Source organism: Streptomyces sp. 3330, assembly GCF_031456635.1.
Classification (GTDB): domain Bacteria; phylum Actinomycetota; class Actinomycetes; order Streptomycetales; family Streptomycetaceae; genus Streptomyces.
This window is the reverse complement of sequence record NZ_JAVDVA010000003.1, coordinates 338,675-396,345: the sequence shown is the minus strand read 5'-3', so window position 1 is coordinate 396,345 and position 57,671 is coordinate 338,675. Positions and strand designations below refer to the sequence as shown.

Genomic DNA, 57,671 nt, shown 5'->3' with positions numbered 1-57,671 from the left:
CGGGGCCGACGGGTCGGGGGGCGGTGAGCCGGCGGTCGTGAAGAGCGGGCCGCCCAGCGGGTCCGAGGTGAAGGAGACGAGCACCAGGTTCTTCGCGGCGTGGGAGAAGGGGCAGGCCGTGGTGGCCGCGGGTCTCACCAACAACGCGGCCAAGGCCGAGCCCCTGCTGACCTCGTACGCCGGGTCGGCGCACATCACCGGCGTGAAGATCACCCCGGGCGCCGCGGCGGGCGACAGCGTGCCCTTCACGGTCAGCGCGACGGTGTCCTACGAGGGGAAGTCCAAGCCGCTCGCCTACCAGAGCGAGCTGACGGTCGTACGGGGCGTCACCACCGGCAAGGCGCTGGTCGACTGGCAGCCGTCGGTCGTCCACCCCGGGCTGAAGTCCATGGACGACACCCTGGTCACCGGCGCGTCGGCGGCGCCGTCGATCGAGGCCGTGGACCGGGACGGCAAGGTGCTCACGAAGGAGAAGTACCCCTCCCTGGGGCCGATCCTGGACCAGCTGCGCGCCAAGTACGGGGACAAGGCGGGCGGGACGGCCGGCGTCGAGCTGGCGATCAGACACGCCACCCCGGACACCGCCGACACCCCGCTGCTGACCCTCGCCGAGGGCAAGGCGGGCAAGGTGCCCACCACCCTCAGCGCCGGCGTGCAGGCGGCCGCGGAGCGGGCGGTGCAGAAGTACAACCAGTCGTCCGTGGTGGCCGTCAAGCCGAGCACCGGCGAGGTCCTGGCGGTCGCCAACAACCGGACGGACGGCTGGAACGCCGCGTTCCTGGGTGAGGTCGCGCCCGGCTCCACCATGAAGATCGTCAGCGCGGCCACCCTCATCGACAACGGCCTGACCACCGCGAACGGCCCCGCGCCCTGTCCGGACTCGGCCGTCTCCGAGAGCCAGACCTTCCACAACATCACCGACATGAAGCCGAACGAGGACGCGACCCTCGCCGAGAGCTTCGCCCGCTCCTGCAACACGGCGTTCGTGAAGTTCGCGGACGAGGTGAAGGTCGACTCGCTGACGAACGAGGCCCGGGACCGCTTCGGGATCGGCCTCGACTGGCAGACCGGCATCCCGTCCTTCGACGGCTCAGTCCCGGCCGCGGGCGGCCCGGACACGGCGGCCGCCCTCATCGGCCAGGGGCAGGTCCAGATGAACCCGCTGAACATGGCCTCGGTCACGGCGACCGCGATGACGGGCGCCTTCCGGCAGCCGGTGATCGTGCCGCTCGGCCTCGACGGCCGGGAACCCGCACGCGCGCGTGGACTGTCGTCGGGCACCGTGCAGCAACTGCGCTCCATGATGAACCGCACCGCGACCAGCGGCACCGCGGCCGAGGTGATGGCCGGGCTGAGCGGCCGGATCGGCGCGAAGACCGGTTCCGCCGAGGTCGACGGGCAGAACAGGTCCGACAGCTGGTTCACGGGGTACCGCAACGATGTCGCGGCCGCCGCGATGACCCAGGACGGCGGTCACGGCGTCGACGCGTCCGGCCCGATCGTCGCGGACGTGCTGCGGGCCGGCTGAACCGGCGCCACGGTGGTGGCTGACGTCACACGTGACGTCACCTCACAGGACGGGACTCTAGGGTAGGAGCCGTCGTTGGGGTCAGTGAGGGCAACGAGGGCAGCGGGGCTGGGGGGAAGCCCCTGGGGATCCGGAGGATCTGGCAGTGGGCAAGAGAAGGCGCGTAGAAGAGCGGCACAAGAAGCGGGGCCCCGCCGTCGCCGGCGGCATGATCGCCGTCGTGGCCTGCGGGGCGGGCATCGGCGTGTACGCGCTGTACGGGGGCGGCGCGGCGGCGGACGAGGGCTCGGCCGCGGCGGCCAACGGCAACCAGGTGCCGCGGGTCAGGGCCGACGCGCCGTCGGCGACCGAGGCGAAGTCCACGGCCGCCCGGTTCCTGAAGGCCTGGCAGCAGGGCAAGGTGTCCGGGGCGGCCGCCGCCACGGACGACTCCGCCGCCGCCACCGCCCTCCTGACCGGCTACACCAAGGACGCCCACATCACGGACGTCACCCTCACCGCGGGCAAGGCCGACGGCTCCAAGGTGCCGTTCTCCGTGAAGGGCACCGTGAAGTACAAGGGCGTCAGCAAGCCGCTCACGTACGCCAGCGCCCTCACCGTCGTGCGCAACCCCCGCAACGGCAAGGCGCAGGTCGACTGGCACGCGTCCGTCGTCCACCCGGACCTGCAGGACGGCGACACGCTCGTCACCGGCGAGTCCGGCACCCCGCCGGTCAAGGCCGTCGACAGCGAGGGCGGTGAGCTCACCGTCGCCGCGTACCCCTCCCTGGAGCCGGTCCTGGACGGGCTGCGGGAGAAGTACGGCAAGAAGGCGGGCGGCAAGGCGGGCGTGGAGCTCCAGGTCGTCCGCGGCAAGGCGTCGAAGGCGAAGAATGCCTCCGACAAGACACTGCTGGAGCTCAGCAAGGGCACTCCGGGCACCGTGAGGACCACGCTGAGCCCGACCCTGCAGGCGGCCGCCGAGCAGCAGGTGGCGAAGACCGCGCGCTCGTCGGTCGTCGTGATGCGCCCCTCCACGGGCGAGATCCTCGCGGTGGCGAACGCCGGTCACAGCTTCAACACCGCCTTCAACGGCTCGCTCGCGCCCGGCTCCACCATGAAGGTCATCACCTCGTCGCTCCTCATCGAGAAGGACCTGGCGTCGGCGGACAAGGTGCACCCCTGCCCGAAGACGTTCACCTACGGCGGCTGGAAGTTCCACAACGACGACGACTTCCAGATCACCGGCGGCACCTTCAAGGCGAGCTTCGCGCGCTCCTGCAACACCGCCTTCATCAGCCAGGCGCCCGAGCTGGACGACGACAGCCTGACCAAGCAGGCGCAGCAGGTCTTCGGCCTGTCGATGAACAACTGGGCGATCGGCGTGCCGTCCTTCGACGGCTCGGTGCCGGTGCAGTCGGCGGCCCAGATGGCGGCGTCGCTGATCGGTCAGGGCGGGGTGCGGATGAACCCGCTGAACATGGCCTCGGTCGCCTCGACCGTCAAGGCGGGCACCTTCCACCAGCCGTACCTGGTCGCCCCGTCCGTGGACGACCGCACGCTGGCGAAGGCCTCGCGCACCATGTCGGCGGCCACGCTGTCGCAGCTGCGGGAGCTGATGAACTACACGGCGGCGGCCGGCACCGCCGCCGAGGCGATGTCCGGCCTGGGCCCCGACTACGGCGCCAAGACGGGTTCGGCCGAGGTCGACAACCAGAAGAAGCCCAACGGCTGGTTCACCGCCTACCGCGGCGACCTGGCGGCCGCGGGCGTCGTCCAGGCGGGCGGCCACGGCGGCGACACCGCCGGACCGATCGTGGCGTCGCTGCTGCGGCTGGGCGACTGAGCCGGCGGCCGCGGCGGCTAGTGCGTGACGGGCTGCTGCGCCGTCGCCATGTAGGTGCGGCGCAGGAACCGCAGCAGCGTCTTGGACTCGAACTGGACGACCGAGACGCCGTGCGGGGAGTGGAACTCGACGACGGCCTGGACGCGTCCGCAGGGCCACACCCGTACCTCGCCGGTGCCGGTCGGGGCCCGCAGTCCTTGTTCGAGGAGGCTGCGGGAGAACGTCCACTCGCGCCGGTCGGGCATCGCGACGCGGACCGACCGGGGATCCTCGGGGTCGTAGCGCAGGACGACGGGTACGCCCCGCCGTTCGTCCTCGATGGAGTCGGCGTCGGTGACGATGTGGGCTCGCGCGTACTGTTCGACTACAGACATCGGCCGACCCTCTCACGCAGCGTGACCTGTGCGGAAGCTGTGCGTCCGCTCCCCTTCCAATGTCGCATATTTTGCGGATTGCGCTCCTCCGCGCAGGCGTATCTCACCTGTGCGATACACGGGTCCGGCGGCGATCCCGGGACGACGCTGCCACGTCACCGGAGAGACAAGTTGCTCGCTCTTGCGAACCGTTCGCATTAAGCCACTATCATCGTCGGGTGCACGTACCCGACGGATTCATCAACGCCCCGACCTCCGCCGTGACCGGAGTCGTCGCCGCCGGCGCCATCGCCGTGAGCCTGCGCGGCGCCCGCCGCGAGCTCGACGACCGGACCGCGCCGCTGGCCGGTCTGGTGGCGGCGTTCATCTTCGCCGTGCAGATGCTGAACTTCCCCGTCGCGGCGGGGACCAGCGGCCACCTGCTCGGCGGCGCGCTCGCCGCGATACTCGTGGGCCCCTACACCGGGGTCCTGTGCGTGTCCGTGGTCCTGCTGATGCAGGGCATCCTCTTCGCGGACGGCGGCCTGACCGCGCTCGGCGTGAACATCACCGACATGGCGATCGTGACGACCGTCGTGTCGTACGCCGTCTTCCGCGGGCTGGTGAAGGTGCTGCCCCGCGGCCGCCGGTCCGTCACGGTCGCTTCCTTCGTCGCCGCCGTGCTGTCGGTGCCCGCCGCCGCCGTCGCCTTCACGCTCGTCTACTGGATCGGCGGCACCACCGACGTGTCGATCGGCAAGGTGGCGACCGCGATGATCGGCGTGCATGTGCTGATCGGCATCGGCGAGGCCGTGATCACCGCGCTGACCGTGGGCGCCGTCGTCGCCGTACGGCCGGATCTCGTCCACGGCGCGCGCGACCTGCGGCAGAAGCTCCGGCTGCGCGTGCACGGCGAGCTCGTCGACGTCCCCGCGGCCGAGGAGGCCGCGCCCGTGGCGGCGCGCGCCTCGCGGCGCACGCTGTGGGTGACGGGCCTGGTCACCTCCCTCGTCCTGGCCGGCTTCGTCAGCTTCTACGCCTCCGCGAACCCCGACGGCCTGGAGAAGGTCGCCGCCGACAAGGGCATCGACAAGAAGGCCGAGGAGCACGCGTCCGCCGACTCCCCGCTCGCCGACTACGGCGTCAAGGACGTCTCGAACGCCCGTCTGTCCGGCGGCCTCGCGGGCGTCATCGGCGTCGGCGCGACCGTCGTGGCGGGCAGCGCGGTCTTCTGGGCGGTGCGCAGGCGCCGCACGGGCGCCGACGTGTCGCCGACGGCCGTAGAGAACGTCTGACGTCATGGGCGCGGGACACACGCACCGGCTCTACCGGCACGGACACTCGCCCGTGCACGGCCTGCCGCCGCACACCAAGCTCGCCGCCGTCTTCGCCTTCGTGGTGGTCGTGGTGTCGACGCCCCGGGAGGCGATGTGGGCGTTCGGCCTGTACGCGGTCCTGCTGGCCGTCGTCGCGCGCCACGCGCGCGTGCCCGCCGGTTTCCTGCTCAAACGGCTGCTGATCGAGGTGCCGTTCGTCGCGTTCGCGGTGCTGATGCCGTTCGTCGCGGAGGGCGAGCGGGTGGACGTCCTCGGCCTGTCGCTCAGCGTCAACGGCCTGTGGGGCGCCTGGAACGTCCTCGCGAAGGGCACCCTGGGCGTGGCCGCCTCCGTGCTGCTGGCGTCCACCACCGAGCTGCGTGAACTGCTCCTCGGCCTCCAGCGGCTGCGGCTGCCCCCGCTGCTCGTGCAGATCGCCTCCTTCATGATCCGCTACGGCGACGTCATCACGGACGAGATGCGGCGCATGCGGATCGCCCGGGAGTCGCGCGGGTTCGAGGCGCGGGGCGTGCGGCACTGGGGCGTGCTCGCGAAGTCGGCGGGCGCGCTGTTCATCCGCTCCTACGAGCGCGGCGAACGCGTGCATCTGGCCATGATCAGCCGGGGGTACGCCGGTGCGATGCCGGTGATCGACGAGGTGACCGCGTCCCGGGCGCAGTGGTCGTACGCGCTGGCCCTCCCGTTCGCCGCCCTCTTCGTCTGCGTGTTGGGATGGTCCCTGTGACTGACGCTGTGACGCCTTCCGTGACGCCCCCGCCCTCCCTGGAGGTGGCCGGTCTGGCCTTCGCCTACCCCGACGGCCACCAGGCCCTGTTCGGCGTGGACTTCTCCGTCGCGCGCGGCGAGCGGGTCGCGCTGCTCGGCCCCAACGGCGCAGGCAAGACGACCCTCGTGCTGCACCTCAACGGCATCCTGACCGGCGGCGCGGGCACCGTGACGGTGGCCGGACTGCCCGTCGGCAAGCAGCACATGGCCGAGATCCGCCGCAAGGTCGGCATCGTCTTCCAGGACCCCGACGACCAGTTGTTCATGCCGACGGTCCGGGAGGACGTGGCGTTCGGACCGGCGGCGGCCGGGCTGAAGGGGGCCGCCCTGGAGGCGCGGGTCGACCGCGCCCTCGAACAGGTCGGCATGGCGGAGTTCAAGAACCGCCCCCCGCACCACCTGTCCTTCGGCCAGCGGCGCCGGGTGGCCGTCGCGACGGTGCTCGCGATGGAGCCGGAGATCCTCGTCCTGGACGAGCCGTCCTCCAACCTCGACCCGGCCTCGCGGCGCGAACTGGCCGACATCCTCCGGTCGTTGGACGTCACCGCGCTCATGGTCACGCACGACCTGCCGTACGCCCTGGAGCTGTGCCCGCGGGCCCTGATCCTGAGCGAGGGCGTGATCGCCGCGGACGGCCGGACCGGCGATCTGCTCGCCGACGACACCCTCATGCGCGCCCATCGCCTGGAGTTGCCCTTCGGGTTCGACCCGCGCTCCGCCACAATGGGCGCGTGACGAACGAGGCACCCCCCGCCGACGGCACGCTGCTCCTCGACGAGCAGCTGTGCTTCGCGCTGTACGCGGCCCAGCGGGCGGTGACGGCCGCGTACCGGCCGCTCCTGGACGAACTGGGGCTCACGTATCCCCAGTACCTCGTGCTGCTGGTCCTGTGGGAGCGCGGTGAGACGACCGTCAAGGAACTGGCGTCGGCCCTGCGCCTCGACTACGGCACGATGTCGCCGCTGCTGAAACGGCTGGAGGCGGCGGGGCTGGTGCGACGGGAGCGCTCGGCGCGGGACGAGCGCTCGGTGCTCGTCGCGTGCACCGGGCGCGGCGAGGAGCTGAAGGGGCGCGCGGAGCGGGTGCCCGCCACCCTGCTCGCGACGACGGGACTGGAAACGGCGCAGGTCACGCGGTTGCGCGAGGAGCTGTGGGAGCTCGCGGAACGGGCCCGGGGCGCGGCGGACCGCAGCCGCTGAAGCGCGCCCCCGCCGGCCCCCTCGCACGTTACCCACGGTTACCACCCCCTGGTGGGCGATCCCCTCCGTACCGGCCGGTACCTTGTGCGCAATGTAATTGGGCAAGCTCCGGGGGAGGTCCCGCCGTGACCGAAGGCAGCGCCGTCGACACCGTCGCCACCGTCGACACCCGTCCGACGAAGATCACATACGTCGCCGAGGCGACCGCGCACGGCGGCCGCGACGGGTACGTGACCAGCCAGGACGGCCAGATCCAGCTGAAGGTGGCGATGCCGCCCGAGCTGGGCGGCGACGGCAACGGCACCAACCCCGAGCAGCTCTTCGCGGCTGGCTACAGCTCCTGCTTCCACAACGCGCTGATCCTCGTCGGCAACCGCGCGGGCTTCGACCTCACCGGCTCCACGGTGGCGGCGAAGGTCGGGATCGGACCGAACCGGACCAAGGGCTACGGGCTCGCCGTCGCGCTGAGCGTCTCGCTCCCCGTCCTCGACCCGGAAGTCGCCGGACAGCTGGTGGACGCCGCGCACCAGGTGTGCCCGTACTCGAACGCCACCCGCGGCAACATCGATGTAACGATCCTTCTCGGCTAGCGGAACGAAGGAATCCCAGGCTCGACCGGGGCGTTCCCCCGGGAGTCGAAGGTGATCTCCGAGAGGGCGTGCGGGCGTGGACGTGAACGGTGCGGTGGCCGAGGGCTTCGAGCCGGTCCGGGAGGCGTTCGCACGGAACTTCGAGGTGCTCGGGGAGCGGGGCGCGGCCGTGGCCGTCTACCGGGACGGGCGCAAGATCGTCGACCTCTGGGGCGGCACACGGGACGTGGACGGCGGGGACGGCGCAGCCCCCTGGGAGCAGGGCACCGCGCAGATCGTGCGCTCGGCGACCAAGGGCGTCGCGGCCACCGCGCTCCTGCTGCTGCACCAGCGCGGGGAGCTGGACCTGGACGCGCCCGTGGGGACCTACTGGCCGCAGTACAAGGCGGCGGGCAAGGAGCGCACGCTCGTGCGGCACCTGCTCGCGCACCGGGCGGGCGTGCCCGTGCTGGACCGGCCGCTGACGCCCGCCGAGGCCGCCGACCCCGACCTCGGCGCCGCGGCCGTGGCGGCCCAGGCGCCGGCCTGGGAACCCGGGACGGACCACGGCTACCACGCGCAGACGTACAGCTGGCTGACCGGCGAGCTGGTGCGGCGGATCACCGGCCGGACCATCGGCGCGTGGATCGCCGACGAGATCGCCGGCCCGGTGGGGGCCGACCTGTGGCTCGGGCTGCCGGAGGCGCAGCGCGCGCGAGTGGGGCGCGTGGGGCAGGTGGACGCGCCCGCGCCGAGCGGAGCGCTGAAGACCCGGCCCAAGCCGGCCGTCAGCGCCGCCTACGCCGATCCCGCCTCCCTCACCCGCCGCGCCTTCGCCGCGATCACCCCGCTGCCCGACGAGAACGACCCCGCCTACCGGGCCGCGGCGCTCCCCGCCTCCAACGGCATCGCCACCGCCGACGGCCTGGCCCGCTTCTACGCGTCGCTGATCGGTGAGGTGACGGGCGGGGTGCGGCTGCTGCGCCCCGAGACGGTGGAACGGGCGCGCGGCGAGCAGTCGTCGGGCCCCGACCGGGTGCTCGTCGTGCACACCCGGTTCGGCCTCGGCCCCATGCTGCACGGTGCCGCGTCGCCGCTGCTGTCCCCCACCGCCTTCGGCCACCCGGGCCGCGGCGGCGCGCTCGGCCTCGCCGACCCCGAGTCCGGGATCGCCTTCGGCTACGTCACCAACGGTTTCCGGACGAGCGTGACGGCGGACCCGCGCGCGCAGGCGCTGCTGCGGGCGCTGCGGACGGCCCTGGCGGGCGGGGTCTGACGCTCACACGTTGATCGAGTGCGACCTGTGTCCCGAGTCCTCGTCGATCTCCACATGGGCCTTGGTCAGCAGCTTCATGGCGATCTCGTTGAGGGCGCGGGCGCCGGCGATCTCCTCGCCGACCCGCGGCTGGTCGACGTCCACGTTGTGCCGGGTGGCGTGTCCGTGCGCCTTGATCTCGGTCCCGTCGGGCAGGCGGACCAGCCCGACCGCGCGCGTGTGCCGGCCGTCCTCCTCGAACTCCAGCTCCACGTGCCATCCGACAGCGGTGTGCGTAGTGGTCATGAGGTCACCTCCGGAAGTCCTTCTTCCAGGGTGCTCCCGAGAGCGGACGCACGCACCCAGTCGGCTCGGGGCGGCAGCGGTGGTGCGTCCGCACGGAGCTGCCGGACTCCTCCTCGAGGACGAGGCGCACCTCCCTCGCGTCCGTGGGTTCGCGCCGCTCGGCGGTGCCGCCCGGGTGGGTCTCGGTGCGCGGCGGGCCGTCGAGAGGAGGAGGTCCACCCCGGTCGGCCGGGCACCGCCGCGCGGGGCAGCGGGATCAGCCGGTGTGCAGCATCAGGCCGATCCCGACGACGAGGAGCCCGGCGGCGACGAGCCGGGGCGCGCCGAACCGCTCCTTGAAGAAGAGCGCGCCGATGGCCGCTCCGACGATGATCGACGATTCCCGCAGCGCGGCGATCGGCGCCAGTTCGGCGCGGGTCTGCGCCCACAGGACGAGGGCGTAGGCGACGACGGACAGCGCGGAGCCGAGGAGGCCCAGGGCGGCGTAGGGGCGGAGCACCGCGAGGGTCCGCCCGCGCCAGCGGTGCACGGCGTAGGCCGGGATGACGACTCCCTGCACGGCCATCAGCCAGGCGATGTACCCCAGGGAGGACCCGGAGGCGCGCACGCCGAGCCCGTCGACGACGGTGTAGACGGCGATGGTCAGCCCGGTCGCCAGCGCGGCGCCGATCGCCGCCCAGTTCGGCCGCCGACCGCGCAGCCCCCACAGGGCGACGCCGGTCAGCCCCGCGCAGGACAGCGCGACCCCGGCGGCCGCCCAGCCGTCCGGCACCTCGTGCGCGAAGACGGCGGCGAGGACGGTGACGACGAGCGGCGCGGAGCCGCGCGCGATGGGGTAGGCCTGCCCGAAGTCGCCGAGCCGGAACGACCGCATCAGCAGCACGTAGTAGGCGATGTGGACGAGAGCGGAGGACAGCAGGTACGGCCAGGCGCGGGCCGCCGGGAACGCGGTGAAGGGGACGAGGGCGAGCCCGATGAGCATCCCCCCGCCGGCGATCAGCGTGAACCCGACGAGCTTGTCGGTGATCCGGTGGGCGATGGCGTTCCAGCTGGCGTGGGTGATCGCGGCGAACAGGACGGCCGCGGTGACCAGCGGGGTCACGCGGTGCGCTCGCGCACGTCCACGACGGTCGCGGCGGCGTGCTCGACGAGGTCCAGGGGCGCCATGGGGAAGACCGCGTGCGGGTTCCCGGCGGCGGCCCACACGACGTCGTGCGCGAGCAGGTTCCGGTCGGCCAGCACCCGGGTCCGCGTCCGGTGCCCGAAGGGCGGCACACCCCCGATCGCGTACCCGGTGGTCTCCCGTACGACGTCGGCGGCGGCCCGGGTCACCTTCGCTGCGCCGAGCTCCCCGCGCACCAGCTCCACGTCGACGCGCGAGGCGCCGTCCAGCAGGACCAGCACCGGCACCCCGTCCGCGGCGAAGATCAGCGACTTGCAGATCTGGCTCAGCTCGCAGCCGATGGCGGCGGCGGCCTCGGCGGCGGTGCGGGTCGCGTCGGGGAACCGGCGGACCCGGGTGTGCAGCTGGTCGAGGCCCAGGGCGTGCAGCGCCTCGGCGAACAGGGGATGCGCGGCGGTCGTCGTCATGCACGGCACGCTAGCGGTCGGTGTACGGGGCACGCGAGCGGGTTGTGCCCGGCGGCCGCCGTCGCGCACGTCCCGGCCGGCGGCCCGCGCGTCGTCGGGGACGGCACCGCCCCGCGCACCCGCTCGTGCGGGAGGGCGGCGGAAAAAAGGCCGGTGAGGGCGCCCCGTCCCCACGGAGCCCTCACCGGCGGTCCTACGGGTGGACCGGTGCGTCAGGCGCGCACCAGTTCCCGGTCCTCGTCGCCGTCACGGGACGAGGCGGCGTCGGCCTGCGCCTTCAGGCCCTCGCCCTCGACGTCCACGTTGGGCAGGGCGCGGTCCAGCCACTTCGGCAGCCACCACGCCTTCTTGCCGAGCAGGGCCAGCACCGCCGGCACGATCGCCATGCGCACGATGAACGCGTCGAAGAAGACGGCGATCGCGAGGCCGAAGCCGATCATCTTGATCATCGACTCGGTGGAGCTGATGAAGCCGCCGAAGACGGCCATCATGATGATCGCGGCGGCGGCCACCACCTTGGCGCTGTGCCGGAAGCCGGTGACGATCGCCTGGCCCGGGCTCTCGCCGTGGACGTACGCCTCCCGCATCCGGGTCACGAGGAACACCTCGTAGTCCATCGCGAGGCCGAAGACCACGCCCACCATGAAGATCGGCATCATCGACATGATCGGGCCGGTCTCCTCGACGCCGATCAGGCCGCCGAGCCAGCCCCACTGGAAGACCGCGACGACGGCGCCGAGCGCGGCGAGCACGCTGAGCAGGAAGCCGAGGGCCGCCTTCAGCGGGACCAGGATGGAGCGGAAGACCACGATCAGCAGCAGGAAGGCCAGGCCGACGACCAGGCCCAGGTACGGGATCAGCGCGTCGTTGAGCTTCTGCGAGAAGTCGATGTTCATCGCGGTGGTGCCGGTGACCAGCACCTGCGCGCCGGTGTCGGCCCTGACGTCGGCGCCCTGGCCGCGGATGGCGTGCACCAGGTCCTCGGTCCGGGTCGAGGACGGCTTGGAGCCGGGGATCACGGTGATCGTGGCGGTGTCGCCGGCCTTGTTGAACAGGGCGGGGGTGACCGTCACGACGTCCGCGAGGTCCTTGATCCCGTCGGTCACCGTGGTGGCCGCCGCCTTGGGGTCGTCGCTGTCCTTGGCGTCGACCACGATCATCAGGGGGCCGTTGAAGCCGGGGCCGAAGCCCTCCGACAGCAGGTCGTACGCCCGGCGCTGCGTCGTGGACGTCGGCTGCGAGCCGTCGTCGGGCAGGCCCAGCTCCAGCTGGGTGGCGGGGACGGCGATCGTGCCGAGCCCGACCACGCCGAGCAGCAGCACGGCGGCCGGACGGCGGATGACGAAGCTCGCCCAGCGGACGCCGGGACCGGGCCGGGCCTGCCTGCCCCGGCCGTCACTCCCCTCACCGGTCCCGCCGCGTGTCTCACCGGACTTCGCGCCGGTCGACCGGCGCTTCTCGCCCGCGGCCTTGATCCTCTTGCCGGCGTAGCCGAGCAGCGCCGGGATCATGGTCAGCGCGATGAGGACGGCCACCACGACCGTGCCCGCCGCCGCGAGACCCATCTTCGTCAGCATCGGCACGTTGACGACCGCGAGGCCCGCCAGGGCGATCACGACCGTGAGCCCGGCGAAGACGACCGCGGACCCGGCGGTGCCGGTGGCGCGGCCGACCGCCTCCTCGCGGTCGCGGCCCTCGGCCAGCTCGCTGCGGTAGCGGGAGACGATGAACAGCGCGTAGTCGATGCCGACCGCGAGCCCGATCATCAGCGCGAGGGTGGAGGTGGTGTCGCCGAGGTCGAGCGCCTTGGCCAAGGCGGTGATGGTGGAGACGCCGATGCCGACGCCGATGATCGCGGTCAGCAGCGGCAGTCCGGCGGCGACCAGCGAACCCAGGGTGATCACGAGGACGACCGCGGCGATCGCGAGACCGACGACCTCGCCGACCGCGCCGGGTTCGGCCCCGGCCTGGAGGGCGTCACCGCCGACGTCGACGGTCAGTCCGGTCGCCCGGGCCTCGTCCCCGGCCTTCTCCAGGGCGTCCCTGGTCGAGTCCGCGAGCTCCATGCCGGGGACGTCGTACTTGACCGACGTGTAGGCGACCGTGCCGTCCTTGCTCACGGCGGCGGTGGTGAACGGGTCGGTGACGGAGACGACCTCGGAGCCGTCGCTCAGCTCCTTGACGGTCTTCTCGACGGTCGCCCTGTTGGCGGCGTCCGTCATCTTCTGGCCCTCGGGCGCCTTGAAGACGATGCGCCCGGTCCCGCCGTCGGCGCTGGCTCCGGGGAAACGCTGTTCCAGCAGGTCGAAGGCCTTCTGGGCCTCGACTCCCGGGATGGAGAAGGAGGTCGTGCCGGCGGCGGGCGCGGAGGCCGCGCCGACACCGGCCAGGGTCAGCAGGGCCACCCATATCAGGGCGACGAAGTGGCGTCGCCGAAAGGCGAACCGGCCGAGTTTGTAGAGGAACGTGGCCACGGAGGCGTACTCCCGGTCAGGTCGTGTGAGTGGACGCCCGGCCGGGAATCCGGCACGGGCCCCAAGGGCAGGGTTGACCAACCCGGCGGGGAGAGCAGGGGTGATCGGCCCGACGACGTGAGCGGTGACGTCAGGATGGGCGGACCGCGGGGACGGTCAGGTGGTGGGGGTGACGCCGAGGGCAGGGAGGACCACGGCGTCGATGTACGAGAGGAGGAACGCCTGCGTCGGCGGTTGCTCGTCGAGCATGGTGCGGGCGGCGAACGCGCCGATCATCATGTGCGGCACGTAGTCGAGCGCGGCGTTGTCCGCACGGACCTCGCCCCGGTCGATCGCCCGCCGCAGCACGTTGCGGAACTCCGCCATCTCCGGCTCGACGAGGTGTTCCTTGAACGCCTTCAGAAGGTCCGGACTGCCGTGGATGGCCATGGCGAGTCCGCGCATCAGCGCGGAGTTCTGCTCCATCTCGCAGTCGTCCGAACGCATCGTGAGGGCGTGCAGGTCACCCCTGAGCGATCCGGTGTCGACACCGCCGGCGGAGGCGCCCGGCTTGTCGTGCCGCACCGCCTTCGCCACCAGCTCGGCCTTGCCGCCCCACTGGCGGTAGAGCGTCGCCTTGCTGGATCGCGTGCGGGTGGCGACGGCGTCCATGGTGAGGGCGTCGTAGCCGACCTCGCGGAGCAGGTCGAGCACGGCCCGGTACAGCTCGGCCTCGCGCTCGGGCGTGATGCGACTGCGACGCGCCGTTGCGATCTCAGTCATGTCACTCACCTTCCGGCCCCGTCCTCGACGACTCGTCCCGTACACCATGAAGATACCCTGAGAGACAGCGAAACGAAACCGTTTCGTACGTGTGCTGGCTCACGAACGTGAAGGGCACATAAGTTGCCCGGCCCCATTCGAGTTGCCCGCCCCCATCCGCCGGAAAAGCATGGGGAGGTGAGCTATCTGCGTCTGCCCCACCTCAGTGGTGACCTGCTGTGCTTCGTGGCCGAGGACGACCTCTGGCTGGCCCCCCTCGCCGACCCCGGCCGCGCCTGGCGACTCACCGTCGACCGCACCAAGGCCGGCCACCCCCGGTTCTCCCCCGACGGGAGCCTGATCGCGTACACGAGCTGGCGCAGCCTCGTCCCGGAGATCCATCTCGTGCCCGTGGACGGCGGACCGGGCCGGCGGCTGACCTACTGGGGCAGCTCCGACACCCGGGTCTGCGGCTGGACGCCCCCCGACGCGGACGGCAGCACCGACATCCTCGCCGTCGCCTCCCACGGCGAGCCCTTCTCCTACTTCACCTGGGCCTACAAGGTCCCCACCGACGGCGCGCCCGGCCGCAAGCTCCCCTGGGGCCCGGTCTCCGACCTCCAGACCGCCGACCTCGACGGCGAGGGCAGGACCCTCCTGCTCACCGGCACCCCACCGCACGAGCCCGCCGCCTGGAAGCGCTACCGCGGCGGCGCGACGGGCCGCCTGTGGCTGCACGGACAGCGGCTCCTGGACGGCCTCGACGGCCATCTGCACTCCCCCCTCTTCGTCGGCGGGCGGATCGCCTTCCTCTCCGACCACGAGGGCGTCGGCAACCTCTACTCCTGCGCCCACGACGGCTCCGACCTGCGCCGGCACACCGACCACGACGCCTTCTACGCCCGGCACGCCTCCAGCGACGGCACCCGGGTCGTGTACCAGTGCGCCGGCGACCTGTGGATCGTCGACGACCTCGCCGCCGACTCCGAGCCGCGCCGGATCGACGTCCGGCTCAGCGGGCCGCGCGCGGGGCGGCGGCGCTACCAGATCCCGGCCGCCCAGCACGTGGACGGCGTCTCCGTCGACGAGACGGGACGGGCCAGCGCCGTCGTCGTCCGCGGCAGCCTCTACTGGCTGACGCACCGCGACGGCCCCGCCCGGACGATCACCGACACCCCCGGGGTACGGGTACGGCTGCCGGAGATGCTCGGCTCGGGCGGCCAGATCGCCTACGTGACGGACGCGGAGGGCGAGGACGCCGTCGAGATCGCCCATCTGCCCCGGGCCACCGGCGACCGCCCGCCCCGCCGACTGGCCTCCGGGCGGCTCGGGCGGGTGCTGGAGATGGTGTCCGACCCCGACGGCGAGCGGCTCGCCGTCGCCGCGCACGACGGGCGGCTGCTCCTCATCACCGTCTCCGACGACCTCACCCTGGCCGACGACCTCCCCGGCCCCGCCGACGCCGGGGACCCGGCCGGCACAGGCCCGGACGGCACGGAACCGGACAGCGCGCACGCGGACGGCGCGGACGGGACCGAAGCGGACGGGGCGGTGACCGAGCTGATCTCGTCGGTCAACGGGCCCGTGCGGGACCTGGCCTTCTCCCCCGACGGGAGCTGGCTGACCTGGTCGCATCCGGGGATCGGCCGCTCGCTGCGGCAGATCAAGATGGCCCGCATCAAGGACCGGCTCATCGTGGACGTCACCAACGGCCGGTTCGAGGACGAGAACCCGGTGTTCACCCGGGACGGCCGCTACCTGGCCTTCCTCTCCTGGCGCGGCTTCGACCCGGTGTACGACGTGCACACCGGCGACCTGTCCTTCCCGCTGGGCTGCCGCCCCTACCTGGTGCCGCTGTCGTCGGCGACCCCCTCCCCCTTCGCCCTGACCCCGGAGGGCCGGCCCGCCGCCGGAGGCCTGGACCCGGTGGAGGACGACGAGGGCGGCGACGGAGCCGTGACCGTCGAGGTCGAGGGGCTGGAGAGCCGCGTCACGCCCTTCCCCGTCCCGGCGTCCAAGTACTCGGCGCTGTACCCGGTGGCGGGCGGCGGGCTGGTGTGGCTGCGCTGGCCGATCTCCGGCGCGCTGGGCGAGACCTTCGCCAACCCGGACGACACCAGCGGGCGGCCTACGCTCGAACACTTCAACATCAGCAAGGCGAAGAAGTCCGAACTCGTCGACCACCTCGACTGGTTCGCGCTCAGCGGGGACGGCTCCCGGCTGGTCGTGGTCGACGAGGGCGACCTGCGGGCCGTGCCGTCGGCCGAGTCCGGCGACCTGGACTCCACGGTCTGGATCGACCTGCGGCGCATCCTGCACGAGGTGGACCCCGGCGCCGAGTGGCGCCAGTCCTACGAGGAGGCCGGGCGGCTGATCCGCGCCTACTTCTGGGACCCCGGGATGTGCGGCATCGACTGGGACGCGGTCCTCGACCAGTACCGGCCGCTCGTCGAACGGGTCGCGTCACCGGACGAGTTCGCCGACCTGCTGCGTGAGGTGCTGGGCGAACTGGGCACCTCCCACGCCTACGTCACCGCCGCCCGCCGCAACGAGGGCCCGCCGCACTACCAGCGCCTCCAGGGCCTGCTGGGCGCCAACCTGGTCCACCGGGAGGCCGGTTGGACGGTCCGGCGGATCCTGCCCGGCGACTCCTCCGACTCCAAGGCGCGTTCACCGCTGGCCGGGACCGGGATCCGGGACGGCGCGGTCCTCACCCACGTGGACGGGCGGCCGGTCGACCCGGTGACCGGCCCGTATCCGCTGCTCGCCGGCGCGGGCGGCACCACCGTGGAACTCACCTTCACCCCGGCCCCGGGCGAGACGGGCCGGCCCCGCCGGGTGGCCGTGGTCCCGCTCGTCGACGAACGCCCGCTGCGCTACCAGGACTGGGTGGCCAAACGACGGGCCGTGGTCCACGAGTTGAGCGGCGGCCGGTGCGGCTATCTGCACATCCCCGACATGGGCGGCTCGGGCTGGGCCCAGTTCAACCGCGACCTGCGGATGGAGGTGTCCAGGCCCGCACTCCTCGTGGACGTGCGCGGCAACGCGGGCGGGCACATCAGCGAGCTGGTGGTGGAGAAGCTGACGCGCACCATCCTGGGCTGGGACCTCACCCGCGACGCCCAGCCGGTGTCGTACGCCTCGAACGCGCCGAGAGGCCCGGTGGTGGCCCTGGCCGACGAGGCGACCTCCTCGGACGGCGACATGATCACGGCCGCCTTCAAACTGCTCAAGCTGGGCCCGGTGGTCGGCCAGCGCACCTGGGGCGGTGTGGTCGGCATGACCGGCCGCCACCAGCTCGGCGACGGCACCGTCATCACCGTCCCGATGAACGCCGCCTGGTTCGACGCGTACGGCTGGTCCGTGGAGAACAGGGGCGTCACCCCCGACCTGGAGGTGCTGCGCACCCCGCTCGACTGGGCCGAGGGCCGCCACGCCCAACTCGACGACGCCGTACGGCTGGCCCTGGACCTCCTCACCAGCCGCCCCCCGGCGACCCCGCCGACCTACGACGACGTCCCCGACCGCTCCCGGCCCCGGCTGCCGCCCCGCCGAGGGCGCCGATGAGACGCGGCCTGGCGCTCCGCCGACAGGCAGGGGTGACACGCAGGGGCGCCCTCCCGAGGGAGGGCGCCCCGCGTTCGACGGCGGTAGCCGGGCTCAGCTACACCTCGAAGTCCTGCCCGATGCGCTCGGTGTCCTCGCGCCGCATACGCTCCGGCTGCTGCGGGGACCGCTCGCCGGGACGCTCACCGGGACGCCCGCCGGAACGCTCGCCGGGGTGCTCACCAGGACGCTCGCCCGGACGCTGCTTGCCACGCTGAGCCTGCTCCTTGGCCTGCTCGACCTTCTGCTTGGCCTGCTGCTTGAACTGCTCCGTCTGGTCCTGGAACTTGTCCTTCATACCCATGTGGGTTCACTCCTGTAGGAGATGAGGGGGGTTGGGGCCCCTTGGTGGGGCCTCGACCAGATTCACACGGGCGCTCACGGCACGCATCTCGATCAACTACGCTGCGTAGCCCTCGCCTGTTCGTCGGCGGAGCCGCCCGCGCCCACCAGCCCCGTGCGCATCCCCTGCAGCCGGGGCGCGAACCGCTTCATCTCGCGCTGGCCCACCGTCCCGATGAGCGCGGGCAGATAGCCGCGCACCCCCTGCATCCCGCGCAGCCACCACTGCCCGTACACGTGCGACGAGCGCCGTTCGATCCCGGCCACGATCCGGTCCACGGCCGGCCCCAGCGGGTACGTCTTGTTCGACGGCCACGGCAGCCGCTGCCTCAACTCCCGCATCACCTCATCCTGATCGGCGCCCCGCACCATGTCGGTGTCCGTCCAGGACAGGTAGCCGACGCCGACGCGGACCCCCTGGTGGCCGACCTCGGCGCGCAGGCTGTGCGCGTACGCCTCCACGCCCGACTTGGAGGCGCAGTACGCCGTCATCATCGGCGCGGGGGTGATCGCGGCGAGCGAGGCGATCTGGAGCAGATAGCCGCGGCTCTCCCGCAGCGACGGCAGGAAGGCGCGGGCCGTGACCGCCGATCCGATCAGGTTGACCTCGATGACCCGCCGCCAGGCCTCCGGGTCGGAGTCGGCGAACGGACCGCCGTTGGCCACACCGGCGTTGGCGACCACGATGTCCACCTTGCCGAAGCGCTCCTTCACCTCCGCCGCGACCCGGGCCATCGCCTCGTGGTCGGTGACATCGGCGTACCAGTGGTCGCTGTCGCTGTGCAGGCGCTCGGAGACCTGTTTGAGCGCGTCCGGCTCCAGACCGACCAGCGCCACCTTCACCCCGCGCGCGGAGAGCTTGCGGGCCAGCAGCTCCCCGACGCCCCGCGCGGCCCCGGTCACGACGGCGACCTGTCCTTCGAGACTGACCCTGCTCATGCGCCCTCCTTCAACTGTGCGTACGTGGTGACGAGTTCCCGGATCCGGCCGGTGACCAGGTCGGGTGCCTCGACCGGCGTCATGTGGCCGAGGCCCGGCAGTTCGGTGAGGCCGACGCAGTGCGGGAGCGCGGCCGCGATCCGGCGGGCGTGCACCGGCGGGGTGAGCCGGTCGCCGCTGCCGACGATCACCGCCGTCGGCACCCGCAACTCCCGTACGCCGTGGTCGAGGTCGAGCAGGTTCAGCACGTGCGACCAGGTGTGCCGCACCTTGCGCGGGCAGGCGTGCACGATGCGGGCGCACGCGTCCACCATGTGAGGGGCCGAACCGGAGCCCATCGTGGCGTACTTGAGGATCCGCTTCGCGACCGGCGTGACCGGCCCGAGAGGCGCCCTCGACCCGAGGACGTGCCGGGTCAGCCAGGTCCGCAGCGGTCCGGGCCGCAGCGGGAGGACGGTGGACTCGGCGACCAGGGCCGAGGCGCCGGTGCTGCACAGCAGGACGGCCGCCGCGTGCTCCTGGAAGGACTCCCGGCCGGCCGCCGCGAGCACCGTCATACCGCCCATGGAGTGCCCGGCGATCACGGCCTTCTCGCCGGGCGCGAGCGTCGCGGCGAGAACCGCTTCCAGGTCGTCGGCGAGGGTGTCGGTGCTGCACTCCTTGCTCGGCAGGGTGCGTCCGTGGCCGCGCTGGTCGTAGGCGACGACCCGGTGGTCGGCGGCGAGGTCCCGGATCTGGGCCGCCCAGAACGCGGTCGAGCAGGTCCAGCCGTGGGCGAGGACGACGGCGGGCGCCGTCTCGGGGCCGTGGACCTCGACGTGCAGGAGCGTGCCGTCGGCGGAGACGGCGGTGAGCTCACGGGCGGAGGTCATGCCGTCACCTCGTCGTTCTCGTTGTGCTCCGCACGGGCCGGCGCCGCCGCGGGGGCGCGCAGGACCTCGTACTCCGCGAGGTCCACGCGCCGGGTGGCCCGCCGGAACTCGGCCGTGGTGCCCGGCCAGACGGTGGTGTTGCGGCCGCTCTCGTCCAGGTACCAGCTGGTGCAGCCGCCCGTGTTCCACACCGTCCGCTTCATCCGGTCCTGCACCCGGCGGTTCCAGGCGTGCACGGCGCTCGGCCGGGCGTCCAGCGCCGCGCGTCCGCCGAGGACGTCGAGCTGGCGCAGGTAGTCGGCCATGTAGTTCAGCTGGGACTCGATCATCAGGATCATGGAGGAGTTCCCGAGGCCGGTGTTGGGGCCGATGATCGTCATCCAGTTGGGGAAGCCGGCCGCGGAGGCGCCGCGCAGCGCCTCCATGCCGCCCTTCCAGCTCTCCGCGAGCGTCCGCCCGTCGGCGCCCACCACCCGCTGGGCGATCGGCATGTCGGTGACGTGGAAGCCGGTGCCGAAGACGATCGCGTCGACCTCGGCCTCGCTGCCGTCGGCGGCGACCAGCGTGGACCCGCGGATCTCGCTCAGCCCGCTCGCGACGACGTCCACGTTGGGCTGCGCGAGGGCCGGATAGTAGGTGCTGGACAGCAGGATCCGCTTGCAGCCGATGCGGTAGTCCGGGGTGAGCCTGGCGCGCAGGGCCGGGTCCTTGATGGCGCGGGCCATGTTCTGCTTGGCGAGCCGCTCGACGAGTCCGAGCTGGTTCGGGTGCTTGGTGAACGCCTGGACCTGGAGTTCGCGGATGCCCCAGAGCAGCCCGCGGCGCACCTGGCTGGTGAAGGGCAGCGCGCGGTGCAGTGCGCGCTCCGCGCCGCTGATGGGCCGGTCCATGCGGGGCATCACCCAGGGCGGGGTGCGCTGGAAGAGCGTCAGCCGGGAGACGTCGGGCTGGACGGCGGGCACGATCTGGATGGCGGAGGCGCCGGTGCCGACCATCGCGACGCGCTGCCCGGTGAGGTCGGCGTCGTGGTCCCAGCGGGCCGAGTGGAAGACCTTGCCCGGGAAGGTGTCGAGGCCGGGGATCTCCGGGATCTTCGGGTCGGACAGCGGCCCGGTGGCCGACACGACGACATCGGCGAAGTACCGGCCGCCGCCGGTCTCGATGTCCCAGCGCAGCTCCTGCGCGTCCCACGTCATCCGCAGCACCTCGGAGTCCAGCCGCAGATGCGGACGGAGCCCGAAGACGTCCGCGACGTGTTCCAGATAGGCGCGGATGTGCTCCTGCCCCGAGAAGGTGCGCGGCCAGTCCGGGTTGGGCGCGAAGGAGAAGGAGTACAGGTGGGAGGGCACGTCGCAGGCGCACCCCGGATAGCTGTTGTCCCGCCAGGTCCCGCCGACGCTGCCCGCCCGCTCCAGGACGACGAAGTCGGTGATCCCCTCGCGGCGCAGCCGCACGGCCGCCCCCAGCCCACCGAAACCGGACCCGATCACCGCCACCCGTACGTGTTCGGTCATCCCGACACCTCCTAGCCGTGCGTGCGACTCTACGGACTCTGCCAGTGAACACTGGCGCAATGGGAGCGTAGAGCAGCACCGTACCGATGGGTAGGGCCGGGAGAGGGAAAGTTACCGGCGGTACAACATAGGCTTCGCCCGTGACGGACAAGCGGGAGTACCGAACGGAGGAGCTGGCCGAGGCGGCCGGCATCACGGTGCGCACCCTGCGCTTCTACCGCGAGCGCAAACTCCTCGCCCCACCCCGCCGCGAGGGCCGTATCGCCTGGTACGACGACCACCACCTGGCCCGCCTGCGCACGATCGCGGCGCTGCTGGAACGCGGCCACACCCTCAACGGCATCGCGGAGCTGGCGGACGCCCTCGACCACGGCCGCGGCGTCGCCGACCTCCTGGGCGTCGGCGGCCCCACCGAGGAGGAGCCGGTCCGCCTGACCCCCGAGGAACTCGCCGCGCGCTTCGAGGGCCAGGTCACCACCGAGAACCTCGCCGCCGCCCTGGACCTCGGTTACCTGGGCACCGACGGCGACGAGATCGTCCACATCAGCCGCCGCCTGCTGGACGTGTCCTCCGCCCTGGTCCGCGAGGGCATCCCGCTCGCCGAGGTACTGGCGGCCGGCGTCCGCGTCCGCGAACACGCCGACGCCCTCGCCGCCCTCTTCACCGACCTGATCCTGCGCCACGCGACGGAGGAGGACCTCCCCCGTCTGCGGCCCCTGGCACGCAGCGTGGTCGAGGCGGAACTGTCCCTGGCACTGGACCGACGGCTGCACGGGACGGCCTAGGCCACGAGTCGCCCCGGAGGCCACGACGCCCGTGGTCGGGACTTGCCGTGGTCGCGACGGCCGCGCTCGGGACGGCCTTCCTGTCATCCCCAGGTCGTAGGCGCCGTCGACCCGGGGACCGCGATCGGAGGCGCGGCCGCGTCATCCGCAGGTCGTACGCGCCGTCGCCCCGAGGAACGCCCCTCAGAGGTCGTAGACCACCGTCACCGGAGCGTGGTCCGACCAGCGCTCGCCGTGCGTGGCCGCCCGCTCCACGAATCCCTTGACGGCCTTCTCCGCGAGGGCGGGCGTCGAGACATGGAGGTCGATCCTCCAGCCCGAGTCGTTGTCGAAGGCCCGGCCCCGGTACGACCACCACGAGTACGGCCCCGCCACGTCCGGGTGCAGTGACCGTACGACGTCCACGTAGCCGCCGTCCGTCGGGGCGAAGACCTGGGACAGCCAGTCGCGCTCCTCCGGGAGGAAGCCGGAGTTCTTCGTGTTGGAGCGCCAGTTCTTCAGGTCGGCCTGCTGGTGGGCGATGTTCCAGTCGCCCACGACGAGGACCTCGCGGCCGTCGGCGGCGGCCCGGGCGCGCAGGTCCTTGAGATAGGCCAGGAACTCGCCCATGAAGCGGACCTTCTCGTCCTGCCGGTCGGTGCCGACCTCGCCGGAGGGCAGATAGAGGGAGGCGATCGTCACACCGGGCAGGTCGGCCTCGACGTAACGGCCGCTGCCGTCGAACTCGGACGAGCCGAAGCCGATCCGGACGGCGTCCGGCTCACGGCGGCTGTAGAGGGAGACCCCGGCGCGGCCCTTCGCGGCGGCCGGCGCGTGGGTGACGAACCAGCCCTCGGGAGCCCGCACCGCCTCCGGCAGCTGCCCCGGCTCGGCCCGCACCTCCTGGAGGCACAGCACGTCGGCGGAGGTGTCCGCGAGCCACTCCACGAAGCCCTTCTTCGCGGCGGCACGCAGTCCATTCACGTTCACGGAGGTCACGGTCAGCACCCCGGCACGATACAGGCCCGGCCTCGGCCCGGTCGGCCCGGTCGGCCCGGACCGCACGCCGGCCCCCGGCGGAACCCGGCACACTGGACCGGGTCCGGAATCGACTTTTCCAGAATTGTGCATACAACTACTGTGAGCAGCATGAATATCCGTCCGGTCGCCTTCGACCATCCTGACGCCGTCAAGCTCAACGACGAGGTCCAGGCCGAGTACCACGAGCGCTACGGCGACGGCGGCGACGCCACGGTCCTGGAGCCGTCCGACTTCCGGCCGCCGCGCGGGGTCTACCTCATCGCGTACGACGAGTTGGACCGGCCGGTGGCCACGGGCGGCTGGCGCAGCCAGGAGGGCGACGGCAAGGGACACGAGGACGGCGACGCCGAGCTCAAGCGGATGTTCGTGATCCGGGAGATGCGGGGCAGGGGGCTGGCCCGGCGGATGCTCACCGCGCTGGAGGAGGACGCGCGGGCGGCCGGCCGCGTCCGGATGGTCCTGGAGACCGGCACCGAGCAGCCCGAGGCCATCGCCCTGTACACCTCCAGCGGATACGCGCCGTGCGCGAAGTTCGGCTACTACCGCGCGTACGAGAACAGCCGCTGCTACGCCAAGCCGCTCGGCTCCTGAAGGAACCCCGGTCCACGGCGCACCTCGGCGCCGCAGGAGGCCCGGCTCCAGAGCAATCTGGACTTCCGGGGAGGCTCTTCCGAGGAGGCTCAGCTTCTGAGGTAGGCGAGCACCGCCAGGACGCGGCGGTGGGTGTCGTCCGCCGGCGGCAGGTCCAGCTTGGTGAGGATGCCCCCGATGTGCTTGCCGACGGCCGCCTCCGACACGACCAGCTGACGGGCTATCGCGCCGTTGGACCGCCCCTCCGCCACCAGCGCCAGCACCTCCCGCTCGCGCGGGGTGAGCCGGGCCAGCGGGTCGCGGCGCCGGCGCAGCAGCTGCCGTACGACCTCGGGGTCGACGACCGTGCCGCCGGCCGCGACCTCGCGCAGCGCGTCCACGAACTCCTCCACCTGGCCGACCCGGTCCTTGAGCAGATAGCCGACGCCGATGCCGTCGCCGGAGTCGAGGAGTTCGGCCGCGTACGCGCGCTGCACGTACTGGCTGAGGACGAGCACCGGCAGCCCGGGCCGCTCCGCGCGCAGCCGGACCGCCGCCCGGAGTCCCTCGTCCTGGAACGCGGGCGGCATGCGGACGTCCGTCACGACGATGTCGGGCGCGTGGTCGGCGACCGCGTCCAGCAGACCCGGCGCGTCGCCCACCGCCGCGACCACCTCGTGCCCGAAGCGGGTGAGCAGCGCCGTCAGGCCGTCGCGCAGCAGGACGCCGTCCTCGGCGAGGACTACGCGGAGGCCTCGGTGACCGTTCCCGGCCGCGGGCTCGGCGCGGTCGGCGGCGGCCCCGGCCGGCTCGGCTCGTCCGGCCGACCGGGCCGGTCCGGACGACTCGACCGGCCGGTCCGGTCCGCAGGGCTCGACGGGTTCGAACGGCCGGGCCGGCTCGGCTCGCAAGGGATCTCCACACGCAGCAGGGTCGGTCCGCCCGGCGGGCTGGTCAGGGTCAGTCTTCCATCGAGCACCGACACCCGGTCCGCGAGACCGGTGAGGCCGGTGCCGCGGGCGCTGTCGGCGCCGCCGCGGCCGTCGTCCGTCACCTCCAGGACCAGCAGCCGCCCGTCCCGGTGCTCGGCCCGCACACGCGCGTGCCGCGCGCCGCTGTGCCGGGCCACGTTGGCCAGCGCCTCACGGACCACGAAGTAGGCGGCGGCCTCCACGGCCTGCGGGAGCCGCGGCGCCGACCGGGCGAACTCGACGTCCACGGGGACGGGCGAGCGGTCGGCCGCGTCGGCGACGGCCGCCTCCAGGCCGTAGTCGGCGAGCACCTGGGGGTGGATGCCGTGGATCAGCTCACGCAGTTCCGCGAGGGCCGCGCCCGCCTCCTCGTGGGCCCGGGCGAGCTGCTCGGCGAGTGGACTGCCGGGCGGGGCGTCGAGCCGCGCCAGCCCGAGGTTCATGCTGAGTGCGACCAGACGCTGCTGGGCGCCGTCGTGCAGATCGCGTTCGATCCGTCGGCGCTCCCCCTCGAACGCGTCGACCAACCGCGCGCGTGAACGCGTCAGTTCGACGACCCTGGCCCGCGGATCACCCCCGCGCGGGGCGACGAGCAACCGGGTCAGCGCCGCCCGGGCGCCCGCCGCGGCCCCCAGGGCGTAGCCGCCGGCGGCCAGCAGCAGCACGCCCAGCGCGGCGGCGCCGAAGGCGGCCGGCCAGCCGGTCACCGTCCACACCTTGAGCACCTTCGTCTCACGGCCGCCGCCGACCGTCGCCAGCAGCAGCGGGGCCGCGACCGTCGCGAGGGGGACGACCAGGGCGACGGTCAGCAGGAGCGCCTCGGCCGGCCAGAGGAGACAGGCGGTCAGGAGGGTGTGGCCGAGTTCGCGCCAGGTGGCCCGTTCCCGGAGGCGGGTGGCGAGCCAGCCGCGCAGGCCCGGCGCGGCGGGCCCGGCGTGCGCGCCCGGCGCGTCGTCCCCGTCGACGAGGCGCAGCCGGCGCCGCTCCAGGGCGGCCACGGGCAGCCCGGCGAAGGCGAGGGCCGCGAGCAGCGGCAGCCCGACCAGGACGACCGCGAGTACCCCGCCCACGGCGATCGCCGCGGACAGTCCCACGAGCACGGCGGCCCCGGTGACCGCTCCCGTCAGCAGATAGGCGACGGCGCGCCAGGGCCACGGCGACAGCAGGTAGCCCGGTCGGTTCAAGGCCTGACACACGTTTCGGGGTCGCATACGGATCACCGTAGAAGGGGCGGCGCGCCGGGACCATCGGTCTGACCGGAGGTCCGGGGGTATGCCTGGCCCTACCCCAGGTCTCGGTCCTGCCCGAGAGACCGGACCGGGGTGCGCGCGGTTTCGTGGGGTCATGACCACACACGCCGTCCAACTGACCTCCGTGAGCAGGCGATACGGTGCCGAGGGCGCCGGGGTGACCGCGCTCGACGACGTCACTCTCGCCCTCCCCCGCGGCTCCTTCACCGCCGTCATGGGGCCGTCCGGCTCGGGCAAGTCGACGCTGCTCCAGTGCGCCGCGGGGCTGGACCGGCCGACCTCGGGGTCGGTGCGGATCGGCGGGACCGAACTGACCGGGCTGAGCGAACGGCGGCTGACGCTGCTGCGCCGGGAGCGGATCGGTTTCGTCTTCCAGTCGTTCAACCTGCTGCCCGCCCTCACCGCCGAGCAGAACGTCGCCCTCCCGCTGCGGCTCGCCGGCCGCCGCCCGACCGGGGCGCAGGTCCGTGACGCCCTGCGCCAGGTCGGACTCGCCGATCGCGCGGGGCACCGCCCGGACCGGCTCTCCGGCGGCCAGCAGCAACGCGTCGCCCTCGCCCGCGCCGTGATCACCCGCCCGGAGGTGCTGTTCGGCGACGAACCGACCGGCGCCCTGGACTCCCGTACCGGCCGCGAGGTGCTGACCCTGCTGCGCTCCCTGGTCGACGACGCCGGCCGGACGGTCGTGATGGTCACCCACGACCCGCTCGCCGCCTCCTACGCGGACCGGGTGCTCTTCCTGGTCGACGGCCGCGTCCACGGCGAACTCTCCGGCGCCGAGGCGTCCGTGGCGGCGATCGCGACCCGGATGGCGGGGCTGGAGACCGCGGCCGACGCGGCCGCGCTCTCCCCGGCGGGTGCCGCGTGCTGAGCGTCGCGTGGCACACCCTGCGCGCCCGGTGGGCCGCCTTCGTCGGCAGTTTCGTCGCCCTCGCGCTCGGCGTCGCGCTGCTCACCGTGATGGGACAGGCGCTGGCCGCATCCCTGGACGCGCCGGCGCGCGCCCCGGAGCGGTTCGCGGCGGCGCCGGTGGTGGTCGCGGGCCAGGACACCCTGCGGGTGGCGACCGCGACCGGTGAGCGGACGAAGAGGCTGGACCGGCCGCGTCCGGTGCCCGCCGGGACCGTCGCCGCGCTCCGCGCGCTCGGCCCGGTCACCGAGGACCGCTCCTTCCCGGTCCGCGCGTACGGCTCCCCCGCCGCGCCGGACGACCTGGTCGGCCACCCGTGGTCGACGGCCCGCTTCGCCCCCTACCGGCTGACCGCGGGCCGGGCCCCGGCAGCGGCCGACGAGGTGGCGACGAGCGGCGACTGGGCGACCGTAGGCACCCGACTGCGCACCGCGGACGGCCCGTTGCGCGTCGTCGGCACGGTCGTGCGAGCACCTGGACCCGGCCCCGCATCCGGCCCCGGACGCGAACCCGAACCCGCCGAGCCCGAGCGCGGTGTCGAGCACGCCGTGTTCTACCAGGACGCCCGAGCGGCCCGTCTCGGGCCCGAGTCGACGCAGCTGGTCGTCGAGGCGGACACGGCGGCCGTACGGGCGGCGGTCACGGACGAGGACGTGCGGGTCCTCACGGGGGACGCCCGCCGGTCCGCCGACGCCGACCCGGACCGCGACGCCGAGGCCCTGACGGCGCTGAACGCCCTGTTCGGCACGGCGGGCGGGGTGAGCGCCTTCGTGTCCGTGTTCGTCGTGGCCTCCACCTTCGCCTTCGCGGTCGACCGGCGGCGCCGCGAGTTCGGCCTGCTGCGCACCGCCGGGGCGACGCCGGGCCAGATCCGCCGGAGCGTCCTGGCGGAGGCACTGCTGGTCGGCACGCTCGCCTCGGCGGCGGGCTGCGTGCTGGGCGGGTTCGGCGCGCCGTTCCTGACCGAGGTGGTGGTCGACGGCGGCCTCGCGCCCGACCGGTACGCGATCGGCGGCCCTTCGGCCGGCTACTGGCCGTACCACCTGGCCTTCTGGACGGGCCTGCTGGTCGCGCTGTGCGGTGCGCTCGCCGCGTCCTGGCGGGCCGGACGCACCGCCCCGGCCCAGGCGTTGCGCGAGGCCTCGGTGGACGGGCGCGCGCTGACCCGGGGACGGCGCGTGTGCGGTACGGCGCTGCTGCTCGCGGCGGTCGCGACCCTGGCGTACACACTGGTGACCGATCCGGGCGAGCTGCTGCACCGCAAGTCGTACATCAGCCGTCCGATGCTGCTCATCACCGCGGTGGCGCTGCTCTCGCCCCTGATGGTGCGTCCGCTGGTGCCCCGACTGCCGGGCGCGGTCGGCCTGTTGGCGCGGGCCGGGGCGGTCGCGGCGGTCCGCCGTACCGCCGCGGTGGCCGCGCCCGTCCTGGTCACCGTCGCGCTCGCGGGCTCCCTGCCGGGCGCGACGGCCACGATCGGCGCGGCACGGGCGGCGGAGACGGAGCAGCGGACGATCGCCGACTTCGTCGTGACACCGCGGGACGGGACGGCCCTGCGGGCAACGGCGGTCGAGGAGCTCCGGCGGGTGCCCGGCGCGATCGTGTCGGCCGGTTCCGCCACCAGCGTGTTCACGCTGGAGGACGGCGTGGCCCTGGTCAAGTCCGGTGCCCGGGCGGCCGATCCGGCGGCGCTCGCCGCCACCGTGCGGCTGCCCGTGACGGCCGGGCGGCTCGGCGACCTCGACGACGGGTCGATCGTCGTGACCGAGGAGTGGGCGCGGCACCGGGTGGGACAGCGGGTGCGGGTGTGGCTCGGCGACGGTACGCCGAAGACCCTCCGCATCGCCGCCGTGCTGGCCGTCGGCACCGGCGACGACGGCGCCTACGTCACCCCGGCCAACGCGGGTGGCGCGGGCGTGGACCGCGTGGACGTACGGGTGCGGGCGGGCGCCGACGCGACGGCGGTGGCGGCGCGGCTGCGGACCGTCGACGGGGCGCGGGTGACGAGCAGGACGCAGTGGGTGCGAGCCGCCCGGCCGGAGACGAACCGGACGACCCGGCTCGGCATGCTGCTCGTCCTGGGTGTCGCGCTTCTCTACACCGGCATCTCGCTGGCCAACACCCTGGCCATGGCGGCCGCCGAGCGCCGGCCCGAGCTGACGGCGCTGCGGCTGGCCGGCGCGACGAGCGGCCAGATCCTGCGCCTGGCCGCCACCGAGGCGCTGACCGCCGTGGCGATCGGCGCGCTGCTGGGCCTCCTGGTGACGGTGGTCGATCTGACCGGCCTGAGCGCCGCCCTGCACCTGCTCTCGGCCCCGCCCGCGATCGCCCCGCCCTGGCAGGCACTCGCCTGGACGACAGCGGCCTGCGCCCTGCTCGCCACCGTCACGGCAGTGACGTCGACCACACCGTCCCTCCGTCCGCCCCGGCCATGAACCACGGGACCTGAAGCACGGAACCTGAACCACCGCGTCCACGGCCGGACCTGGGCCCACCGACCGAGCACGAACGCGACAGAGCCCCCGTCGGTTACCCGACGGGGGCTCTATGATGCGTGGACCTGTGGGGATTTGAACCCCAGACCCCCTCGATGCGAACGAGGTGCGCTACCAGACTGCGCCACAGGCCCTTGCAACGAGTGAAACTCTAGCATCCCGGTCGGCCTGCTTGGAAATCCGTTCCCCGAGGCCGGGAGCGGGATGCCTGGGCCCTCATTCGTTGGCGGCCAGCGGCCGCTCGCCGTCCTCGTACTGATCGAACAGCGGGGTGCGGCCGCGTTCGCGCGAGCGCCTGGCCGAGGCCGCGCGCCGGGCGTCGCTCCGCTCGTCGCCGTCCTCGTCCCTGTCCGCCGCGGGGTCGGCCGCGTCGGCTTCCCCGGCCGGCGCGTCCCCGGCGTCCGCGGCCTCGTGCTCCGGCGCCACCGAGCTCGAGCGGGCCGAGCTCCAGGCGTCCGGCGCCCCGAGATCCACGTCGGACGTGGCGCGCGGCGCGACCGGCGCGGTCACGTACGTCGGCAGCGGTACCGGTACCGGGTCCCAGCTCTCGCCGTGTCCGGGACGGCGCTGCCGCTCGCGCTGCTGGTCGACCCACTCGGCGTGATCGGTCTGCTCGACGAGCGCCCTGCGGTCCGCGGCGAGCGCCAGCAGCCCCGGGTCGGTCTCCGGCTCGGGGGCCGCGTGGGGCTCCTCTGCGCCGGCGTCGGGGCCGGCGTCGACGGACGAGGCGTTCGCCGAGGCGGGCGCACGCCTGCGGGGCTGACGCTCCCGCAGGCGCTGCGCGGCGACCTCGGCGCGCCTGCGGTCCATCTGGAAGGCGAAGCGGCGGCGCTCCTGGGAGCGCAGGTACCCGATGTACGCGCTGAGCAGGACGGCGGGTACGCCGGGCGCCCACAGGAACGCGAGCCCGCCGACCGCCGCGACGATCGCGCCGAGCGTGAAGGCCAGGAAGAGCATCACCGTGGTGCGCCGCCGGCGCGCGAGCGCCTTCGAGCGCTGGGCGCGCGCGGCGGACGCCTGCTCGGCGGGCGTCCGCCGGGCGACCGGCGCCCGGCGGGCGACCGCGGCGGCCCCCTCGCGTGCGGACTTGGCGCCCTGTTCCCGGTGGTCGTGCGCGGACGCGGGCTTGGCCACCGGCTCGCGCGCCGGTTCACGCGCCGCCTCCGGACGCCCCGACCCTCGCTCCTGACCGCGCTCCTGGGAGCGCTCCGGGGCTCGTTCCTGACCGCGCTCCTGACCGCGCTCCTGGGAGCGCTCCGGGGCTCGTTCCTGACCGCGTTCCTGTGCCCGTTCCTGGCCGCGCTCCTGAACCGGCGCCTTCACCTGGGGGCGGGTCGGAGGCATGGCGAAGGACCGGACGTCCACCGATGCGGTGACGGCGTCCGGAACGTCGGCGTCCGACTCCCCCTCCTCGGTGGAGCGCGCCCGCAGGTCCTTGGCGTACCGGCGCTCCATCCCCGCCCGTCCGGACAGCAGCCGGATGGCGGTGCTGAAGCGTTCCGTCGGACGGGCCTCGTTCAGCTCGTCCTGCCTACGGAGCCACATAGGCACCAAGTAGGCGGCCCAGGCCCCGACAATGACTGCGTAGATGAGGCCGCTGCTGCTCACGCCTCACACGGTAGAGGGGTTTACGTGAGGCCATCCGCCAATTGGGCCGGTGTGTCGCACGATCTGGCTGATATTTCGAACTTTTTTTGCGACCGGTGCGATCAACCGATCATTTTCGAACGTTTATTCGGCTAATTCAATTGGACGCCTTCTGCGAGCGTGTGCGCCGCCACCGGTTCAGCAGGCCCTCCGGGACCTCCTCCGCCGTGAGGGCGAAGACGAGGTGGTCACGCCAGGCGCCGTCGATGTGGAGATAGCGCGGCCGCAGCCCTTCCTCACGGAATCCGAGTTTCTCCACGACCCGGCGGCTCGGCCCGTTCTCGGGCCGAATGCAGACCTCGATGCGGTGCAGTCCGACGGTGCGGAAACAGTGGTCCACGATGAGCGCCACGGCCGTCGGCATCACACCGCGGCCGGCCACCGACTCGTCCACCCAGTAGCCGACGTGCCCGGAGCACATCGACCCCCAGGTGATCCCAGCGACCGTCAACTGCCCGACGAGCCGCCCCTGGTACTCGATCACGAACGGCAGCATCCGGCCCGCGTTCGCCTCGGAACGCAGGTGCCGGACCATCTGTCGGTAGGTCGGCCGGTGGGCGATCGGCCCGCTGGGCGCGGGGGGCGGGATGGTCGCCTCCCAGGGGCGCAGCCAGTCCCGGTTGCGCCGGTTGACCTCGCGCCAGGCCCGCTGGTCGCGCAGCTTTATGGGCCGCAGGACGATGTCGCCCTCCACCAGTTCGACGGGCCACGATGGGCTGTTCAGCTCGCACCCCCGTGGCCGGCTCCGGGGTGGTCGCCGCCACGGATCTGGTCGACGGCGTGGATCAGCAGGGGCTCCAGGACGGCCAGGCCGTCCTTCACCCCGCCGGTGGAACCCGGCAGGTTGACGATCAGCGTGCCGCCCGCCACTCCGGCCAGCCCCCGGGAGAGCGCCGAGGTGGGCACCTTCTCCCGGCCGTACGCCCGGACGGCCTCGGCGATGCCGGGCACCTCACGGTCGATCACCGCGCGGGTCGCCTCGGGGGTGCGGTCGGTGGGCGAGATGCCGGTGCCGCCGGTGGTGACCACGGCGTCGTACCCGGCCTCGACGGCGGCCCGCAGCGCCGCCTCCACGGGCTCCCCGTCGGGGACGACCTGCGGCCCGTCGACGGCGAAGCCGAAGCCGCGCAGGCCCTCGGCGATCAGCGGGCCGCCCCGGTCCTCGTAGACGCCGGCGGCCGCCCGGTTGGAGGCGGTCACGACCAGGGCGCTGTACGGAGCGGACAGGGCGCCGCCGACCGCCGTGCCGGGTGTCATGCCCGACTCCAGTCGCCCGACTTGCCGCCCGTCTTCTCCTCCACGCGCACGTCCGTGATGACCGCTCCCTTGTCGACCGCCTTCACCATGTCGATCACGGTGAGCGCGGCGACGGAGACCGCGGTGAGCGCCTCCATCTCGACGCCCGTGCGGTCCGTCGTCTTCACCGTGGCGGTGATCTCCACGGCGTCGTCCGCGACCGACACCTCCAGTTTCACACCGGAGACGGCCAGGGGGTGGCACAGCGGGATGAGGTCGGGGGTGCGCTTGGCGCCCATGATGCCCGCGATCCGCGCGGTGGCCAGCGCGTCCCCCTTGGGTACCCCCTCGCCGCGCAGCAGCTCGACCACACGGGGCGAGACGAGGACCCTCCCGCTGGCACGCGCGGTGCGCGCGGTGACGTCCTTGCCGGAAACGTCGACCATGCGGGCGGCGCCCACGTCGTCGATGTGCGTCAGTCGGTCCTGCGTACTCATGGTGGTGTGGCGCTCCCGGTCCGGGCCTGTTGTGCGCGACACGGTACCCCCAACCACGGGGACTCAGCCGAGGAGGACCACTTCGACGTCGGCTCCGGGCTCGACGGACTCCACGTCCTCCGGGACGACGATCAGCGAGTCGGCGTGCGCGAGGGCCGCGACCAGGTGGGAGCCGGCGCCCCCGACCGGGCGGACGGCGCCGTCCGCGCAGGTGGCGCGCAGGAACTGCCTGCGGCCCTTCGGCGAGGTCAGCGCCGTGTCGGCGATCAGCTTCGCGCGCGTGGTGGGCCGGTGGACGTCCTCGAGGCCCATGAGGGTGCGGATGGCGGGACGTACGAACAGCTCGAACGAGACGTACGACGAGACCGGGTTGCCCGGCAGGGCCAGCAGAGGGATGTGGTCGGGTCCGACGGAGCCGAAGCCCTGGGGCTTGCCGGGCTGCATGGCGAGCTTGCGGAACTCGACGCCGCTGCCCGCCTCGTCCTCGTCGCCGACGTGCTCCAGGGCCTCCTTGACGACGTCGTACGCCCCGACGCTCACCCCGCCGGTGGTGACGACGAGGTCGGCGCGCACGAGCTGGTCCTCGATGGTGGCGCGGAGCGTCTCGGCGTCGTCGGCGACCGCGCCGACCCGGTAGGCGATGGCGCCGGCGTCCCGGGCGGCCGCGGTGAGGGCGAAGCTGTTGGAGTCGTAGATCTGGCCGCTGCCCAGCTCCTCGCCGGGCTGGACGAGTTCGCTGCCGGTGGACATCACGACCACGCGCGGGCGCGGGCGCACGCGTACGGCGCCCCGGCCGATCGCGGCCAGCAGGGCGATCTGGGGCGGGCCGAGGACGGTCCCGGCCTCCAGGGCGCGGTCTCCCGCCTTCACGTCGCTGCCCTTCGCGCGTACGTGCGCGCGTGCCCCGGCGGGCCGGTACACGCGCACGTGCCCCGAGGCCTGCTCGGGGGCGAGGCTGCGGGCGCGCATCCCGCTGACCGGGCCCTCGCCGAGTCCGCCGTCGGTCCACTCCACGGGGACGACGGCCTCGGCGCCGGACGGGAGCGGGGCGCCGGTCATGATCCGGGCGGCCTGGCCGGGTCCCACGTACAGCAGGTCGGCCGCCTGGCCCGCCGCGACGTCCCCCACGACGTCCAGGGCCGCCGGGAACTCCTCGCTGGCGCCCGTGACATCCGCGACCCGTACCGCGTACCCGTCCATGGAGCTGTTGTCGAAGGGCGGCAGGGAGACCGGCACCATGACGTCCTCGACCAGGACACAGCCCTGGGCATCGGGCAGTTGCAGCTCGATGGGCTCCAGGGGGCGGACCGTGGCGAGGATGTCCTCCAGGTGTTCGTCCACCGACCAGAGCTGGTCCTGGCCGGTGGGGCGGGGCGCGGCGGTGCTCAAAGTGGCTACATCTCCTCGGTGACGTAACTGCGGAGCCAGGACCGGAAGTCCGGACCCAGATCCTCACGTTCGCACGCGAGTCTGACAATGGCACGCAGGTAGTCGCCGCGGTCTCCGGTGTCATAGCGGCGGCCCTTGAAGACGACGCCGTGGACGGGGCCGCCGATCTTCTCGTCCTGCGCGAGCTGCTGCAGGGCGTCGGTGAGCTGGATCTCGCCGCCGCGGCCGGGCTCGGTCTGCCGCAGTATGCCGAACACGCTCGGGTCGAGGACATAGCGTCCGATGATCGCGTAGTTCGACGGGGCGTCCGCGGGGTCCGGCTTCTCGACGAGGCCGGTCACCTTGACGACGTCGCTGTCCACGGTCGCCTCGACGGCCGCGCAGCCGTAGAGGTGGATCTGCTGGGGGGCGACCTCCATGAGCGCGACGACGCTGCCGCCGTGCCGCTCCTGCACCTCGATCATCCGCTGGAGCAGCGGGTCGCGGGGGTCGATCAGGTCGTCGCCCAGGAGGACGGCGAAGGGCTCCTGTCCGACGTGCGGGGCCGCGCACAGGACGGCGTGTCCGAGGCCCTTGGGGTCGCCCTGGCGCACGTAGTGCATGGTCGCGAGGTCGCTGGACTGCTGGACCTTGGCGAGCCGGGCGGCGTCGCCCTTCTTCTGCAGAGCCGACTCGAGTTCGTAGTTGCGGTCGAAGTGGTCCTCGAGGGGCCGCTTGTTGCGGCCCGTGACCATGAGGACGTCGTCGAGACCGGCGGAGACGGCCTCCTCGACCACGTACTGGATAGCGGGCTTGTCCACGACCGGCAGCATCTCCTTGGGAGTGGCCTTGGTCGCCGGCAGGAACCGGGTACCGAGGCCGGCTGCGGGGATGACAGCCTTGCTGATCCTGGGGTGCGACTGCGTCATGTCGGCAACCTTATCCGGTGACTTTGAGAGAGATCTGTGGCTCTGGTTAATTGATGATCATATGAACGCATTGGAGCGGTGTGGGAGATGCACAGGAGCGACATATGAGCCACCTCGAAGGCGGACCAGAGTCTGACAAACGTATGTTGCGGCGGGGGTTCCTCGCCGTGAGAAACAGGTTGACGCCCGATGACGTGCGCGCGGCGGCCGCCGCCCTGGCCGAGCGGGCCCTGGAACTGCCCGAGTTGACGCACGCGCGCACGGTCGCGGCGTACGTCTCCGTGGGGACGGAGCCGGGCACCGTGGCGCTGCTGGACGCGCTCCACGCGCGGGGCGTGCGGGTGCTGCTCCCCGCACTGCTGCCCGACAACGACCTGGACTGGGGCGCCTACACCGGCGAGGGCTCTCTCGCGCGGGTCCAGCACGGCTCCAGGATGGCCCTCCTGGAGCCGGCCGGCGAGCGCCTCGGCCCGGACGCGGTGACGACCGCCGACGTGGTGCTGCTGCCGGGACTGGCGGTGGACGCGCGCGGCATGCGCCTGGGGCGCGGCGGAGGATCGTACGACCGCGCGCTGGCCAGGCTGGCGGCCTCCGGGGCCCGTCCCGCGCTGGTGGTTCTCCTGTACGACGCCGAGGTCGTCGAGCACGTCCCGGGCGAGGCGCACGACCGTCCGGTGCACGCGGTGGTGACGCCCTCGGGGACGCGGCGCTTCACCTGACACCCGCCCTGTTGACGGAAGGGGCCCTCCACGCGCGCGTGGAGGGCCCCTTCCGGACGGTCGTCGGCTCAGGGTTTGAGCACCAGGGTGTCGCTGGTGCTGTCGTCGACCGCCTTCTTGGAGAAGGACCAGTCGAGCAGCTCACCGTTGGCCCACTTGTTCGTCTGGTCGGTGTAGTGCGCGCTGAAGGCGTGTCCCGAGGCGCCGGTGAGGTTGATCCACTTCGACTTGTCGAGGTCGTCGAGGTTGACCACCATCCGCATCGACGGCACCCAGACGACGCCGTAGCCGCCGGCCGCGTTCCAGCCGGTCGCGTTGACCGTCGCCTCGCCGCCGCCGAGCTTCCACGGGCCGCGGTTGAGGATGTACTGGAGGAAACCGGGGCCGCTGGTGCCCAGCGTCTGGTTCTTCAGGAACAGGCGGTGCAGCCGGCCCCAGCTCCAGGTGTCGATGTCCTTGCCGAGCTTGGCGGTCAGCTCCCAGCGGGCGTCGATCATGGCACGTGCGAACAGCTTGTCGCGGTCGTGGTCGGCGCCGCGGCGGTTGCCCGAGTCGGGCGTCGTCCACCAGTCGCTGTCCGTCTTCGTCATGAGGTTGCGCACGACCTCGAACCAGCGGTCGCCGCCGTCCGGCTGCGCCTGGTCGGCGGCACGCCGGCCACACTCGCGGACCTTCTCGGTGTCGTCGACCGGGCCGGTGGTGTTGACCGGGTCGACCCACAGGCACTGGTCCTCGACACGCAGCTCCTTGGGGAGCTTGTTGCCGAACGCCAGCTTGAGGATGTTGCGCCAGACCGCGTTGAAGTAGGCGGCCGCGGCCGAGTCCGCGTCCTGGGTGAAGTCCCAGTTCTCCAGCAGCTTCTGCGCCGAGCGGACGTCCGGGTCGTCGAGGTTGATCTTCTTCAGCACGGGCACGAGCAGCTTCGCGATCTCGCTGTCGTCGTCCAGCTGCATCTGGCGCATGTCGTCGGTGGAGATCTTGCCGCCGCCCTTGATCTTGCTCTTGATCAGGTCGGTGATCCGCTGGCTGCGCGCGCCGTAGCCCCAGTCCGTGGTGAGCGTGTAGGGGTACTTGTCCTTGTCGACGACGGCCTGGTTGGCGGTGACGATGTAGCCGCGATCCGGGTCGAACTCGTAGGGCAGCTCGTCGAAGGCGATGTAGCCCTTCCACTTGTACTTGGAGTCCCAGCCCGGCGCCGGGATCGAGCCGTCGACGCCCTTCGCGCGCGTGGGGATCTTTCCGGGCAACTGGTAGCCGATGTGGTTCGAGGTGTCGGCGTAGACGAGGTTCTGCGACGGCACGTCGAACTTCTCGGCCGCCTTGCGGAAGCTGTCCCAGTCCTTCGCCTTGTCGATGGCGAAGACGGCGTCCATGGAGGTGCCGGCGGACAGCGCGGTCCACTTCAGCGCGACGCCGTACCCGTCGCCCCGGTCGGGCGCCGCGGTGTCGTCGGTGTCGACCGTGGCCTTCTTGCCGACCTCGATGAGTTCGTCGTCACGGTCGGACAGCAGGGGCATCCCGTCCTCGGTCTGCCGGACGACGATCTTCTTGGACGCGCCGCCGGCGACCTTGATGGTCTCCTCGCGCGTGACGAACGGCTTCACCTTGCCGTCGTACTCGTAGCCGTCCTCACCGGAGAGCTTCTCCAGGTAGAGGTCGGTGACGTCGACGCCGGAGTTGGTCATGCCCCAGGAGATGGTCTGGTTGTGGCCGATTATGACGCCGGGCATGCCCGCGAAGGTGTAGCCGGAGACGTCGTACTGGCACTTGCTGGAGACGGAACGGCAGTGCAGGCCCATCTGGTACCAGACGGACGGCAGCGACGCCGACAGGTGCGGGTCGTTGGCCAGCAGCGGCTTACCGGTGATCGTGTTCTTGCCGGCGACGACCCAGGAGTTCGAACCGATGCCGTTGCCGTTCACGCCGACGGCCGTGGGCAGGTCGTCCAGGACGTCGTAGAGGCCCGAGAGCTGGCTCTGGAGGGCCGACCCCTCCGTGCCCGAGGACGAGCCCGTGCCGTCTCCCGTGGAGCCGCCGTCGGAGTCGCTCTGGTCGTCGCTCTGCTCGAACGTCTTGGTCAGTTCGTCGTACTGGCCGTCCTGGACGATCGCCTTGTTACGGTCGTACGGGTACTGCGGGTACAGGTCGGCGATCTGGGCCGGGCCGAGGCGGCTCGTCATCAGGGCGCGGTCGATCTCGTCCTGCATGTTGCCGCGCAGGTCCCAGGCCATCGCCTTCAGCCAGGAGATCGAGTCGACCGGAGTCCACTCGGTGGGCTTGTAGTCGTTGGTGAATCCCAGAGCCGCGTACTCCAGGGAGATGTCGGCGCCGTCCTTGCCCTTGAGGTAGGCGTTGACCCCCTTGGCGTAGGCCTGGAGGTACTTCTTGGTGTCGGCCGACAGCTTGCTGTCGTACTCCTCCTGGGCGACCCGGTCCCAGCCCAGGGTGCGCAGGAACTCGTCGTTGTCGACCTGGCTCTTGCCGAACATCTCCGACAGCCGCCCGGAGGTCATGTGCCGGCGGACGTCCATCTCGTAGAACCGGTCCTGGGCCTGGACGAAGCCCTGCGCCATGAACAGGTCCTCGTCGGAGTCGGCGTATATCTGCGGGATGCCGTAGCCGTCCCGCTTCACGTCGACGGGCCCGGTCAGGCCTTCGAGGGTGATCGAACCCTTCGTCTGCGGGAAGGACGCGCGGACCGTGCTGATGGACCAGTAGGCGCCGTAGGCGATGCCTCCGATGAGGGCCAGCACCAGCACAAGCACGATCAAACGGGCTTTGCGCCCCTTCTTCCTGCCGGACTTGCCGGGCTTGTCACCCGATGTGGCGGTGGTGTTGGGGGGCATCGCTGTCCTTGCTGTCCTAACGCGAGCGGCAGGCGGTCCTGGAGTGCTGGAGCAACCATAGGCGCAGGGCCTTGTGCCACTTGACGCGGAGTCGGGTACCGGTACGGAGGGATGGTCGATCTTCCCTCGCCGAGCGTCAAGAAATCGTCAAGAGTTAGGTAAGGTAACGAAGTAGTTGGGTCCGGAGCTCACGGCTTCGTGTCCGATGTATCCGAAGCACATGTGCGCCCGCGCGCAAGCCGCGCGCGCCGGTGAAGGGATCCGCCGCTGACTGTCCACCACCTCAACCAGCTCCTGCTCGTCTGCTCGCTCGTCCTGCTCGTCGCCGTCGCAGCGGTCCGGATCTCCTCGCGCAGCGGGCTCCCCAGCCTGCTCGTCTACGTGGGCATCGGCGTCCTCATGGGCCAGGACGGCATCGGCAACATCCACTTCGACAACGCCGAGATGACCCAGGTCATCGGCTACGCCGCCCTGGTCGTGATCCTCGCCGAGGGCGGCCTGGGCACGAAGTGGAAGGAGATCGAACCGGCCCTGCCGTCCGCCACGGCGCTGGCACTGGCCGGCGTCGCGGTCAGCGTCGGCGTCACCGCCACGGCCGCGCACTTCGTGACCGGGCTGGAGTGGAGACAGGCGCTGATCATCGGCGCGGTGGTGTCCTCGACCGACGCGGCGGCGGTCTTCTCCGTCCTGCGCAAGATCCCCCTCCCCTCGCGCGTGACGGGCACGCTGGAGGCCGAGTCCGGCTTCAACGACGCCCCGGTGGTCATCCTGGTCGTCGCCTTCTCGACGGCGGGCCCCGTCGAGCACTGGTACGTGCTGCTGGGCGAGATAGCGCTGGAGCTGGCCATCGGCGCCGCCATCGGCCTCGCGGTCGGCTGGCTGGGCTCCTGGGGCCTCAGGCACGTCGCCCTGCCCGCCTCCGGCCTCTACCCGATCGCCGTCATGGCGATCGCGGTCACCGCGTACGCGGCGGGCTCCCTGGCGCACGGCAGCGGCTTCCTGGGCGTCTATCTGGCCTCGATGGTGATGGGCAACGCGAAACTGCCGCACTGGCCCGCCACGCGCGGCTTCGCCGACGGTCTCGGCTGGATCGCCCAGATCGGCATGTTCGTGCTGCTCGGCCTCCTGGTGACCCCGCACGAGCTGGGCGACGACGTGCTGCCCGCGCTCGTCATCGGCCTGGTGCTGACCATGGTGGCCCGCCCGCTCAGCGTCGTGCTGTGCCTGACGCCGTTCCGGGTGCCCTGGCAGGAGCAGACGCTGATGTCCTGGGCCGGGCTGCGCGGCGCCGTCCCCATCATCCTGGCGACGATCCCCATGGTGAACGGCGTCGACGGCAGCCGCCGCATCTTCAACATCGTCTTCGTCCTGGTCGCCGTCTACACCCTGATCCAGGGGCCGACGCTGCCCTGGCTGGCACGCAAACTGCAGCTGGGCGGGGATCCCGAGGCCGCCGACCTCGGCGTCGAGTCGGCACCCCTGGAGCGGCTGCGCGGGCATCTGCTGTCCGTGGGGATCCCCGAGGGGTCGAAGATGCACGGCGTCGAGGTCAACGAGCTACGGCTGCCGGCCGGCGCGGCCGTCACCCTCGTCGTACGCGAGGGGACGTCGTTCGTGCCGCTGCCGACGACCGTGCTGCGCCACGGCGACGAACTCCTGGTCGTCGCCACCGACCCGGTCCGCGACGCTGCCGAACGCCGGCTGCGCGCCGTCGGGCACGGCGGCAAGCTCGCCGGATGGCTGGGCACGGGCGGCGAGGCACGTTAAGTACACGTTTCACACCGTTCACACCCCCTTCATTCGGAGGCTGACGACCTTACGGTGCTCATTTTCACAGGGCTGACGCGCCTTGATCCCTGTACGATGAAGGCACACCTTGATCGAACCAACTCTGCCTGACGCAGAGCTGGCGCGACCGTATGGCGGCCGGGACACCTCGTGCGGCGAGCACCGGCATCTACCGCAGCACGCGCAAGAGGACAGCTCTCGGCGCCCCCGCCCACCGGACGGGGCCGCGCTACCAGGCGGCAGAAAGGCACGGGCCGTGGCATCCACGGTCACCACCGAGCCGTCGAAGGACTCGTCGGCCTCGTCCCGCCCGGGATACGGACAGCTGCTGCGCACCCGCGGCGCCTGGACGTTCCTGCTGCCCGGCTTCGCGGCCCGCCAGCCGTTCGCCATGCTCACCATCTCCATCGTGCTGCTCGTGCAGCACACCACCGGCTCGTACGGCGCGGCCGGTGCCGCCGCGGCCGTCACCGGTGTCTCCATGGCGCTGTGCGCGCCGTACAGCGGGCGCCTCGCCGACCGCTACGGGCAGCGGGCGGTACTGATCCCCGGCGTCCTGCTGCACACGCTGTCGGGCCTCACCCTCACCGTGCTCGCCCTGGCCCACGCGCCGTTGTGGACGGTCTTCGCGGCAGCCGTGCCCACGGGCGCCTCGGTGCCGCAGATCGGGCCCATGGTGCGGGCCCGCTGGGGTGCGCGGCTGAAGGGCTCGCCCCTGATGACCACGGCGGCGGCCTTCGAGTCCGTCACCGACGAGCTCACCTTCGTCTTCGGCCCGCTGCTGGCGACCGCCCTGTGCACCGCCGTGAACCCGGCCGCCGGCCTGGTCACCGAGGCCTCGCTGACCTTGCTCGGCGGACTGCTGTTCGCCGCGAGCAAGAGCACCCAGCCCCAGGTCGCCGCCGCCGGGCACACGCGCGTGGAGCACGCCTCGGCCCTGCGGATCCCGGGCGTCCGGGTGCTGATCGTGGCCTTCCTGGGCATCGGCACCGTCTTCGGCGGCATGCAGGTCTCACTGGCCGCGTTCACCGAGTCCATCGGCGAGCCCGGACTGAACGGCGTCCTGTACGGCACCTTCGCCGCCGGCAACATGCTCTCCGGCGTGGTCTGCGGCGCCATCGCCTGGAAGGTCGCGCCGCGGCAGCGCCTGGTCGTCGCCTACGCCGCGCTGGCGCTCCTCGCCTCCGGCCTGTGGGCGGCGCACTCGGTCCTCGTCCTGGCGGGCCTGGGCCTCCTGGTCGGCATGTGCATCGCGCCCGCGCTGATCACCGGCTACACGCTGGTCGAGGACCTGGTCCCGGCCGGCGCCCGCACCGAGGCGTTCACCTGGCTGACGGGCGCGGTCGCGCTCGGTCAGGCGGCCGCTGTCACGATCGCCGGACAGCTGGAGGACCGCTTCTGGGGCGGCGCCGGTTTCCTGGTCCCCATGGGAGGCACCGTACTGGCCCTGGTGACCCTGCTGGCACTGCGTTCACGGCTGGAAACGCGCTCCCGCGCGCGTACCGTCGCACGTGGCGTCGGTCACCGCGTGCCGGTGACAGTGGACTGATCCCCCGGAATACGTCAAGATAGACCGTCGTTAGCACTCACTGAGTGAGAGTGCCAGGAGGAAGACAGTGCCGACCTACCAGTACCAGTGCACCGAGTGCGGCGAGGGCCTCGAGGCGGTGCAGAAGTTCACCGACGATGCCCTGACCGAGTGCCCCAACTGCGGTGGCCGCCTCAAGAAGGTGTTCTCCGCCGTCGGCATCGTCTTCAAGGGCTCCGGCTTCTACCGCAACGACAGCCGCGGCTCGTCGTCGAGCAGCTCGCCGGCGTCGTCCTCGAAGTCGTCGACGTCCGGTTCCGACGCGAAGCCGTCGACCTCGACGTCCTCGACCTCGGACTCGAAGTCGTCGAGCACCGGCACCTCGACCGGCAGCAGCTCAGCCGCGTAAGGCTCGCTCTCAGGACCCTGTCGTCGTACGACGACGGGGTCTTCGGCGTTTCCCGGGGCCATTAGGGTGCGACGCATGGCGAACAAGGCGAACGCAGAGATCGGTGTGATCGGCGGTTCCGGCTTCTACTCGTTCCTCGACGACGTGACCGAGCTCCAGGTCGACACCCCCTACGGGCCGCCCAGCGACTCCCTCTTCCTCGGCGACATCGCCGGCCGACGGGTCGCCTTCCTGCCCCGGCACGGGCGCGGACACCACCTGCCGCCCCACCGGATCAACTACCGGGCCAACCTGTGGGCGCTGCGCTCGGTCGGGGCGCGCCAGGTCCTCGGTCCGTGCGCGGTGGGCGGTCTGCGCCCGGAGTACGGGCCCGGCACGCTGCTCGTACCCGATCAGCTGGTCGACCGCACGAAGTCGCGGGCCGGAACGTACTTCGACGGGCTGCCCCTGCCCGACGGCACGGTGCCCGACGTGGTGCACGTGTCCCTCGCCGACCCCTACTGCCCCGCGGGACGCTCGGCGGTCCTGAAGGCGGCTCGTGGCCGGGAGTGGGAGCCGGTGGACGGCGGGACGCTGGTCGTGATCGAGGGGCCGCGGTTCTCGACCCGTGCCGAATCGTTGTGGCACCAGGCGCAGGGGTGGTCGGTGGTGGGCATGACGGGTCATCCGGAGGCCGCGCTCGCCCGTGAACTCGAGCTCTGCTATACGTCGTTGAACCTGGTCACCGACCTGGACGCGGGCGCCGAGAGCGGCGAGGGCGTGTCGCACGAGGAGGTGCTGCGGGTGTTCGCGGCCAACGTGGACCGGCTGCGAGGCGTGCTGTTCGACGCGGTGGCCGCACTGCCCTCCGACGGCGAACGGGGCTGCCTGTGCGCGAACGCCCTGGGTGGTCTGGATCCCGGCTTCGAACTGCCGTAGCGGGCGCGCGAGCAGAGCGGGAAGGCGGGCCCGCGAGGAGAGCGGGAAGGCGGGTCCGCGAGGAGAGCGGGAAGGCGGGTCCGCGAGGAGAGCGGGAAGACGGGCCCGCGGAAGCGGAAGTCCTCCTTCGGGTGAGGGAGTTGTCCACAACCCGGCGGTGGTCCACAGGCTCCGGCGAGCGGCGGCGCGAAGGCTCATCGTGGCTTCGCAAACCCGTTCCCCCTCGCCGGTGGTGATCCCGTGTCCGACCCGCTCGTTCCCCGCTCTCCGCTTCCGCCGCTCCCTCCGCTCGCCTCTCCCTCCCCGTCCCCTCTCTCCTTCGCGGCCCGCCCGCCCGGCACGGACGCCCCGGCCACCCGCGAGGTGCCGTCCTTCGTTCCCGTGCGGGTCGGCGGCGGGCGGTACCGGCTGGGACGGCTCGCACGGAGCCGGCGGCGAGCCCTCGCCCTGGGTCTCGCCCTCACCGCGGCCGCGCTCGTGGCTTCGGGCCCATGGGACGACGATCCGGACCGCGGACCTTCCCGTGGCACCGCGCGCGCCGACGCGGGCGGACGCTCACACCCCAGCGCGCAAACGCCACCACACGCCCCTGCACACGGCCCTCGCGCCGGGCAGAGGGTGACGGCGCCGGTCCGGATCGCCGACGCGGCCACGGTCCGGCTGCTGCGCCCCGGTGACCGGGTCGATGTCATCGCCGCCGAGCCGATGACGCTCGGCGGCGCGGACGGCCCGGGCGGCGACGCCCATGTGGTCGCGCACGGGGCTCTGGTGACGAAGGTGCCGGAGCCACCGGCCACCGACACCGCTTCCGGCCCGGCGGACGCCGGGGCACTGATCGTTCTGTCGGTGCCCCGGTCCACCGCCGCGCGGCTGGCGGGGGCGGGCGCGACCGCCCGGCTGGCGGTGACCCTGTGGTGACGTCAAGTCCCTCGTCCGAGGGGCCGAATTGGACACACCCGCCTGGCGTTGACGTAGGTTGCGGAGCTGTTTGTTCCACAACCTGTACATGCGAGGAGTGTCCCCGAGGTGAGCGAAAAGAAGGCAAGCGTCTGGCAGGGCTTCAAGGCCTTCCTGATGCGTGGCAACGTCGTCGATCTGGCAGTCGCGGTGGTGATCGGCGCGGCCTTCACGAACATCGTCAACTCGGTGGTGAAGGGAATCATCAACCCGCTCGTCGGAGCGGTCGGCACCAAGAACCTGGACAGCTACAGCTCCTGCCTCAAGGGCCCGTGCACCGGCACGGGCGACGGCGCGACGGGCGTCCGGATCCTGTGGGGGTCCGTGCTCGGCGCGACCCTCACCTTCGTGATCACCGCCGCGGTCGTGTACTTCCTGATGGTCCTGCCCATGTCGAAGTACCTGGCGAAGGTGGAGGCACGCAGGAAGTCCAAGGAGGGCACGCAGGAGATCATCGAGTTGACCGAGCTGGAGGTGCTCAAGGAGATCCGCGACCTGCTGGTCGCCCAGCGGGGCTCGGGGCACAGCGAGCGGTAGAGGCGCTCGACGGGGCCCTGCGCGCGGTGCTCCGCCAGGGGGCCCGGGCCTGCCGTACCGGCCCCGCCCGTCGGGTTCAGACGTGGTGGGGCGGCTTCTCGTCGAGGAAGCGCTTCAGGTCGGCGGCGCTGTCACCCTCGGCGGACGGCCGCTCGCCCCAGCCGCGGTCGGTGTCGTCCGAGGACTGCCGGTCCAGCGGGTCGTCGAAGATCAGCGCGGCCTTCGGGTCGCGCGGCTCGGAGGCGGAGGGGGTGCTCATCCCTCCAGAGTACGGCCCCGGCACCCGCCCCGGTCAGGGCCCGGCCGCCGGCCGCGCACCACGCGAACCTGCGGATTCCGCACAAGATTTTCCGCCGGTTGTCTGCTGTGCTGGTACCCATGACGTCCAGCACGCCCCCATCGGCCTCTCCCCCTCCCCCCAGGACGCCCGTTTCTCCGGCGCCCGCTCGCCTCAAGCCGCTGCGCAGTCTGACCGCGCGCGGCCGGGACGAGACACACCGGGTCGCCTCGCCCCTCGAGCTGTTCTTCGACCTGTGCTTCGTCGTGGCCATCGCCCAGGCGGGCATCCAACTGGTGCACGCCGTGGCCGAGTCGCACGCGGGCGAGGGAATCCTCAACTACGCGATGGTCTTCTTCGCCATCTGGTGGGCGTGGATGAACTTCACCTGGTTCGCGTCGGCGTACGACAACGACGACGTCCTGTACCGGATCGTCACGCTGGTGCAGATCGCCGGGGTTCTGGTGCTGGCGGCGGGCATCTCGCGGGCGTTCGAGGACCACGAGTTCGTGGCCGTCTGGTTGGGCTACGCGATCATGAGGTTCGCGCTGAGCTTGCAGTGGCTGCGCGTCGCGTGGTCCGCCGAGGGCGCGGAGCGGACGATGGCGCTGCGGTACGCGGCGGGCGTGCTGATCTGCCAGATCGGCTGGCTGGGGCTGCTGATCCTGCCCGAGGGCGGCAGGGCGTGGCTGTTCCTGGTGATGGCGCCGCTGGAGATGTGCGTGCCGATCTACGCGGAGAAGGACCATCCGACGTCCTGGCATCCGCATCACATCGCCGAGCGCTACGGACTGTTCACGATCATCGTGCTGGGCGAGACGATCGCCGCGGCGACGGTCGCTGTGAAGTCCGGCATCGAGGAGAACGACGCGCTGGGCGAGCTGCTGCCGATCGCGGTGGGCGGACTGCTGATCGTCTTCGCCGCCTGGTGGATCTACTTCGTGGTGCCCATCCATGGGCATCTGCGCTCCAACCAGCAGGCTTTCCTGTGGGGCTACGGGCACTACGTCGTCTTCGCCTCGGCCGCCGCGATCGGTGCGGGTCTGGAGGTGGCCGTGGAGCAGGCGGTGGGCGCGGCCCATATCTCGACGCTCGCCGCGTCGGCCGCGGTCACCCTGCCGACGGCGCTGTACCTGATGACGGTCTGGGTCCTGCACGCACGCCACTTCAAGGTGGGCCTGGCCCAGCAACTGGTGCTGCCCGTCGCCGCGCTGCTCGTGATCTGCAGCACGTTCCTCGGCGAGTGGGCGGTCCTCGCAGCAGGCCTTGTACTGGCGCTGGCGGTGGCGACCGGGACGTCCCTGACGGCGCGCCTGGTCGCGCGGGAGTCACGGGAGAGCCCCGAGCGGGCGTCGAGCGCGGTGATGTGACGGGACCCGGCATCGTCCCGAACGACGCGGGTCGGGCGAGACTGGCCCCCATGACAGTTGACGCTCTGACGGACGTCGCCGGCCTACGCGTGGGACACGCCACGCGGCACGGCGACGGTTGGCTCACCGGCACCACGGTCGTCCTCGCGCCGGAGGGCGGTGCCGTGGCCGCCGTGGACGTACGCGGTGGCGGTCCCGGCACGAAGGAGACCGACGCCCTCGACCCACGGAACGTGGTGCAGCGGGTCGAGGCGATCGTGCTGACCGGCGGCAGCGCCTACGGGCTCGACGCGGCGTCCGGCGTGATGGCCTGGCTGGAGGAGCAGGGGCGCGGGGTCCCCGTGGGCCCGGAGCCGACGCACGTCGTACCGGTGGTGCCCGCCGCCTGCGTCTTCGACCTGGCGCGGGGCGGTGACTTCCGGGCCCGCCCGGACGCCGCCACCGGCCGGGCGGCCGTGGAGGCGGCCGCGGCGAGCGTTCCGGGAGCCCGGGTGCCGGAGGGATGCGTGGGCGCGGGGACGGGCGCCGTCGTCGGGCCGATGAAGGGCGGGATCGGCAGCGCGAGCATGCTCCTCGACTCGGGGATCACGGTGGCCGCGCTGGTGGTGACCAACGCGGCGGGTTCCGTGACGGATCCGGAGACAGGCGTGCTGTACGGGGAGTTGTTCCAGGGGCGTGCGGAGTATCCGGAGTCCTCCGTGCACGAGGCAGCGCGCCGGCGCCTGGCCGAGATCGCGGCGAGGAACGCGCCGCCCCTGCTCAACACCACGCTCGCGGTGGTCGCCACCGACGCGGACCTGACGAAGGCACAGGCCCAGAAGCTGGCGGGCACGGCGCACGACGGGATCGCGCGGGCCGTGCGTCCGGTGCATCTGCTCAACGACGGGGACACCGTCTTCACGCTGGCGACGGGCGCGCGCCCGCTCGACCCCGGCCGTCCGCTCGCCCTGAACGACCTCCTCGCGGCGGGCGCGGACGTGGTGACGCGCGCGATCGTGCGGGCCGTGCGCGCCGCCGAGTCGGTGTCCGGGCCGGGCGGGACGTGGCCTTCGTACGGGGAGCTGTACGGCGGACGGTGACGCCGCGGGCCGGGACGGGTGATTGTCCCGGTTCCGTCACGTGATGGTGCCAACGGCGACCGGAGGGAACCCCGCCGGTCGCCGGATCCCTCCTTCTCCACGTACCTGAGCGGATCACTCACCTCATACGAAGCTGGAGCAGCCCGTGACAACGGCGGACATAGCAGTGCGGCGCGCGGTCGGAGCCTGTGCCGTCCTGGTGGTCGGTGCCCTGACCCTGACCGCCTGCGGGGGCAGCGCCAACGCCAAGGACAAGGACGGGAACGGGGACGGCAAGAACGGCGTCAAGACGTCCACGGCGAAGATCGTCATCTCGGCGAAGGACGGCTCGACGAGCGCGTCGATCAACGCGACCGGCGTGAAGGTGAGCGACGGCCGGCTCACCGAGGTCAAGATGACGGTGGCCGGGTCGGGGCAGGCCGTCGAGGGTTCCCTGTCGGCCGACGGCAGCACCTGGAAGCCGAAGGAGCAGCTGGAGCGCGGGACGAAGTACCAGATCTCGGCGACCGCGAAGGACGCGAACGGCAAGACCGCCGCCGCCAACTCCATCTTCACCACCGTCTCTTCGGCCAACAGCTTCATCGGGACGTACACGCCGGACAACGGCACCACGGTCGGTGTCGGCATGCCGGTGTCCTTCACCTTCGACAAGGCCATCAGCGACACGAAGGCCGTGCAGTCGCACATCACGGTCACGTCCAGCAGCGGCCAGCAGGTGGCCGGCCACTGGTTCGGTGCGCAGCGGCTCGACTTCCGTCCCGAGGAGTACTGGAAGGCCGGCTCCAAGGTGACGATGAAGATCGACCTGGACGGGGTCGAGGGCGCCAACGGCGTGTACGGGGTGCAGAAGAAGACCGTCACCTTCACCATCGGGCGGTCGCAGGTGTCCACGGTCGACGTCGACACGCAGACCATGACGGTGGTGCGGGACGGACAGACCCTGAAGTCGGTGCCGATCTCGTCGGGAAGCCCGGACCACACCACCTACAACGGGCAGATGGTGATCTCCGAGAAGTTCACGCAGACCCGCATGAACAGCCGGACGGTCGGCCTGGGCGGCGAGTACGACATCCCGGACGTGCCGCACGCGATGCGCCTGACGCAGTCCGGCACCTTCATCCACGGCAACTACTGGTACAACAGGGGCAATCCGCCCTTCGGCCGTACCGGCACCAGCCACGGTTGCGTGGGGCTAGCGGACGCGCAGGGCGCGCAGGGCGACACGCCGGCCAAGTGGTTCTACGACAACTCGCTGATCGGCGACGTGGTGATCGTCAAGAACTCCCCCGACAAGACGGTGTCCCCGGACAACGGACTCAACGGGTGGAACCTGTCCTGGTCCGAGTGGACGGCGGGCAGCTCCTCCTGACCGCCGGAAACAGCCCCTGACCGGCGATTTCTGAGGGGCCGTCGGGCCGCGCGGGAATTTTTCGCGCGGCCTCGACGTTTTCACGGCGGACGTTTTCTCGGTTCCTGGACATGATGTCCGACCGAGGGGCTACGGTATGCACCCACAAGGTGACATGCAGCAACGCCGGGAGAAACCTTGAGCGTTCCGTACGAGACGACAGCGTACGAACCAGCCGAGTCGCCCGAGTCTCCGGAGGAGCACCTCGCGCGACTGCTCGGTCGCGCCCTGAACTCGTTCGAGCTGCCCGACGAAGCACTGCGGCGGCTCGACTGCGCACTGGCGCACGACAGCTCCCTGCACTCCGCGCACCACAGCGCGGGCCTGCACCGGGAGACCTACCGGCACACCTGGCTGCTGGCCGACGGCTGCGCGCTCACGCTGTGGGAGCTCGTGCACAACACCGCGCCGGGCAGCGAGCCGCAGCACGAGGTGTACGTCGACGAGGAGGAGCTGCGGGCCGCCACGGCCCGGCTGCCACTGCCGTCGGACACCCCGGACTTCGAACTGCCGGTGCTGGTGCAGCTGTCGCCGGTCCCCGGGCCCCGGCACGTGTACGTGCCGGACGACTCGGCGGACCACGCGCGCAGACTGCTGCGCCGCGCGGAGAATCCCGACCGTCCGGACGCGGACACGGCCGTGCTGCTGAAGTCGGCGTTCGCGCACCAGATCACCCAGGCCTTCGGGCGCCCCTGCCGCGCGGGCAGGATCGGACTGGGCTACTCGCTCTACGAGCACGCGTTCCTGCTGCGGGACGGCCGGGAGATCTCCCTGTGGGAGGTCGAGCACACGGCGACGCCGGACGGGCGGCACATGTGCGAGGTGTACGTGTCCGAGGCCGCGGCCCGGGACGCGATGGAACGCCGGGCGGCGCAGGTTTCCTGAGCCGCTCGACGGCCTCGGCGAGCCGTCGGTCAGGGGCCAACCGAACCGTCGGTCAGGGGCCAGCCGAACCGTCGGTCGGCGGCCCGCCGGGTTGTCGGTCAGTGGCCCCCGCCGAGTTGTCGTACGAGGCCGGCGAAGGCGTCCCTCTCGGCCGGGGTCAGTTCGACGGCCTCCCGGCCGGGACCGGACTTCCGCTGATGCGGGAGGGCGGGCAGCACGGGTGGAGCGCGGAGCACCGGCGGGGCGGGGAGCACGGTGCGGACCTCGGCGGCCGAGCGGCTGCGCCGCAGGATGCGGGTCACGAAGATCAGCCAGGCGATGGACGCCACGGCGAGGACCGTCAGGACCGCCAGCTGAGAGAACGTGAGATGCACGGGCATACCGCCCAGTAGACACCACGGTCCGGGACCTATGTCCCGGACCGTGACGTATCTCGCATGCCACCCAGATCACTCGCAGACCACGCAGACCGCGCGATGGGCCTGTTCGGTGCGGAGATCGACGAATCACCTCAGATGGTCGCCACCGGCCGTGACCTGCGGCGGGCGGCCGCCACCCGGGGCAGGCAGCCGCGGCCGCGGTGGGCCGCGGCACGCGCGGGCTAGCGCGTGTCTCTTTGATGGGTTGGTCAGTTGATCGGATATGTCCGTCCGATTAGTGATCACCGATGCGATGTGGGACCGGATCGAGCCGCTGATGCCGGCGGATCCGGTTCGCGGGCGGCGATGGGCCGACCACCGTCGCACTCTTGAGGCCATCGCGTGGAAGTACCGCACCAACTCGCCCTGGCGGGACCTTCCCGACGAGCTCGGCTCGTTCCGGACCGCTCACAAGCGGCTGATCAGGTGGGCCGTGGACGGCACCTGGGAGAGGATCCTCGCCGCAGTCCTGGCGGCGGCAGACGCCGAAGACGACATCGACTGGACGGTGTCGGTGGACTCCACGGTCGTCCGGGCCCACCAGCACGCTGCCGGAGCGCTCAAAAGGGGGCGGCCCGTTCCGGCGAGCCCGCCGATCACGCGCTCGGACGCTCCCGCGGGGGGCTGAGCACCAAGGTCCACCTGGCCGCCGACGGCCACGCACGGCCTCTCGCCTTCACCGTCACCGCAGGCCAGGCAGGCGACGCACCCGCGTTCGAGACGGTGATGTCCCGCATCCGCGTGCCCCGCACTGGTCCGGGCAGGCCCCGGTCCCGGCCCCTGGCCGTTCTGGCCGACCGCGCGTATTCCTCACGCGCCATCCGCAGCCACCTGCGGCGCCGGGGCATCCGTGCGGTGATCCCGCAGCCGTCCGACCAAGTCGGCCACCGCCTACGGCGAGGCCGGTTCGGAGGCCGTCCGCCCGGCTTCGACAGCGGGTCTACAAGCAGCGGAACACCGTCGAGCGGTGCATCAACCGCCTCAAGCAGTGGCGCGGCCTGGCCACACGAACCGACAAGCTCGCGATCGCCTACCAGGCCGCACTCCACCTCGCGGGCATCCTCATCTGGACGCGACGCTGACCAAGGAGACAGAACCTAGGCGGCCACCGGCTGCTTCGCCTCCGCCGCCGTGGCAGCCGCGGTTTCCTCCGCCGTGCCGGGCTCGACCGTGCCGGGGACCGGCTTGCGCAGCCCCTTGAGGACGATGACGGTGGCCGTCGTCACGCACACGCCCGCCGCGATGGCGACCAGGTAGAGGAACGGGTTGCCGATCAGCGGGACCACGAAGATGCCGCCGTGCGGGGCGCGGAGCGTGGCGCCGAAGGCCATCGACAGGGCGCCCGTGACCGCGCCGCCCGCCATCGAGGCCGGGATGACGCGCAGCGGGTCGGCCGCGGCAAACGGGATCGCGCCCTCGGAGATGAAGGAGGCGCCCAGGACCCAGGCGGCCTTGCCGTTCTCGCGCTCGGTCGGGGTGAAGAGCTTCTTGCGGAGGGTGGTCGCGAGCGCCATGCCCAGCGGCGGGACCATGCCCGCCGCCATCACGGCGGCCATGACCTTCATCGCGGAGTCACTGGGGTCCTGGACGGCGATGCCGGCCGTGGCGAACGCGTACGCGACCTTGTTGACGGGTCCGCCGAGGTCGAAGCACATCATGAGGCCGAGCAGCACACCCAGCAGGACGGCGTTGGTGCCGGAGAGGCCGGCCAGCCAGTCCGTCATGCCCTTCTGGGCCTCGGCGATGGGCTTGCCGATCACGACGAACATCAGGAAGCCGACGATCAGCGAGGAGATCAGCGGGATCACCACCACCGGCATGATGCCGCGCAGCACCGGCGGGATCTTGATCCGCTGGATCGCGAGCACGATGCCACCCGCCAGCAGACCGGCGACCAGGCCGCCGAGGAAGCCGGCGGCGATGTTGGAGGCGATCATGCCGCCGACGAAGCCGGGCACGAGACCGGGCCGGTCCGCCATGCCGTACGCGATGTAGCCGGCGAGGACCGGGATGAGGAAGCCGAAGGCGACCCCGCCGATCTGGAACAGCAGGGCGCCCCAGCTGTCGACCTGGGTCCAGGAGAAGTGCTCCATGACCGAGGGCGCCTTGTTGATCTCCCAGCCGCCGATCGCGAACCCGAGAGCGATCAGGAGACCGCCGGCGGCGACGAACGGGACCATGTAGCTGACGCCCGTCATCAGCCACTTGCGCAGCTTGGTGCCGTAGCTGTCGCCGGACTCGCCGGTCCGCTCGACCGGTGTCCCGTCCTTGGCCGACGCGGTCACCTCACCGCGCGCGGCCTTCCCGCGCACCTCGGTGATGAGGGCGGCGGGCCGGTTGATGCCCGCCTTCACGCCGACGTCCACGGTGGGCTTGCCGGCGAAGCGGTCCTTGTCGCGTACGGGGACGTCGTGGGCGAAGATCACGCCGTCCGCCGCGGCGATGACGGCCGGGTCGAGCCGGGTGAAGCCGGCCGAGCCCTGCGTCTCGACGACGAGTTCGACACCCGCCTCGCGGCCCGCGTTCTCCAGGGACTCGGCCGCCATGTAGGTGTGGGCGATGCCGGTCGGGCAGGAGGTGACGGCGACGATCCGGAAGGGGCGCGCGGCGTCGGCGCCGGTGGCCTCGCCGTCGGCCGGAGCGGTGACCGGAGCGGTGGCCGGAGCGGTGGCCGGAGCGGTGGCCGTGTCGGCGTCGGCGGAGGCCGCCGCCGACGCCGACACGGAGTCTGCGGTGGTGCCCTCGGCTCCGGCGGCCGGGACGTCTGCGGCCGGAGGGGCGGTGGCCGGGGCCTCGGTGTCCGGGGCCGCGTCGCCGCGGATCAGTGCCGCCGCGGCCGCCGCGTCGCCGGCCGAGCGCAGTGCGTCGGTGAACTCGGCGTTCATCAGCTGGCGGGCGAGCGATGACAGGATCGTCAGGTGGGCGTCGTCCGCGCCGGCGGGGGCGGCGATCAGGAAGATCAGGTCGGCGGGGCCGTCGGCGGCGCCGAAGTCGATGCCGGCGGAGCTGCGTCCGAAGGCGAGCGTCGGTTCGGTGACGTGGGCGCTGCGGCAGTGCGGGATGCCGATGCCGCCGTCGAGACCGGTGGGCATCTGGGCCTCACGGGCGGCCACGTCGGCGAGAAATCCCTCCAGGTCGGTCACCCGGCCCTGGGCGACCATGCGCTCGGCGAGGGATCGCGCCGCCGCTTCCTTTGTTTCGACGGACAGGTCGAGATCGACCAGGTCCGCGGTGATCATGTCGCTCATCGCGGGCTCCTTCGCACGCGTATCGCCCGGGGCGTGGGGTGGTGGGCGAGGGTGGGGACGGGGACGGGGGTTGTCACGGCGGTGCAGTGGGGGGCGGTGAGCAGGGCGGAGGCGGGGCCGGGGAAACCCCGCCTCCTCGGGGCGGCAGGCGGGTTCGGACCATGCCTCCCCTGATCGGCGGGGCGCCGCAGGCGGCCCTGCCGACCATGTCGAGGGGCGAGTGACGACGAACTTCGCCGCTCGCCGGGCGGTGCGCCGGGCGGCGCGGGGGAGACCGGTGCCGTCGTCGGCGCGGGGAGGCCGGAGGCCGTCGTCAGCACGCGGGACGCCGAGCTCGTCGTCGGCACGGACGGCACCGGCGTCAACACGGACACCACAGGCGTCGTCGTCAGCACGGACGGCACAGGCGCCGTCGTCAGCACGGACGGCACCGGTGCCGTCGCCAGCGCGGACGGCACAGGCGTCGTCGTCGGGAGCGGCATCGCGTTGCTCGTCGTCATGACACCGGCTCCGTCAGTTCACGGTCGACCGGGACCTGCGCCGTGACCGTGACCGCCGCCGGGTCCAGGTCGCCCGGGGTCGGCATCACGCTCCCGGGCAGCTGGACGGCGGCCGCTCCGTGCGCGACGGCGGAGGCGAGTGCCGCCGGGCCGCTGCCGCCGGCGACGAGAAAGCCGGCGAGGGAGGAGTCGCCCGCTCCCACGTTGCTGCGTACGACGTCGACGCGGGCGCTGGCGAACCAGGTGCCCGTGTCCTCCACGAGCAGTTGTCCGTCGGCGCCCAGGCTCGCGAGCACGGCGCGGGCGCCCATTCCGCGGAGTTCCTCGGCCGCCTTCACCGCGTCGCCCACGGTGGCCAGGGGGCGCCCGACGGCTTCCGCGAGTTCCTCTGCGTTCGGCTTCACCACGTCGGGCCGCTCCCGCAGCGCTTCCAGGAGCGCACGCCCGGAGGTGTCCAGGGCGATGCGCGCTCCCCCGGCGTGCGCCCGTGCGACCACCTCGGCGTACCAGGAGGGCGCGAGCCCGCGGGGCAGGCTGCCGCAGCAGGCGATCCAGTCGGCGTCGCGGGACTGCTCGCGGACCGTCTCCAGGAGCAGTTCCTGCTCCTCCGGGGACAGTTCGGGCCCGGGTGCGTTGATCTTCGTCAGGACGCCGTCCGACTCCGCGAGCGCGATGTTCGAGCGGGTGGCCCCGGTGACCGGGACGGGCGCGACCTCGATGCCCTGCGCGTCGAGCAGGTCGGCGACGAGCGCGCCCGGCGCACCGCCCAGGGGCAGGACGGCGACCGTGCGCCGTCCGGCGGCGGCGACGGCGCGCGACACGTTCACGCCCTTGCCGCCCGGGTCCATCCGCTCGCCGGTGGCGCGGATGACGTCGCCGCGGTCGAGGGACGGGACCTCGTAGGTGCGGTCCAGGGACGGGTTGGGGGTGACGGTGAGGATCATGCGCGTACTACTTCCGTGCCGCCGCGCTCGATGGCGGCCGCGTCGTCGGGGCTCAGCCCGCTGTCGGTGATCAGCAGGTCCACGTCGCTCAGGTCGCCGAAGCGGGCGAAGTGCTCCTGGCCGTGCTTGGCGGAGTCGGCGAGCAGCACCACGCGGCGTGCGGCGGCGACGGCCGCCCGCTTCACCGCGGCCTCGGCGAGGTCGGGGGTGGTCAGTCCGTGCTCGGCGGAGAACCCGTTGGCGGCGACGAACAGGACGTCGGCGCGGATCTCGCCGTACGCGCGCAGCGCCCAGGCGTCCACGGCGGCGCGCGTGCGGTGCCGTACGCGCCCCCCGATCAGGTGCAGCTGCATGCCCGGGTGGTCCGCGAGGCGGGCCGCGATGGGCAGGCTGTGCGTGACGACGGTGAGCGAGGCCTCCAGCGGGAGGGCGGCGGCCAGGCGGGCGACGGTGGTGCCGGCGTCGAGGATCACCGTGCCCTCGGTGGGCAGTTCCGTGAGGGCCGCCTTGGCGATGCGGTCCTTCTCGTCGGTGGAGGTGCCTTCGCGCTCGGCGAGGTCCGGTTCGAAGTCGAGGCGTCCGGCAGGGATGGCACCGCCGTGGACGCGGCGCACGAGCCCGGCCCGGTCGAGGGCCTTCAGATCGCGGCGGATCGTCTCCGCCGTGACCTGGAACTCCTCGGCCAGCGACAGGACGTCCACCCGGCCGCCGTCACGGGCGAGGCGCAGGATCTCCTGCTGCCGCTCCGGTGCGTACATGTCCGTTTCCCTCCGGCGGTTACCAGGTTTATGCCCGAACCTGTGGTTTCGCTTCGGAGGCTACGCCCGGATTTCCGGAAAGTAAACAGGTTCGGAAGCAATACGGGCATGAACGGACTTCCGTCTCGGGTCCCGGGCCGTTCCAGAACGCACCCCACGAACCACACCACGGAAGCACCACGCACCCCGAGCACACGCACCACGGACACGCGCCACCGAAGCACCCGAGCACACGCACCACGGACACGCGCCACGGACATGCATGAGGGGCCCGCCACCAGTCAGGTGACGGGCCCCTCGCGCGGGAACGCCGGCTCAGACGACGAGCTCGCGCTCCCGGTCCCCGGAGGGGGCCGCCTCCGGGGCGTCGTCGGCGGCGCCCTCCACGTGCTGGGCCGGCCGCTTCGGCAGGGCGAACATCAGCAGGAAGATCGCGAACATCACCAGGGCCACCCAGCCCAGAGCGTGCTCGAAGGCGTCGACGAAGGCGGGGCCCACCGCGGCGGGCGTCAGCCGGTCGCCGATCCGGCCGAAGAAGACGACCGCGACCAGACCGAGCCCGAGCGCGTTGCCCATCTGCTGGACGGTGTTGATCAGCCCGGACGCCGAACCGGCGTGCTCGCGCGGCACGTCCGACAGCACCGCGTCGGTCAGCGGGGCGACGATCAGCCCCATGCCGACGCCCATCACGACCAGCGGGAGCGCCATCTGCCAGGGGGCGATGCCGAGGCCGTACCGCTCGGACTCCCAGATGTAGAGGAGCACGCCGACGGCCATGGTCAGGGCGCCCGTCTGCAGCACCTTGCGCCCGAAGCGCGGGACGAGCTTCTGCACGGACAGCCCGGCGGCCGTCGAGACGGCGAGCGAGAACGGGACGCCGGTCAGACCCGCCCGCAGCGGGGTCCAGCCCAGGCCGGTCTGCATGTACAGCGTCCAGACCAGGAAGAACACGCCGAGACCGACTCCGAAGACGGTCTGCACGGCGACACCCGCCGCGAAACTGCGCACCCGGAAGAGGGAGAGCTCGATCAGCGGCGAGCCGTCCCGCGCGCCCTTGCGCCGCTCGTACGCGACGAGCGCCCCGAAGACGCCGATCGAGCCGGCCATCGACACGAACCCCCACACCGGCCAGTGCAGCTCGCGGCCGCGGGTGAGCGGGTAGAGCAGCATGAGCAGGCCGAGGGTGACCAGGGCGACGCCGACGAGGTCCAGCTTCAGCGCCTTCGGCGCCTTGGACTCCGTGATGAAGCGGCTGCCGAGGATCAGGCCCAGGATGCCGACGGGCAGGTTGATGAGGAAGATCGGCCGCCATTCCAGACCGAACAGGTTCCACTCCGTCAGCAGCGCGCCGAGCAGCGGCCCGGAGACGGCGCCCAGCCCCACGATCGCGCCGAAGAGCCCGAAGACCTTGCCCCGCTCGTGGGCCGGGAAGGTGGCGTGCACGATCGACAGCACCTGCGGCACCATCATCGCCGCCATGGCGCCCTGGAGGATGCGGGAGGCGACCAGCATCTCCGGGTTCGCGGCGAAGCCGCACAGCGCGGAGGCGAGGGTGAAGCCGCCGATGCCGAGGAGGAACAGCCGCTTGCGGCCGTGGATGTCGCCGAGCCGGCCGCCGGTGATGAGCCCGGCGGCGAAAGCGAGGGCGTAACCGGCGGTGATCCACTGGATCTGGCTCCAGGAGGCGCCCGCGTCCTCCCGTATGGAGGGGATGGCGATGTTGACGATCGTGACGTCGACGAGGTCCATGAAGGCCGCGGTCATCACGATGGCGAGCGCGAACCAGCGGCGCCTGTCGCCCGGCGCCGCCTGCGCCGTCCGGGCCGCCTGAGCGCCCTGGGCCACCTCGGCCGTCTGGGCCGCTCGGGGGTCGGGCGAGGACTCGGGCGAGGTCTCGAGAGGAGTCTCCGTGGAGGTCATGGTGTGACGATAGGACGGTAGTAGGTCAGATCGTGTCCTAGTTCTACGGCATCCTCGGATACATGACGACGGACACTCCGGCTCGGCTGCTCCAGCTCCTCTCCCTCCTCCAGACGCCCCGCGAATGGCCCGGCGGCGAGCTCGCCGACCGGCTCGGGGTCTCCCGCCGCACGGTCCGACGCGACATCGACCGGCTGCGGGAACTCGGCTATCCGGTGCAGGCGACCCTCGGCTCGGACGGCGGGTACCGGCTGGTCGCGGGCAAGGC

The 57,671-nt window shown here is 72.3% G+C and carries 51 protein-coding genes, 1 tRNA gene and 1 pseudogene (2 of these 53 running past the window's edge); 26 read left to right on the top strand and 27 right to left on the bottom strand.

The window, feature by feature from the left end; genetic code table 11:
- Positions 1-1,528: the 3' portion of a penicillin-binding transpeptidase domain-containing protein gene (locus J2X68_RS07690; RefSeq protein ID WP_310431677.1), read on the top strand. Its footprint begins 110 nt before the window's first position; the window shows 1,528 of its 1,638 coding nt (coding positions 111-1,638); the start codon falls outside the window, past its left edge; its stop codon occupies positions 1,526-1,528.
- 145 nt (positions 1,529-1,673) lie between these two features.
- Positions 1,674-3,353, top strand: coding sequence for a penicillin-binding transpeptidase domain-containing protein (locus J2X68_RS07685; protein WP_310431676.1), 1,680 nt, complete (start codon positions 1,674-1,676; stop codon positions 3,351-3,353).
- 17 nt (positions 3,354-3,370) lie between these two features.
- Here J2X68_RS07685 and J2X68_RS07680 read toward each other — a convergent pair whose 3' ends face one another.
- Entirely contained in the window at positions 3,371-3,727 is a 357-nt protein-coding gene (locus J2X68_RS07680) for an SsgA family sporulation/cell division regulator (protein WP_310431675.1), read from the bottom strand.
- 218 nt (positions 3,728-3,945) lie between these two features.
- Between J2X68_RS07680 and J2X68_RS07675 the strand changes: the two genes are divergently transcribed.
- The 6 genes from J2X68_RS07675 to J2X68_RS07650 all read left to right on the top strand — a co-directional run bounded on the left by J2X68_RS07675 (position 3,946) and on the right by J2X68_RS07650 (position 8,852).
- Positions 3,946-5,001: an energy-coupling factor ABC transporter permease gene (locus tag J2X68_RS07675; protein ID WP_310431674.1), complete on the top strand. Its 1,056-nt coding sequence runs from the start codon at positions 3,946-3,948 to the stop codon at positions 4,999-5,001.
- Positions 5,002-5,005: 4 nt separating this feature from the next.
- Complete coding sequence (cbiQ, locus tag J2X68_RS07670; protein ID WP_310431673.1) at positions 5,006-5,767, top strand: cobalt ECF transporter T component CbiQ; 762 nt, start codon at positions 5,006-5,008, stop codon at positions 5,765-5,767.
- Positions 5,755-6,543, top strand: coding sequence for an energy-coupling factor ABC transporter ATP-binding protein (locus J2X68_RS07665; protein WP_399039469.1), 789 nt, complete (start codon positions 5,755-5,757; stop codon positions 6,541-6,543). The genes cbiQ and J2X68_RS07665 overlap by 13 nt, the downstream gene beginning before the upstream one ends.
- Positions 6,540-7,007: a MarR family transcriptional regulator gene (locus J2X68_RS07660; RefSeq protein WP_310431672.1), complete on the top strand. Its 468-nt coding sequence runs from the start codon at positions 6,540-6,542 to the stop codon at positions 7,005-7,007. Before J2X68_RS07665 ends, J2X68_RS07660 begins: the two co-directional genes overlap by 4 nt.
- Positions 7,008-7,132: 125 nt before the next feature.
- Positions 7,133-7,597 (top strand): organic hydroperoxide resistance protein, encoded by a 465-nt coding sequence (locus J2X68_RS07655; protein WP_310431671.1) that lies wholly within the window; start codon positions 7,133-7,135, stop codon positions 7,595-7,597.
- A gap of 76 nt (positions 7,598-7,673) precedes the next feature.
- The gene (locus J2X68_RS07650; RefSeq protein WP_310431670.1) at positions 7,674-8,852 is read left to right on the top strand and encodes a serine hydrolase domain-containing protein; all 1,179 of its coding nucleotides are present in this window, start codon (positions 7,674-7,676) and stop codon (positions 8,850-8,852) included.
- 3 nt (positions 8,853-8,855) lie between these two features.
- Here the strand turns inward: J2X68_RS07650 and J2X68_RS07645 are convergent, their stop codons facing one another.
- The 5 genes from J2X68_RS07645 to J2X68_RS07625 form a co-directional block, all read right to left on the bottom strand.
- Positions 8,856-9,137, bottom strand: coding sequence for a DUF1876 domain-containing protein (locus tag J2X68_RS07645; RefSeq protein WP_310431669.1), 282 nt, complete (start codon positions 9,135-9,137; stop codon positions 8,856-8,858).
- A 256-nt stretch (positions 9,138-9,393) separates the two neighbouring features.
- A complete protein-coding gene (locus tag J2X68_RS07640) occupies positions 9,394-10,239 on the bottom strand; it encodes a DMT family transporter (RefSeq protein WP_310431668.1) in 846 nt (281 codons plus the stop codon).
- Complete coding sequence (locus J2X68_RS07635) at positions 10,236-10,727, bottom strand: YbaK/EbsC family protein (protein ID WP_310431667.1); 492 nt, start codon at positions 10,725-10,727, stop codon at positions 10,236-10,238. Before J2X68_RS07635 ends, J2X68_RS07640 begins: the two co-directional genes overlap by 4 nt.
- A gap of 212 nt (positions 10,728-10,939) precedes the next feature.
- Positions 10,940-13,201 carry an MMPL family transporter gene (locus J2X68_RS07630; RefSeq protein ID WP_310431666.1) on the bottom strand — a complete coding sequence of 754 codons (2,262 nt, stop codon included), beginning with the start codon at positions 13,199-13,201 and terminating at the stop codon, positions 10,940-10,942.
- Positions 13,202-13,357: 156 nt separating this feature from the next.
- Positions 13,358-13,963, bottom strand: a complete 606-nt coding sequence (locus J2X68_RS07625; RefSeq protein WP_310431665.1) for a TetR/AcrR family transcriptional regulator — start codon at positions 13,961-13,963, stop codon at positions 13,358-13,360.
- A 177-nt stretch (positions 13,964-14,140) separates the two neighbouring features.
- Here J2X68_RS07625 and J2X68_RS07620 point away from each other — a divergent pair, with 177 nt between their 5' ends.
- Positions 14,141-17,509: a S41 family peptidase gene (locus tag J2X68_RS07620; protein WP_310431664.1), complete on the top strand. Its 3,369-nt coding sequence runs from the start codon at positions 14,141-14,143 to the stop codon at positions 17,507-17,509.
- Positions 17,510-17,606: 97 nt separating this feature from the next.
- Here J2X68_RS07620 and J2X68_RS07615 read toward each other — a convergent pair whose 3' ends face one another.
- The 4 genes from J2X68_RS07615 to J2X68_RS07600 all read right to left on the bottom strand — a co-directional run bounded on the left by J2X68_RS07615 (position 17,607) and on the right by J2X68_RS07600 (position 21,215).
- Complete coding sequence (locus J2X68_RS07615; protein WP_310431663.1) at positions 17,607-17,852, bottom strand: hypothetical protein; 246 nt, start codon at positions 17,850-17,852, stop codon at positions 17,607-17,609.
- A gap of 92 nt (positions 17,853-17,944) precedes the next feature.
- Positions 17,945-18,829: an SDR family oxidoreductase gene (locus J2X68_RS07610; protein ID WP_310431662.1), complete on the bottom strand. Its 885-nt coding sequence runs from the start codon at positions 18,827-18,829 to the stop codon at positions 17,945-17,947.
- Positions 18,826-19,701 carry an alpha/beta hydrolase gene (locus tag J2X68_RS07605; protein ID WP_310431661.1) on the bottom strand — a complete coding sequence of 292 codons (876 nt, stop codon included), beginning with the start codon at positions 19,699-19,701 and terminating at the stop codon, positions 18,826-18,828. Before J2X68_RS07605 ends, J2X68_RS07610 begins: the two co-directional genes overlap by 4 nt.
- A complete protein-coding gene (locus J2X68_RS07600; RefSeq protein ID WP_310431660.1) occupies positions 19,698-21,215 on the bottom strand; it encodes an NAD(P)/FAD-dependent oxidoreductase in 1,518 nt (505 codons plus the stop codon). Before J2X68_RS07600 ends, J2X68_RS07605 begins: the two co-directional genes overlap by 4 nt.
- A gap of 140 nt (positions 21,216-21,355) precedes the next feature.
- On the opposite strand from J2X68_RS07600, the gene J2X68_RS07595 reads away from it, so the two are divergent.
- Positions 21,356-22,000: a MerR family transcriptional regulator gene (locus J2X68_RS07595; RefSeq protein WP_310431659.1), complete on the top strand. Its 645-nt coding sequence runs from the start codon at positions 21,356-21,358 to the stop codon at positions 21,998-22,000.
- 183 nt (positions 22,001-22,183) lie between these two features.
- Here J2X68_RS07595 and J2X68_RS07590 read toward each other — a convergent pair whose 3' ends face one another.
- Positions 22,184-22,987 (bottom strand): exodeoxyribonuclease III, encoded by an 804-nt coding sequence (locus J2X68_RS07590; protein WP_310431658.1) that lies wholly within the window; start codon positions 22,985-22,987, stop codon positions 22,184-22,186.
- A gap of 141 nt (positions 22,988-23,128) precedes the next feature.
- Between J2X68_RS07590 and J2X68_RS07585 the strand changes: the two genes are divergently transcribed.
- Positions 23,129-23,611, top strand: a complete 483-nt coding sequence (locus J2X68_RS07585; RefSeq protein WP_310431657.1) for a GNAT family N-acetyltransferase — start codon at positions 23,129-23,131, stop codon at positions 23,609-23,611.
- Between the two features lie 89 nt (positions 23,612-23,700).
- On the opposite strand, the gene J2X68_RS07580 is transcribed toward J2X68_RS07585, so the two are convergent.
- Positions 23,701-24,312, bottom strand: a complete 612-nt coding sequence (locus J2X68_RS07580; RefSeq protein ID WP_310431769.1) for a response regulator transcription factor — start codon at positions 24,310-24,312, stop codon at positions 23,701-23,703.
- A gap of 20 nt (positions 24,313-24,332) precedes the next feature.
- Entirely contained in the window at positions 24,333-25,772 is a 1,440-nt protein-coding gene (locus J2X68_RS07575) for a sensor histidine kinase (protein ID WP_310431656.1), read from the bottom strand.
- Positions 25,773-25,905: 133 nt separating this feature from the next.
- On the opposite strand from J2X68_RS07575, the gene J2X68_RS07570 reads away from it, so the two are divergent.
- Positions 25,906-26,682 (top strand): ABC transporter ATP-binding protein, encoded by a 777-nt coding sequence (locus J2X68_RS07570; protein ID WP_310431655.1) that lies wholly within the window; start codon positions 25,906-25,908, stop codon positions 26,680-26,682.
- A complete protein-coding gene (locus J2X68_RS07565) occupies positions 26,676-29,156 on the top strand; it encodes an FtsX-like permease family protein (RefSeq protein ID WP_310431654.1) in 2,481 nt (826 codons plus the stop codon). The genes J2X68_RS07570 and J2X68_RS07565 overlap by 7 nt, the downstream gene beginning before the upstream one ends.
- Positions 29,157-29,276: 120 nt before the next feature.
- On the opposite strand, the gene J2X68_RS07560 is transcribed toward J2X68_RS07565, so the two are convergent.
- The 7 genes from J2X68_RS07560 to galU all read right to left on the bottom strand — a co-directional run bounded on the left by J2X68_RS07560 (position 29,277) and on the right by galU (position 34,893).
- A tRNA-Ala gene (locus tag J2X68_RS07560) sits at positions 29,277-29,350 on the bottom strand.
- Positions 29,351-29,432: 82 nt separating this feature from the next.
- Positions 29,433-30,824, bottom strand: coding sequence for a gephyrin-like molybdotransferase receptor GlpR (glpR, locus tag J2X68_RS07555; protein ID WP_310431653.1), 1,392 nt, complete (start codon positions 30,822-30,824; stop codon positions 29,433-29,435).
- A 136-nt stretch (positions 30,825-30,960) separates the two neighbouring features.
- Positions 30,961-31,557 (bottom strand): GNAT family N-acetyltransferase, encoded by a 597-nt coding sequence (locus J2X68_RS07550; RefSeq protein WP_020128382.1) that lies wholly within the window; start codon positions 31,555-31,557, stop codon positions 30,961-30,963.
- 26 nt (positions 31,558-31,583) lie between these two features.
- Positions 31,584-32,120, bottom strand: a complete 537-nt coding sequence (locus J2X68_RS07545) for a MogA/MoaB family molybdenum cofactor biosynthesis protein (protein ID WP_310431652.1) — start codon at positions 32,118-32,120, stop codon at positions 31,584-31,586.
- Positions 32,117-32,596: a cyclic pyranopterin monophosphate synthase MoaC gene (gene moaC / locus J2X68_RS07540; protein WP_310431651.1), complete on the bottom strand. Its 480-nt coding sequence runs from the start codon at positions 32,594-32,596 to the stop codon at positions 32,117-32,119. Before moaC ends, J2X68_RS07545 begins: the two co-directional genes overlap by 4 nt.
- Positions 32,597-32,659: 63 nt before the next feature.
- Positions 32,660-33,985: a gephyrin-like molybdotransferase Glp gene (gene glp, locus J2X68_RS07535; protein ID WP_310431650.1), complete on the bottom strand. Its 1,326-nt coding sequence runs from the start codon at positions 33,983-33,985 to the stop codon at positions 32,660-32,662.
- A 5-nt stretch (positions 33,986-33,990) separates the two neighbouring features.
- Positions 33,991-34,893, bottom strand: a complete 903-nt coding sequence (gene galU, locus J2X68_RS07530) for a UTP--glucose-1-phosphate uridylyltransferase GalU (protein WP_310431649.1) — start codon at positions 34,891-34,893, stop codon at positions 33,991-33,993.
- A 104-nt stretch (positions 34,894-34,997) separates the two neighbouring features.
- Here galU and J2X68_RS07525 point away from each other — a divergent pair, with 104 nt between their 5' ends.
- Positions 34,998-35,612 (top strand): 5-formyltetrahydrofolate cyclo-ligase, encoded by a 615-nt coding sequence (locus J2X68_RS07525; RefSeq protein WP_310431648.1) that lies wholly within the window; start codon positions 34,998-35,000, stop codon positions 35,610-35,612.
- 68 nt (positions 35,613-35,680) lie between these two features.
- Here J2X68_RS07525 and J2X68_RS07520 read toward each other — a convergent pair whose 3' ends face one another.
- The gene (locus J2X68_RS07520; RefSeq protein ID WP_310431647.1) at positions 35,681-38,458 is read right to left on the bottom strand and encodes a penicillin acylase family protein; all 2,778 of its coding nucleotides are present in this window, start codon (positions 38,456-38,458) and stop codon (positions 35,681-35,683) included.
- Positions 38,459-38,725: 267 nt separating this feature from the next.
- On the opposite strand from J2X68_RS07520, the gene J2X68_RS07515 reads away from it, so the two are divergent.
- The 6 genes from J2X68_RS07515 to mscL all read left to right on the top strand — a co-directional run bounded on the left by J2X68_RS07515 (position 38,726) and on the right by mscL (position 44,595).
- Positions 38,726-40,225: a potassium/proton antiporter gene (locus tag J2X68_RS07515; RefSeq protein ID WP_310431768.1), complete on the top strand. Its 1,500-nt coding sequence runs from the start codon at positions 38,726-38,728 to the stop codon at positions 40,223-40,225.
- A 277-nt stretch (positions 40,226-40,502) separates the two neighbouring features.
- A complete protein-coding gene (locus tag J2X68_RS07510; RefSeq protein ID WP_310431646.1) occupies positions 40,503-41,795 on the top strand; it encodes an MFS transporter in 1,293 nt (430 codons plus the stop codon).
- A gap of 67 nt (positions 41,796-41,862) precedes the next feature.
- Entirely contained in the window at positions 41,863-42,183 is a 321-nt protein-coding gene (locus J2X68_RS07505) for an FmdB family zinc ribbon protein (protein WP_310431645.1), read from the top strand.
- Between the two features lie 75 nt (positions 42,184-42,258).
- On the top strand, positions 42,259-43,101 hold the full coding sequence (locus J2X68_RS07500) for an S-methyl-5'-thioadenosine phosphorylase (RefSeq protein ID WP_310431644.1): 843 nt from the start codon (positions 42,259-42,261) through the stop codon (positions 43,099-43,101).
- A 618-nt stretch (positions 43,102-43,719) separates the two neighbouring features.
- A complete protein-coding gene (locus J2X68_RS40260) occupies positions 43,720-44,019 on the top strand; it encodes an RcpC/CpaB family pilus assembly protein (protein WP_399039458.1) in 300 nt (99 codons plus the stop codon).
- A gap of 108 nt (positions 44,020-44,127) precedes the next feature.
- Positions 44,128-44,595: a large conductance mechanosensitive channel protein MscL gene (gene mscL / locus J2X68_RS07490; RefSeq protein ID WP_310431643.1), complete on the top strand. Its 468-nt coding sequence runs from the start codon at positions 44,128-44,130 to the stop codon at positions 44,593-44,595.
- A gap of 76 nt (positions 44,596-44,671) precedes the next feature.
- On the opposite strand, the gene J2X68_RS07485 is transcribed toward mscL, so the two are convergent.
- Positions 44,672-44,854, bottom strand: a complete 183-nt coding sequence (locus J2X68_RS07485) for a hypothetical protein (protein WP_062645324.1) — start codon at positions 44,852-44,854, stop codon at positions 44,672-44,674.
- Positions 44,855-44,973: 119 nt separating this feature from the next.
- On the opposite strand from J2X68_RS07485, the gene J2X68_RS07480 reads away from it, so the two are divergent.
- From J2X68_RS07480 to J2X68_RS07465, 4 genes are all read left to right on the top strand, one after another.
- Positions 44,974-46,242, top strand: a complete 1,269-nt coding sequence (locus J2X68_RS07480; RefSeq protein ID WP_310431642.1) for a low temperature requirement protein A — start codon at positions 44,974-44,976, stop codon at positions 46,240-46,242.
- Positions 46,243-46,292: 50 nt separating this feature from the next.
- Positions 46,293-47,321 (top strand): P1 family peptidase, encoded by a 1,029-nt coding sequence (locus tag J2X68_RS07475; protein WP_310431641.1) that lies wholly within the window; start codon positions 46,293-46,295, stop codon positions 47,319-47,321.
- A 145-nt stretch (positions 47,322-47,466) separates the two neighbouring features.
- Positions 47,467-48,690: an Ig-like domain-containing protein gene (locus J2X68_RS07470; protein ID WP_310431640.1), complete on the top strand. Its 1,224-nt coding sequence runs from the start codon at positions 47,467-47,469 to the stop codon at positions 48,688-48,690.
- 177 nt (positions 48,691-48,867) lie between these two features.
- The gene (locus J2X68_RS07465; RefSeq protein ID WP_310431639.1) at positions 48,868-49,614 is read left to right on the top strand and encodes a DUF6227 family protein; all 747 of its coding nucleotides are present in this window, start codon (positions 48,868-48,870) and stop codon (positions 49,612-49,614) included.
- Between the two features lie 98 nt (positions 49,615-49,712).
- Here the strand turns inward: J2X68_RS07465 and J2X68_RS07460 are convergent, their stop codons facing one another.
- A complete protein-coding gene (locus J2X68_RS07460) occupies positions 49,713-49,994 on the bottom strand; it encodes a hypothetical protein (protein WP_310431638.1) in 282 nt (93 codons plus the stop codon).
- Between the two features lie 262 nt (positions 49,995-50,256).
- Between J2X68_RS07460 and J2X68_RS07455 the strand changes: the two are divergent.
- Positions 50,257-51,115, top strand: a pseudogene (locus J2X68_RS07455) (IS5 family transposase).
- A gap of 15 nt (positions 51,116-51,130) precedes the next feature.
- Here the strand turns inward: J2X68_RS07455 and J2X68_RS07450 are convergent.
- From J2X68_RS07450 to J2X68_RS07435, 4 genes are all read right to left on the bottom strand, one after another.
- A complete protein-coding gene (locus tag J2X68_RS07450; RefSeq protein ID WP_310431637.1) occupies positions 51,131-53,281 on the bottom strand; it encodes a fructose-specific PTS transporter subunit EIIC in 2,151 nt (716 codons plus the stop codon).
- Between the two features lie 496 nt (positions 53,282-53,777).
- Entirely contained in the window at positions 53,778-54,725 is a 948-nt protein-coding gene (gene pfkB / locus J2X68_RS07445) for a 1-phosphofructokinase (RefSeq protein WP_310431636.1), read from the bottom strand.
- A complete protein-coding gene (locus tag J2X68_RS07440) occupies positions 54,722-55,483 on the bottom strand; it encodes a DeoR/GlpR family DNA-binding transcription regulator (protein ID WP_310431635.1) in 762 nt (253 codons plus the stop codon). Before J2X68_RS07440 ends, pfkB begins: the two co-directional genes overlap by 4 nt.
- Positions 55,484-55,798: 315 nt before the next feature.
- Positions 55,799-57,247 carry an MFS transporter gene (locus J2X68_RS07435; protein WP_310431766.1) on the bottom strand — a complete coding sequence of 483 codons (1,449 nt, stop codon included), beginning with the start codon at positions 57,245-57,247 and terminating at the stop codon, positions 55,799-55,801.
- A gap of 218 nt (positions 57,248-57,465) precedes the next feature.
- Between J2X68_RS07435 and J2X68_RS07430 the strand changes: the two genes are divergently transcribed.
- Positions 57,466-57,671, top strand: partial view of a YafY family protein gene (locus J2X68_RS07430; protein WP_310431634.1) — the 5' portion only. It continues 811 nt past the right edge of the window; 206 of the gene's 1,017 nt are visible here — the first part of the coding sequence; the start codon lies at positions 57,466-57,468; the stop codon falls past the right edge of the window.

Coding starts and splice junctions, on each gene's coding strand:
- J2X68_RS07440 (WP_310431635.1), bottom strand. CDS start 55,483: ATGTACGCACCGGAGCGGCAGCAGGAGATCCTGCGCCTCGCCCGTGAC.
- J2X68_RS07525 (WP_310431648.1), top strand. CDS start 34,998: ATGAGCCACCTCGAAGGCGGACCAGAGTCTGACAAACGTATGTTGCGG.
- J2X68_RS07435 (WP_310431766.1), bottom strand. CDS start 57,247: ATGACCGCGGCCTTCATGGACCTCGTCGACGTCACGATCGTCAACATC.
- J2X68_RS07585 (WP_310431657.1), top strand. CDS start 23,129: ATGAATATCCGTCCGGTCGCCTTCGACCATCCTGACGCCGTCAAGCTC.
- J2X68_RS07605 (WP_310431661.1), bottom strand. CDS start 19,701: ATGACCTCCGCCCGTGAGCTCACCGCCGTCTCCGCCGACGGCACGCTC.
- J2X68_RS07520 (WP_310431647.1), bottom strand. CDS start 38,458: ATGCCCCCCAACACCACCGCCACATCGGGTGACAAGCCCGGCAAGTCC.
- J2X68_RS07570 (WP_310431655.1), top strand. CDS start 25,906: ATGACCACACACGCCGTCCAACTGACCTCCGTGAGCAGGCGATACGGT.
- J2X68_RS07485 (WP_062645324.1), bottom strand. CDS start 44,854: ATGAGCACCCCCTCCGCCTCCGAGCCGCGCGACCCGAAGGCCGCGCTG.
- J2X68_RS07645 (WP_310431669.1), bottom strand. CDS start 9,137: ATGACCACTACGCACACCGCTGTCGGATGGCACGTGGAGCTGGAGTTC.
- J2X68_RS07475 (WP_310431641.1), top strand. CDS start 46,293: ATGACAGTTGACGCTCTGACGGACGTCGCCGGCCTACGCGTGGGACAC.
- moaC (WP_310431651.1), bottom strand. CDS start 32,596: ATGAGTACGCAGGACCGACTGACGCACATCGACGACGTGGGCGCCGCC.
- cbiQ (WP_310431673.1), top strand. CDS start 5,006: ATGGGCGCGGGACACACGCACCGGCTCTACCGGCACGGACACTCGCCC.
- J2X68_RS07635 (WP_310431667.1), bottom strand. CDS start 10,727: ATGACGACGACCGCCGCGCATCCCCTGTTCGCCGAGGCGCTGCACGCC.
- J2X68_RS07460 (WP_310431638.1), bottom strand. CDS start 49,994: ATGCCCGTGCATCTCACGTTCTCTCAGCTGGCGGTCCTGACGGTCCTC.
- J2X68_RS07615 (WP_310431663.1), bottom strand. CDS start 17,852: ATGGGTATGAAGGACAAGTTCCAGGACCAGACGGAGCAGTTCAAGCAG.
- J2X68_RS07545 (WP_310431652.1), bottom strand. CDS start 32,120: ATGACACCCGGCACGGCGGTCGGCGGCGCCCTGTCCGCTCCGTACAGC.
- J2X68_RS07680 (WP_310431675.1), bottom strand. CDS start 3,727: ATGTCTGTAGTCGAACAGTACGCGCGAGCCCACATCGTCACCGACGCC.
- J2X68_RS07600 (WP_310431660.1), bottom strand. CDS start 21,215: ATGACCGAACACGTACGGGTGGCGGTGATCGGGTCCGGTTTCGGTGGG.
- J2X68_RS07450 (WP_310431637.1), bottom strand. CDS start 53,281: ATGAGCGACATGATCACCGCGGACCTGGTCGATCTCGACCTGTCCGTC.
- J2X68_RS07625 (WP_310431665.1), bottom strand. CDS start 13,963: ATGACTGAGATCGCAACGGCGCGTCGCAGTCGCATCACGCCCGAGCGC.
- J2X68_RS07610 (WP_310431662.1), bottom strand. CDS start 18,829: ATGAGCAGGGTCAGTCTCGAAGGACAGGTCGCCGTCGTGACCGGGGCC.
- pfkB (WP_310431636.1), bottom strand. CDS start 54,725: ATGATCCTCACCGTCACCCCCAACCCGTCCCTGGACCGCACCTACGAG.
- J2X68_RS07480 (WP_310431642.1), top strand. CDS start 44,974: ATGACGTCCAGCACGCCCCCATCGGCCTCTCCCCCTCCCCCCAGGACG.
- galU (WP_310431649.1), bottom strand. CDS start 34,893: ATGACGCAGTCGCACCCCAGGATCAGCAAGGCTGTCATCCCCGCAGCC.
- J2X68_RS07575 (WP_310431656.1), bottom strand. CDS start 25,772: ATGCGACCCCGAAACGTGTGTCAGGCCTTGAACCGACCGGGCTACCTG.
- J2X68_RS07500 (WP_310431644.1), top strand. CDS start 42,259: ATGGCGAACAAGGCGAACGCAGAGATCGGTGTGATCGGCGGTTCCGGC.
- J2X68_RS07665 (WP_399039469.1), top strand. CDS start 5,755: ATGGTCCCTGTGACTGACGCTGTGACGCCTTCCGTGACGCCCCCGCCC.